This is a genomic window from Tumidithrix elongata BACA0141, assembly GCF_036349135.1.
GTDB lineage: Bacteria > Cyanobacteriota > Cyanobacteriia > Pseudanabaenales > Pseudanabaenaceae > Tumidithrix > Tumidithrix elongata.
Window position 1 is genome coordinate 56949 of record NZ_JAZBJZ010000004.1, and the last position, 46487, is coordinate 103435.

Below are 46487 nucleotides of genomic sequence, written 5' to 3' on the forward strand. Positions count from 1 at the left end.
ACCTTGACATCTCACCCCGCAGATCAGTGGGGATAATCCGATCGTCATGAGGTTGAGCTGAATTGGTCATAGTGAATTTTTATGGTTTTGCCGTACTGAACTAAATTGACAAGCCACAATTTTTACGGCTGATGTCATGTCAATTATATTCGATCGAGGCGGCTTGGTAGACTTGTAGATGCGATCGCCACTCATCACAAGCAAATATGCTGAAACGTCTTTATATTGACAATTTTCGTTGTCTGGTCAACTTTGAACTAAGTTTTGACTCAATTAACTTACTGCTTGGCGGAAATGGTGCAGGCAAGTCAACCATTTTCGATGTGTTATGGCGCTTGCAAGCCTTTATTCGCGGCAACAAGGTTGACTCAATTTTTTTCGCAATTCAATGTACGCGTTGGCAAACTTCTCCAATTCAGAGTTTTGAACTAGAGATCGAAGGAAATGGCGGAAACTATAAGTACGAGCTTGCTATTTGGCATGACAGAGAGAAATATCGTTGTAGAGTTCAGCACGAACGGCTTTGGTTTAACAATCAGCAATTATTAGAGTGCGATCAATCTGGGAAGGTACAAATTTATCGTGACGATCATTCAAAGAGTGCGGAATATTCACTCGATCTATCACAATCAATCTTGCCATTGTTAATGGCTGAAGACCATAATACAAAGCTAACTTGGTTTAAACAGCGACTAGAACGCCTAATGATTATTCAGGTTAATCCAAGTGGCATGATTGATGGCAGTAATTCCGTAGAAATGCGCCTGAATCCTAACATGAGTAATTACGCATCTTGGTATAGATATCTGTCCCAAGATCAGGGTAAAATTTTTGAACTTAGAGATAAGTTAAAAGAGGTTTTAGAAGGATTTGACTCTTTTAAATTTGTTGATTTTGGTTCCCAAAACTATGTCCTTAAGGTCAACTTTTTAGAGGACTCTAATACGAAAAAGCATGAATATCAGCTAAGTGAGTTATCTGATGGTCAGCGAACTTTGATAGCGCTCTACACATTGATCTGTAGCACTCAATCAGAAGACTACACGCTTTGTATTGACGAGCCCGAAAACTTTTTAGCATTGCCAGAAATCCAACCTTGGCTAAACTTAGTTTATGACCTTTGTAGTGAAAAAAAGCTACAAGTATTACTAATTTCTCATCATCCCAAGTTAATTAATTATTTAGCACTATCGGTTGGATATTGGTTTACCAGACAAGCAAACACTCCTGTGCGAGTTAAAAAAATCAGTAAAGACGATAATGACACTGGGTTGCCGATGTCGGAACTTGTAGAGCGTGGGTGGCTATATGACCCAGCCTAGAAAAACCATTGTGATTCTGTGTGAGGATTTACAGCAGGAGGTCTTTGTCCGATCTTTTCTGCAAAAAAGAGGATTTAACCGTCGATGGTTTTCCCCTAATATTTGTCCGTCTGGTCAGCAATCTGGTGAGCAGTTCGTGCGGGATCGCTATCCAGCAGAGGTAAGAGCATATCGCAGCAAAAAAAATCACTTAGATATTGCGTTAGTTGTTGTGATTGATGCAGATACAAATGAGGTGGAAAATCGATTTAAGCAGCTAGAGCAGGCTCTCAAAGATCAATCTCTACCCCCACGACAGCCTGATGAAAAAATTGCAGTGTTTGTACCAAAACGAAATATTGAGACTTGGATTCATTACCTCATGGGTGAATCTGTCGATGAATTAACAGCTTACTCAAAGTTTTCAAGACAGGAGGGAAATTGTAAGCCATATGTTGAAGAGTTAGCAGTTCAGTGCCAACAGGTCGGACTTACAGACGATGCCCCACTCTCAATGCGAATAGCTTGTGCAGAACTACAAAAAATTCTCTGACACTAGAAGGTTGTATCTTGTTAAGCTCAGAGGCATCGTACACTTATAGTTACCAAACGCCCAGACATATTAGCTCCTACGATCGCAATGCAAGGTACTCTCAGAGAAATAGATGTCAACAGCATCATTAGGCTGATCGAATATGGTCAGCGATCGGGTGAACTGTTAATTGAGTCGAGTACAGGTCAATTTTGGTACATTTTTTTCTGTAATGGCGAAATTGTTTATGCCACCGATCCCGATAGCAACCTAACGAGATTGCGAGATTATTTATTTGGGTTGAGACTCGATCGCGCATTTGAGCAAGTCATGACCTCCAAGCTCGGCATCAATGTCTTGGAATACGGACAAATCTGGTCTTTGTTAGAGTCAAATATTCTCAGTACCAAACAGGCGATCGCAATCGTTGAAAATATGGTGTCCGAAGTCCTGTTTGATGTGCTGAGCCTGCATAAAGGGACTTTTGTATTTGAAATGGGTTCAGCCCTTTCCCCTCAGCTAACATCAATCAAATTCTCCGCGATCGCCAGTGATATCGTGAGGCAAATTCAAGTTTGGAAACAATTTCATCCCTACATTCAATCTCCACACCAGTTCCCAATCCAACTCCAGCCCGAAGCCATACCCCACCTCAGTCATTGGATTGACGGCAAAACCTCAATTCGCCAACTTGCACGTTACTCAGGACAAAGCACGTTTAAAATCGCCGAGGTCATTTATACAGCGATCGGCAATGGTCTAGTCAGTATGGCAAGCGTCATACCAACCGTACCCGAAAAAATCAAGCTAGAATCACCACGCATTATTTGTATTGACGACAGCATGACCATCTGTCGAACTGTAGAATACATTTTGCATAACCATGGGTATCAAGTTGCAGCAGTTTCAAGTCCCACCAAAGCCTTAAGTCTAGTATTTCAGCTCAAGCCCAACCTAATTCTTTGTGATATCACGATGCCAGATATTGATGGCTATGAGCTATGCGCCATGCTCAGAAAATCAAGCATTTTCTCACAAACACCCATTATTATGCTTACAGGGAAAGATGGATTTATCGATCGGGTCAAGGCACGCATGGTTGGAGCCACTGAATACTTAACCAAGCCCTTTGGCGAAAAAGAACTCCTGACAATCGTAGAAAAATACTTAAATAATCAAGCTAAAAACAGTGAATTTATGGACAATGTAGGTGCCATGAACTTACAGTATGACCATAAAGACTTTTAAGCATTTAGATGTGTGACAAGGAGAAATTAAAAGGAAAAATCTGATGAGTAAAGTTTTGGTGGTTGAGGATAGTCCTCCGCAAAGAGAAATGATTACGACGCTATTAAAAGATAGTGGACTTACCGTAATGTCAGCGGTTGATGGACAAGAGGCACTTGAGCAGATCCAAAATTCCTGTCCCGATCTAGTCGTCATGGATATTGTCATGCCCCGTATGAATGGCTATGAACTATGCCGTAGGCTAAAAACCGACCCTAAAACCGAGCAAGTCCCAGTAGTGATGTGTTCGACCAAAGGTGAAGAATTCGATCGCTACTGGGGAATGCGTCAAGGGGCTGATGCTTACATCGCCAAACCATTTCAGCCACAAGAACTTGTTGGAACCGTAAAACAGCTATTAAGAAGATAAAACGTGGGTTTCTATATAAATCGCGATCGCAGGGGTTTAATTCTAAATTAATTTAAGAAAGACCACTATGATAGATATATTTCCACTTGCCGAGGTTTGTTAAATGACTTAACTTACCATCTGAGGAAGCATACAAGGGACGTAAATTCATGGTCAAGGTTCTAGTAGTCGAAGATAGCGTTGCTCAGAGAGAAATGATTGCCGATCTGTTAAAAGACAGTGGACTCAGTGTGACAGGAGCAAGTGACGGCGTTGAAGCACTAGAACAAATTAAGGGTTCCTGTCCCGATCTAGTCGTCATGGATATTGTCATGCCCCGTATGAATGGCTATGAACTATGCCGTAGGCTAAAAACCGACCCTAAAACCGAGCAAGTCCCAGTAGTGATGTGTTCGACCAAGGGTGAAGAATTCGATCGCTACTGGGGAATGCGTCAAGGGGCTGATGCTTATATTTCCAAACCATTTCAGCCACAAGAATTGGTTGGTACTGTAAAACAGTTACTAAGAAAGGGTTAAAAATTAAGGTAATTCTTGATTATTTGAAGGCTGTTCGTTACTATCAATACTTTAAGATTTTCAAAAATTTTAAAAGTGTGTAAAGATTGGCATATTGTGAGGTAAAACTTCCTGAATATGGTAGGAAACCCAGACTTCTTTCCTGGAATCAGTCAGGATCAAGCATCTGATTTTGAAGAGGGGCTTGAGGCACCAGAGGGTGAGTTACATTTACGGTTCTTTGTTGCTTCTGGCGTGGAGTTTGCTCTACCTGCTGTGGGTATAAAGGAAGTATTAGAGTACTCACCTGATCGAGTTAACCCCATGCCTAACGTTTCTTCATTACTTTTGGGTACGATTAATGTTAGAGGTCGAGTTGTATGGGTTGGCGATCTAGGTCAGTTTTTAGGGGAAACTGCTCCTGTAAATACAGATCGCGCTGAAGTTTCAATTATTGCAATTGAAGATCAGGGACTCATGCTTGGCTTAGCCGTTGAAAGTATTGGTGTCATGGCATGGCTCGATCCCGATCAACTTAAAGTTTCTAGAACAAACCCTGATAGTATGGCTCCATTTGTTAAAGGTGAATGGTTATTAGAAGATGGTTCTGCTTTAAAGCTTTTAGATCAGGTTAATATTTTACGCTCAGCGCGTTGGGCTTCTTAGGTTAGGTTGCATGGGCAGATGATATAGATTTAGGAGAAGGCAAATGGCATCTAGTACGCAATACCAAAAGGACTACGAAAAAGCATCTTTAGCATATATGCAGGGTGACTACAGCAAAGCTGCAGATCTAACCGCGCAACTTGTTAAAGATTGTCCTAGCGAGCCCATGTATCGCCTCTTGCACGGTCATGTCAACCTAGCTCTAGAAAAATATAAAACTTCTATTAACGAGTATCAAGCAGTTTTGCAGCTAACTGATGATGTCTCAATCATAGAATATGCCAATGGGGGAATAACTGCTGCCACAGACCGACTTAGTTCGGACAATGATGAATTTGAAGAAGCTAATGGCACTGCTTTTACAGATAGCTACGGCTCCGTTGATGACGACATTTCATTTGGAGATTTGACAGGCGGCAGTGACGACTTCTCCTTTGATGATGACTCATACCTGTCTAAAGGTAAAAGTGCCAAAACAGGGCAGCTTACTAGCCCTAATGCTTCCTATGATACGAATAGTTTCCAAAAAGATGTTTCTGAAGACTTTAGCTTTGATGACTCATCGCTAGGGGCTAGCCTGAATGGCTCTACTAGTGGATTTAACTATGCAGCTGAGACGCAAATGATAACAAAATCAGGAAATGGCACGAGAGGGGAATCATCCAGTTCACAAACATCAACGACATCATCATTTAACCTTAACGAACCTGCTGATGTTGTATTTATGGATGAATTTGATGATTTTGACGATCTCAGCGACATTTCTGGTTTTGCTAACTCTTTTGATGATGCTGAGGCAACTCAAATGGTTTCTGGGGATGATGTTGGTGACTTTACCACACAAGATTTCTCGATGTCATCTCGCTTTACCTCAGCTGCGACTGCAACCACAAGGGTTGCCTCTTCATCGGGTTTTGGGAATCAGCGTAATGATAGCGATGCCGAGCTATTTGGTTTGAGCTCCGTCGGAACGATAGGTATGCCCAGATCGTCTGGTGATGTAACCTCAGCCGAAGCAACTGAGCAAGGGCTGTTTTCTTTTTTTGATAATCTACCGCTCAAGACAAAAAGTATTTTTTTGGCGATCTCATCGGGTCTAGTTGCGGCAATTACAGCTGGAATGGTTACTACTTGGGCAGTTAATTCAGTAAGTCCTGAGCAACGTGAAGTTAGGGTTCAAATTAGAAATACGGGATGGGTAATGGCAGGTGCTGCAGCCCTAGCTAGTGGTACTGTGGCTTGGCTTTTAGGATCGCAAACCACTAAATTGGTAAAGCGCTCCACCGATAACATGCAATCTCAATTTGAGGCTGTAATTCGCGGTGATATGAACCCCAGAGCCACGGTTTATACCGAGGATGAGTTTGGTAAACTCGCTGCAAGTTTTAATCAGATGATCCAAACTATTTTGGCAAGCACAACGGAAACCCAACGAAAAGCTGAAGAAAACGAACAGGCCAAGGAAGATTTACAGCGCCAGGTGATCCGATTGCTAGACGATGTAGAGGGAGCTGCGAGAGGTGACTTGACGGTTCAAGCAGAGGTAACCGCAGACGTACTAGGCGCAGTTGCTGACTCATTTAACCTCACCATTCAAAACCTGCGTGAAATTGTGCAACAGGTAAAAATAGCTGCCCGTCAGGTGAGCGAAGGTTCTAAGGAAAATGAAAGTTTTGCGCGAAGCTTATCAGCAGATGCTCTACGTCAAGCAGAAGAGCTGGGTATCACCTTAAACTCTGTACAGATGATGACTGAGTCAATTCAACGGGTAGCAGAAAGTGCGAGAGAAGCAGAGCAGGTGGCAAAGCTTGCCTCTCAAACTGCACTGAAAGGTGGTGAAGCTGTAGAACGTACAGTGGCAGGTATTCTAGACATTCGTGAGACGGTAGCTGAAACCACACGGAAAGTAAAACGACTGGGTGAATCTTCCCAAGAAATTTCTAAAATTGTCGGTTTAATTGCTCAGATTGCGTCTAGGACGAACTTATTGGCACTAAACGCCAGTATTGAAGCAGCAAGGGCAGGAGATGCAGGTAGAGGTTTCGCAATTGTGGCTGATGAAGTCCGCCAACTTGCAGATAGAGCCGCAAAAGCATCAAAAGAAATCGAACAGATTGTATTACAAATTCAAAGTGAGACTGGTAACGTACAACAGGCGATGGACTTGGGTACGCAACAGGTTATTGACGGTACCAAACGGGCTGAGCAAGCTAGACAGTCTTTGAGCGATATTATTCAGGTGTCTCAGCGTATTGATACGTTAGTTCGCTCAATTACAGAAGATACCGTTAAACAAACTGAAACTTCTCGAACTGTAGCCCAAGTTATGCAATCTGTGGAGCTAACCGCTCAAGAAACTTCACAGGAGTCACAAAGAGTGTCTGCATCCTTACAGAACCTTGTAGGAGTTGCTCGCAGTCTTCAAGAATCTGTAGAACGTTTCCGTGTTGATGCCGATAAACCAGGAGGTAGGTAGGCTCTATATCTAACCAACTGCCTTAGACTTGATTTGTTTCACTATAATCAAGTTGCCTTCCTACCTAAATATGCTTCCTAAAGATTTGAGAGGATTCTGTCATGACCCCAGAACAGCAACAGCAGCGCATAATGGGCTACTTCATTGAAGAAGCCAAGGATCACCTTCAAACTATTGAGCATGGCGTCTTAAATCTTCAAGAAGTTCTTGCAGATCCAGAATCAATTAATGAGTTATTTCGTGCTGCGCACTCCATTAAGGGAGGGTCGGCAATGTTGGGGGTGGGCAGCATTCAACATATTGCTCATCGTCTAGAGGACTATTTTAAGATTCTTAAAGAAGACTCAACTATTGATGTTGATGAGAGACTCAAAAGCCTTCTTTTAGCTGGATTTGATAGGCTACAAGATCTTTTGGAACATCTTGAAACCAATTTTCGTATTTCTGATGAGCTATCCGCTTCAACAATTGCAGAACTTGACCCTGTATTTAGCCAGCTAGAGGCTCATTTGAATAAACTTGCAGCAAAGCAACAAACAACTACACCACTTGTAGCTTCAGTAGTTGTTGAGCCTGCGGTCAATGGGTTAATACCAACATTCCAGAATAGTGTCACAGCTAAACTGCGAGATATGTTGCAGTTATTTAAGCAAAATGATGAACCTGCAACAAGGCAGAAATTAGATGCAATTTGTGGCGAGTTATATCAGTTTGGCGAACAGTTTCAGTTAACGAGTTGGTGCGACCTGATTACCAAAGCGAAACAGGCGATCGCTTCAACCCAAAATACTTACCGTACTCTCGCTCCTGTTCTGATTAAAGATATTAATCAAGCGAAAGATCTTGTACTTGCGAACCGCGAGCTAGAAATATTTGAATCTCCGCAACTTCAGGCTCTAGTTCCCTATGTTCCTCCAATTAGCTTAGAAGAAGATGATGAAATTAGTACAATTTTTGGATCTTCGAGAGAGCCTGATTTTACTGACTTAGACATAATATCTGAGTCAGATAATTTGGCTGATTTGACCACTATTGATAGTTTCTCGGAGCAGGCAGAAATTCATGATGTAGCTGATGCAGTTGACAACCTAGACTGGGTAAACGAAGAGACGGGGCAAGATCGTCATGTGGATGGGCCTAAAGTAGGTGCATCAGAGATGAAGAGCCTTGCTACGCTTTTTGAGAATGAAGATATTGATATCGAGTCTGCTTGGGAAGATATTGAGACAAATGAAACACAAATATCCATTCATGGGGATGGTCAGACACAAAGCGAGCAAGATGAGCTTACAGATTTGCTCAATAGCAGCACAGACGAATATCAAGCAGTTTCAGAACTGGATTCTACAGATGACGATCTAACTGGGCTATTTGGCAGTGAGTTTGCTAGTGCTAATCAAATTGCTCCTCAATTGGACGATAGCGATACTCTATTCCCTAATGATATGAACTTTGGGAGTGTTGACACTTCAGCAAACCTAGTGAAATCCCCATCAGAATTAGATCCCGATCTTTTCCCAAGTGACTCCGAGCTATTTCCAAATGACATAGATGATGAAGCAGAAATTCAATCTAATTCCTTGATGTCTGGAATAGATGGGTTAGAAGAAGAAATTGATTCTGAAGAGATGCTTCTAGAAAGAGATTTGTTCTCAAATGATTTCTTAGATCGAGATCCAAGCGAATTTGGCGATGATTTAGATAAAGCAGAATTGTTTGCAGTCTCAGAAAGCTTGGAGTTACCCTCTGAGCTGGATGATGATTTGTTTGCTGAATCTTTTGGGGATGCTCAAGAAAGTGTAGTTGCTGGTTCCACGATTTTGGAGATCTCCGATCTAGAGCAGGCTTTACCTGCTGAAGATAATGACGGGTCTTTGGTTGGTGAGTTGCAAGTAGAAGATGTCGATCCTTTTGCTTTAGATGGCGATTCCATGTTTGATATCTTGGATGAACCCTCTGACTCTCTGGATTTACTTGAGACACCCATCGAAGACAGTAGCGATCCATTTGCTACTGCTGCGTCTGAGGAAATAGATGGTTTCTTGGATCTAGAAGGGGCTATGGATGATTTTAGTAGTCCATTAAATCATCAGACAGATATTTCTATAGGTTCATTGTCAGAAGATGAGCAAATTCAACCAGATGAATCTCTCCTATTTGAGGATTTAGGCTTTGACGAAGATGACAGTATTGGTCATACAGATCTAGCTCACACAGATTTAACGGATCTAGATGGCTTGTCTGAAAACTTACCTGCCGAAGAATTGTTTGAACTAGAAGAAGTCTCTTCAGGTACCTTGGATGAAGCTGCATTCGATGAAGTAGATGTTTTAGATGAGACCTCTGATATTGATGAGGAAGAAATATCATCTATTGAAGTAAGCAATGCATTTGAAATAAATGATGAAACAAATGATATTGATGATGAAGAGATTTCCTTCGAGATAGATACTACCGCGTCAGAATCTTCTAAGAATGCTGAAGGTCAGATTACGGAAGATCTTGGTTTGACAGACTTTTTTGTTGAAGTTGAAGAAGAAAGCTCAGATTCATACGATTCTGCTGAATCAGACGATCTAGAAGTTCTCGACTTCCAGCCTGAAGCAGAAGCTCTGGCTGAAGTCGAGCAGATGGAAATGGTTGACTTTTTTGGCATAGATCGTGACAAGGTGAATCAATCCCCCATAGAACTAGGCGATCAGTTCTGGTCGAGTGATTTACAAATCGAACCAATTATTGAATCAGAATCTCTAAATGCAGATCCTACAGCACAAGAATCGTTAGAAGAGTCAGATCTGGGATTTGGCGAGGATTCTGAGGCGATTGCCTCAAACCTATTTTCTGAAAGCTTAGAGAGTTTTGAGAGCGAGGATTTTGAATCGTTAGAGATTCCAGATAGTGCAATAAGTGTAAGTGGTACTGAGGATGATGATTTCGACGATCCGCTTAATTCCTTCGATATGATAGAGCTTGAAGTTGGATCGGAGGATGCTAAGGATGCTTTCACGAACCTAACAGATGACCTAGATTTGAGTGGGTTTGATGAATTTTCTTCAGGACTTGAAGATTCATCGGTAGAAACAGACTTTAGTTCAGATAGTTTAGGAATAGGAGAAGAAATCTCGGATTTGGCAGACAATCTGGATTTCAATACATTTGACGAACCTATCAATCTTGTTCAGGAATCTGAAGTCGAGGAAACATTCGATTTTATGAGCGAACAGGTTGCTAGCCTCGATCGAGACACAGATTTTGATGCAGATTCTAAGGCTGATGGTCTATCTGGCTTGGAAAATATGTTTGAGGATGCTGCCTCATTTGAGGACGATACAGATGATATTCCGATTAGCTCCACAGAAGCTTTTAATCTAGATGATTTAGTTGATGAAGCGTTTATTAAGGAAGAGCCCTCTGATGCAGGTGCTTCGACTGTAAATTTATTCCAAGAAGCAGTCCATGAAAGTGAGGATGATTTTGGTTTAGCTGATTTCTTTAATCAAGATGCCGATCGAGATCAAAGCTTAGAGCAAGATTTCGAGTTGCCAGAGGATATAGCAACTATTTCAAATGCTGTTTCAACTGCTAGGTCGCAAGAAATTGACGCTTCTAATGAGGATAGCGATCTTGGACTGCAAGATTTCTTGGAGTCTCAAGCTGAGCAGGAGGCCGAGCAAGCTTTTGACTGGGAAGATGATGCTCAAGTAACTGAAGACCATAACAAACAAGTGGCTGAGAAGAAAGAGGATAATACCTTTGCAACGTTGATCTCAACTTCAGACAACGATCTAGAAGAAACTTCCATGCAAGATTTTTTCTCAACCCCCGATGATAGTGAATTGGTAGAGGATGAGTTAGGGGAAGATCTAGGTGAATTTGCGATCGCTGATTCATCAAATCAAGACCTTATGGACTTCTTTACATCTACAGAACTGGATGGAGAATCATCCGAGGTGGACTTTGAGGCTCCTGAGGACTTTGAGGCTCAGACTGATGGGCAACCCGATTTGCTAGTGGAGTCTGCTTTAACTCCACAGGATATTCAGGAAGAAGACCTGTCGTTTTTAGATTTTACTGATGTCAGCGAACTAGAAAGTCAAACATCAAATGCAAATCAACCTACTGAGGTGTCGGGTGCAACCATAGACAACCTTATTGATTTTTTTGAAGTTGATGATGAGTTAGATACCCCTCAGCAACAAGAGGCTGATTTTACAAGTGCGCAAGCTAGCGATCGTCAGGACAATCTTGCCTTTGACGGTTTCGATCTATCAGATGATTTCTCGGAGGATCTAGATGAGATGACCCAGATAAATTCTTTCATGTCTGTCCCAACTTCTAATGCTAACGATATAAATGCTTCAGTAAGTGAAGAGGGTGATATGTTTGACGACCTGGAAGCAATGCTAGGTGACTCTTCTGGAGAGTTAAACGTGCAGCCTAATCCAACTCCTAGCAGCTCTAATGGTGATGGATTTGAAGGGCTCGAAGAGCTTTTGGGGTCAGCTTCTAGTTTGAGTTCTCCCCCTACATCTACACCACCAGCACAAAGCTCGGATGATTTTAGCGACTTAGAAGCAATGCTCTCGGAATCATCTTTAGTCAAAGATGTGGGACCTCTGATTACCAGACCTCAACGTCAGGAACAAAGAGCTCGCAAGTCAAAGCTAACTGAAACCACGATGCGGGTTGATGTTAGACACCTCGATAGTTTAAATAACCTTGTAGGTGAACTTGTCGTTAACCGTAACTTGCTGGAACAAGATCAAGAGCGCTTACAGCAATTTATTAATAACCTGTTGCATCAAGTACAGCAACTCAGCGAAGTTTCTCAAAGAATGCGCGATCAATATGACCGATCGCTATTAGAAAACTCTCTGATGGCAGGGCGATCTCGTTCTCATAGCTTTGATGACATCTCACGCGATCTTGGTGATGATTCAGACGGTACAGCAAGTGAAGGGTTTGAAGGGATCGAATTTGACCGATATAACACTTTCCACATTCTCTCTCAAGAAATTATTGAGTTAATTGTGCGTGTGCGCGAGTCAGCATCAGACATCCAATTTGTGGTGACTGAAACCGAGCAAGTTACTCGACAGTTGGGTACGATTACCACACAGATTCAAGACGATCTCAAGCAGTCGCGCATGGTTCCTTTTGCTCAGATTGCCGATCGCTTGCCTAGAGGTGTCAGGGAACGTTCGATTAAATCTGGAAAGCAAGCTGAACTGGAAGTTTTTGGTCGTGAGACTCTGATTGACAAAGCCATTCTCGAACAACTTACCGATCCACTCACGCACCTTGTGAATAACGCGATCGATCATGGACTAGAAGATCCTGGAACGCGGCAAACTGGCAGCAAAGCTGCAATGGGTAAGATTACGGTGAGAGCTTATCATCAAGGTAACCAAACTGTAATTTCAATTGGTGATGATGGTGCTGGTATTAACCCCGAGCGTGTAAAGCAAAGTGCTGTCAGTAAGGGAGTGAGAACTCAATCTGAGGTTGCCAACCTAACTGATAACGAAGTCTATGACTTGTTGTTTGAAGCAGGCTTTAGTACCAAAACAAAAGCTGACGAATTTTCTGGCAGAGGAGTAGGCTTGGATGTGGTCAAAAGCCACCTTGACGAGATTCGAGGCTCAATGTATATCGAATCGGCAATTGGACGGGGAACAACCTTTACAATCCGCTTACCATTGACGCTCAGTATTTCTAAGGCAATGTTCTGCATTAGCGATCGCGCCCGCATTGCCTTCCCTGTTGATGGCTTTGAAGACATGATCGAAGTGCCACAGAGCCAGATTCAGCTAAACAGCAAGGGGCAGCCTTGTTTGCCTTGGCGCGATACGATCTTGCCTTTCCAACATCTCTCTAACCTTTTGGCTTATAACCGTCATATCAGTCGTAGCAACATTTACGGTAAGCAAGACAATGACGAGGTCTGCATCATTATTCTGCGCAATGAAGGCAATTATCTCGCTCTCCAAGTCGATCAATTCCTCGGCGAGTATGAAATTGTAATTAAGCAACTAGAAGGCCCAATTCCAAAGCCTGTGGGTATTGCGGGAGCTACAGTGTTGGGAGATGGTAGGGTAATGGCGATCGCCAACGTTTTGGAACTCTTTGATATAGCCAGCGGTAGATTGCGTCCTTCAGTTTCTAGTACCCCAGTCCTACCACCTGATGATAAAGAGTTTGTAGCTGACCCAACGGTGCTAATTGTGGATGACTCGATCACAGTTCGCGAACTGCTCTCTCTCACCTTTGCTAAGGTTGGTTATCGGGTTGAACAGGCGAGAGATGGTCAAGATGCTTGGGATAAGCTACGTGCGGGCTTACCCTGTGACTTAATCTTCTGTGATATTGAAATGCCCCGTATGGACGGTTTAGATTTGCTGTCACGCCTACAAAAGGAACCTGAGTTGAGCAAAATTCCCGTAGCCATGCTGACCTCTAGAGGTGCAGATCGCCACCGCCAGACGGCTATTCAGCTAGGGGCAAAAGGATATTTCACCAAACCTTATCTAGAAGAAGAACTACTCAGTGCCTCTCAAAGAATGCTAAAAGGTGAGGTATTAGTCTCGCTCTAGGCCTTGAGCCCTAGACCTGAGGTATTACCGTCCAAAAAGAACGACCGAGTTGAAAGCCAAGCTTGACCGCTAATAAATTACCGCTATGGAGTTTGGTCAGGGTCTTGGCATAGATTTCAGCATTTTTACAGTAAATCCGAGCAGTTGCTTTGCTCCCATTGGGCAAAATTGTTACTAAAAGTAAAAGTGTGCCGCTAGACCAAGCTATAGCGCGGGTCTGAGTTTCAGCACTAGCTTTGATAAAGTGGAATCGCAATCTACAAGCTTGGAGATATGAGCCAAAGTCCCTCTGTGCAAGCCTTTGTGGCTTTGCTGATCTAAGCGTTTTGGGGTGAGTAAGCATCATTTATTCTCTAAATCGCTAGGTTTCATCGCTAAAACTAGCATAGCTTTTTAATTGAAACCTGTGATTTACTTGACTCCTAGCCAAATTCCTGTAATATAACTGCCATTCAACTAAACGAGGAATCAAGAGTTTATGAACAAGGGTGAGTTAGTTGATGCGATCGCTGCCAAAGCGTCTGTGAGCAAGAAAGATGCAGATGCTGTGTTGACCGCATTACTAGATACGATTGTGGAAACAGTTTCTGAGGGTGACAAAGTTACCCTAGTTGGTTTCGGGTCTTTTGAAAAACGCCAACGTAAAGCACGTGAAGGTCGGAATCCTAAGACTGGCGAACCAATCGAGATTCCAGCGACAACTGTACCTGCTTTTTCGGCAGGGAAAAAGTTCAAAGATACCGTTCATCCTCCAGCTGAAGATAAAAAGGAACCTGAGTCCAAATCAAAAGCGAAAGGCAAAGGCAAAGGTAAATAGACATCTGAAAAGTACAGTGGGAATCGTTGCTGGCTAACTAGCGCATACCTAGTTTTGTGAGTAGCGGTTTTTTTCTGGGCGTTTTTTCATGTAAATGTAATACCAATAACCGAACCGTATTAGGGGCTATTGCCCCTAATTTTATTTTTGTACATAGCGATCCTTAATTGTTTGCGAATGTGGTACAGGCTTCTAGCGCATTTAAATGCGAATTCTCAAACTGGAGTGTGGATGGCAAATTTGCATGTCATCCTAGATGTAGGTGGGGTGTATGTATAGGTTCCACATAGGATGAAAAAGCAGGTTAAGGTCAAACCCAACTCAAAGCAGCAACGCATCACCGAAGAAGTTGATGGCACGCTCACGGTTCATTTAAAGTCCCCGCCTGTGGATGGCAAAGCCAATGCCGAGATGATCGAGCTACTGGCAAAGAAATATGGCATCCCCAAAGCAAATATTTCGATTAGAGCTGGGCTGTCTTCTAAAATGAAGCTCGTGGAAATTGAGATCTAGCGACGATCTTCTACTACTCCCTCTAATAAGGCTAAATTCAGGCTTTTAACTCTAGCAAAACTACATTTTCGACGTGAGGGGTTTGGGGAAACATATCGACGGGTTGGACTCTGGTCACATCGTATTTCTCGCACAATAGGGCTAGATCCTTGGCTTGAGAGTCAGGATTGCAGCTCACATAGACAATTCTCGGTGCGGCGATTTCGAGCAGTTTTTGCACCACATCCTTGTGCATTCCCACTCTGGGAGGATCGGTAATCACAACCTGCGGCAAGCCATGGGCTTGAATAAAGGCATCATTCAGCAAATCTTTGATATCTCCTACAAAGAAATCGACATTATCAAGCTGATTCACTTCAGCATTTTCTTTGGCATCTTCGATCGCTTGGGGGATAGATTCAATCCCAACCACCTTTTTTGCCTGCCTAGCCACAAATTGGGCGATCGTACCGATGCCTGTGTATAAATCGTAAACAACGTCTTGGCGCGATATCTGAGCGAAGCTGCGTGCTACCTTATAAAGCTCACAGGCTTGGATTGCATTAACCTGAAAGAAAGACTTTGGTCTAATTCTAAATTTTAAATCTTCAATTTCTTCAATTAAATAATCGCGTCCGTGGTAAAGAATTACATCTTGGTCAAAAAATGAATCATTACTCTTTTTGTTAATTACATACATTAAAGAAGTGAGATTGGGAAAGCCATCAATCACATAATCGAGTAATTTTTTGATGTTTTCAGTATCATCTTCAAAAAACTGAAAGATTGCCATGACTTCCTGTGTAGAAGTCGTGCGAATCATCAGATTTCGCAGTAACCCAGATTGGTAACGCAAATTATAAAAAGGTAAGCCATTATCTTTGGCAAATTTTTTAACTGCCAACCGAATTTGATTGGAGGGTTGCTCTTGCAAATGACAGTGGTTAATGTCAAGAACTTTCTCCCACATTCCTTGAATATGAAAACCGAGGGCATCGCGATCGCGATCTTCAATTTCTAGTTCTAATTCTTCTTTGGGGATCCAGCGATTTGCCGAAAAAGAATACTCTAATTTATTTCTATAAAGATATTGCTTTGCCGAACCAACGATCGGCGATATTTCTGGTAATTTAATTTCACTAGATAATTCATTCAAAAAACTTTTTGCTACAGAACTTTGTTTGTAGATGAGTTGCTGGGCATAGTCTAACTGTTGCCATTTACAGCCCCCACAAGTACCAAAATGCTCGCATACGGGCTCGACGCGATCGCTAGAAAGTTCGTGAAAACAGATTGCCTTGCCCTCTAAATAGGAACGTCTTTTTTTAAAGACTTGCACGTCACAAATATCGCCAGGTACAGCATTTTCTATAAATAATTTTTTGCCGTTTTCTAACTTGGCGATCGCTCTCCCCTTTGAGCCAATATCAATTACTTCTACTTTTTCTAAAATAATTTGATTCTTTTTTCTGGTCATTTCATGCACGCTAGATTTAAATGAAAAAGCTCAATCCTGACAAATCATGCCATAATAGTAGGCTGTTCTAGGTAAAGAACCTACGGAAACTCTTACTGATCGATTGTGTCTGGAAATATAAAATGTATTAGATCGATTGAATCCAAACATGAAATACATACCTCTAGACCAATGTTCTGTTAAATAAATCATCGAAATTAATTCGAATAACTCAGTAGATTTTTCTGTGGATTTTTATTTTAGAGAACCAATTTGTGAGCGAGATCTAAGCAATTTCTGTTACATCTCTCGGAAATACAGCAAATTGGCGACAAAACCAGTATAAATAACTTATCAACCGCTGAGAATCTTTGTCAGCCTCATAGCCATGTGCTAATATGTGGCAGAAAAGATTTATTCGGTTGATTGATTTGTTGGCTTCATCTCTTTACAGACTGTCTCCGAATCTTCTCTTTACACTTTGATTCTGGAGATTTTTATGTCTATTTATGTCGGTAACCTATCCTACGAGGTCACACAGGAGGATCTGAGTAATATTTTTTCAGACTACGGCACGGTCAAGCGGGTACAACTGCCAACCGATCGCGAAACAGGACGGATGAGAGGTTTTGGTTTTGTAGAGATGGCATCTGAAGCAGAAGAATCCGCAGCGATCGCTGCCCTAGATGGTGCTGAATGGATGGGTCGTGACTTAAAAGTTAATAAAGCCAAGCCTCGCGAAGAGCGCAGCCCCTCTAGCGGTGGTGCCAGACGCTCCAATAGCCGCTTTGGTGGCGGCGGCGGTGGCGGTGGTGGCGGTCGCTACTAAGTCATAAACTTGAGACAAAAGCCAAACTTTAAGACCTGAGTGCAGGCGATCTGCTTGCACTCTTTTTGAAGTTTTTGCATTTGTGGTGACATATTGTCGATAATCTATAGATGAACTGGTTAATTTTTTGAGGATGATGGGATGACCCAAGTGATCGTTGGCGAGAATGAAGGAATTGAGTCTGCGTTACGTCGTTTTAAACGACGGGTATTAAAGGCAGGTATTTTTCTTGATATGAAAAAGCATCGCCATTTTGAAACCGCTGTAGAAAAAAGAAAGCGTAAGGCAATGGAGAAGAGACGTCGTCGTCGTAACAGCTATCGTAAGTAATTTCGTTATTACGCTTTACGTAGGTCTTAATTTAATACATATTGCTTACAGCGCGATCGCTGCGAATACAGGGTCAGTGTAGCCAGAACTTCAATCAGCTTACCGAACCCTGCTCGCGGCGCATTACAGATTAATCAAGCGATCGGTGCTTAAAATAAAAACGAGGGGGCTAATTTAGTTTAGGCTCAGATTTATCGATAGTTGGTAAATTGCAGAGGCACGGGTAGATCCTGTGACTTAACCAATTGAATCACTTCCTGTAACTCATCCTTAGACTTAGCAGACACTCTTAAAGAGTCACCCTGGATACTTGCTTGAACTTTACTGAAGCTATCTCGAATAATCTTCGAGATTTTTTTGGCGATTTCTTGTTCGATACCTTTTCTCAGTTTGATCGTTTGCGTGACGCGGTTGCCACTAGCAGACTCTACCTTGCCATAGTCAAAGATTTTTAGGGATAGGTTGCGTTTAATTGCCTTGGACTGCAACACATCGGTTACAGAGGCAAGGGTAAATTCACTGTCTGTTTTGACTGTAATCGTATCTTTTTCAAAAATTAATTCGGTGTCTGTATTTTTTAGATCGTAGCGACTGACAATTTCGCGTCTGGTTTGATCGAGGGCATTAATTAGTTCTTGCTCCTCAAAGTCGCTAACAATATCAAACGAGTAATTTGAAGCCATTGCTTCTCTCCTAAAAAGATGGGTTTATAGAGTTTATACCCACATCTCGCTTTAGTTTCAACTAAGGGCTTAGCAAAATGTAATTCTCCCGTCTACTAAATTTGCCTCGCTTTCTCGTCCAAATGCCGTCATATTGACTTTGTGAATAGCCCCTACATCTTCTAATTTTTCGGCTCGAACTTCCATAATATAAGCTTGGCGAGAATATAAGCAGTGAATCTATAGAAGATTATCTCTTGAGGAGGACATCTCTCTGGTTTAGAAACATTTCCAGATAGCACGCAGTCATGCAGAGAGTAAAGAGAACTACGAGAAGAAGTCTGATAGATATCAGATCGAGTGCCCATGCACTGATTTGAGAATCTCCGAATTCCTTCACTACCCATCTGTTTTTCCTGAAGTTTTGTAACGTGGTTAATCAACTCATCCAATTCATTCAGGAAATAACCCAACAGTTTGCCATGGTAATCGTAGACATAATAATGCACAAAGAGAATATTTCACCATGAATTACCATCAATTTCGCTCTGGCTCCGCCGTACTTGTAGCCATAAGCTTTATAGGTAGCTCGGCTCTTCCCTTCATTAGTGCAGCTCCCACCTATGCACAGACTAGTTTTAATGACGTTCCATCTAACTATTGGGCGCAATCCTTCATTCAAGAATTAGCGACAAGAGATATTATCAAAGGATTCCCTGATGGAAGTTTTCGTCCGAATGATGCCGTAACAAGGGCACAGTTTGCCGCGATGCTTAGCAAAGCTATGACCAAATCCCCGATCCGCGATAGTGTCACGTTTGTTGATGTTGCCTCGGACTATTGGGCAGCTCCAGCCATTCAAAAATCCTACACACTGGGCTTTATGGCAGGTTATCCCGGCAATGTATTTAACCCCACTCAAAATATTCCACGCGTGCAGATTCTCGTTTCCCTTGCCAATGGGTTGAACTATACGACAACTGCCTCACCTGACTCAACTTTGCAAACTTTTTCAGATGCAAGCAGTATTCCTAGTTATGCTCGCAATAGCGTAGCTGCGGCTACTGAGAATCGTTTGGTCGTAAATTATCCCAACGTTCTATTTCTCAACCCCAATCAAACTGCAACGCGAGCGGAAGTTGCTGCCTTTATCTATCAAGCTCTGGCAAGACAGGGACAGGTTACGGCAATTCCTTCTCCCTACATTGTCGGTCAGAGCATTTCTAACCCACCCCCACAACAGGATTCGCTAAGAATTCCTGCGGGCACTACGATCGCTGTTCAGTACTCCAAAGAAAAGATTTTACTTGGACCGAATGAAACCGTTCCACTAACTTTGACCGTAGCGCGAAATATTATTTCTTCGCAAGGTATGGTTTTAATTCCTATAAATAGCCAAGTGGTTGGCGAACTTCGCTCCGTACAAGGAGGCGCGCAGTTTGTTGCTAGGGAACTTGTTTTTCCGAATGGTCAACGTACGGCGCTCAACGCCACTTCTCAAGTTGTGACCAGAACAGAGCAAGTTGACAAAGGCATCAATGTAGGAAGTGTGATTCAGAATGCTGCCCTTGGTGCTGCTGCGGCGGCTGCGATCGCTGGCGTAACTGGCGATCGCGCGATCGCCACCGAAGAGGTTTTAGGTGGTGCAGGTCTTGGCGCATTGCTTAGTGTATTTGTAGGGCGCAACAGTGTCACGCTATCGTCGATTAATCCAAATACTGACTTAACCTTGACATCAAACTCAGATGTACTGCTGAGAAGCTCTAATTAACATGAGGGATTGAAGCATCGCCTCTGTGACTGTCCAATCAGCTTGGAACGATCGCAGAGGCTATATTTTGGGACTGGGTTTTGGATGTGGGACGCAAAGTATTCTCTAACGATGGAGTCGCCTAAATTGACTGGGCAATTGTACATCTGCCCCATGTTCCCAGATCCCTACATGACTGTCTTTTGCCTGTTGTTCGATCGCTTCATAATCACCACAGTCTTTGATTTGCTCTCGGTCAAAATGGGCTTGCCCCTGCGCTACGAGTAGCTTGTTGACATTCTCACCATCGGCATAGACCTCGGCAATTAAGCGTCCCAAGCGATCGCGTTTAAATACATGTAGTGCGATGGGCAAGTCTCCCACTAGGGACTTCAGGGTTTTGCGGGCGCGATCGCCGAGGGGCTGCTGTAATTCTGGGGCATCGATACAGGCAAGGCGAATCTTGGTCTTGATGCCGCTTTGCACGATCGTCATGTTGTCGCCATCGTAAAACTGGACAATGCTTCTTGCCGCATGGGCAGATTGGGTAGGATAGCCAAAGGTCATCCCCACTGCAATCGTCAAGGCGATCGCCACCTCAAAAACAATTTTCAACCAAGCTCGATTAGATAAAACTGGCATTCCGCAAAGAAATAAACAATGCTCTCCCTATCTCTTATGACACAATCTGGGGGAGAAATGCCAGAAAACTAGATTTGCTAGTTAGATCGTGATTTTCTGAGTCAGAATGTAGATAGGTCTCAGCCAAGAACTATGGATAATAACAATTTGCTCAAGCAATTATTAATGATTGGGGTGGGGACAACCTCACTCATGGTGGACAAACTCAAAGAAGTGACCGATGAATGGGTCAAAGATGGCAAGATCGACTCCGATCAGGCAACGGACTTTATTAACGAATTAACCAGCCGCTTTAAAACCGAGCAGGTTAACGTCGAGACCTTGATTCAACGCCAAATTCGTAATGTCATGCAAGATTTGGGCGTGCCCCGTCAAAACGAGATGGATGAGCTTCGCGGACGGATCGATCGCCTAGAGCGTCAGGTTAGAGACTTGGAGGATCGGAATTGGCGCTAAAGCGATCATCGGATTCATCGGAGGCATCTGAAGATGGCGCAGCGGGCATTCTCTACCTAGTGGGTACACCGATTGGCAACCTCGAAGACATGACCATGCGGGCGATTCATACCTTGCAGCAGGTAGATTTCATTGCTGCCGAGGATACCCGCCATACAGGTCGGCTGCTACAGCATTTCCAGATCGGCACGCCCCAAATTAGTTACCACGACCACAACAGCCAATCGCGCATACCCGAACTCGTGGCGAAATTACAGGCAGGACAAGCGATTGCCCTCGTGACCGATGCAGGAATGCCAGCCATTTCCGATCCCGGTTACGAACTCGTGCAGGCTTGCGTGCAGGCAAATATACGGGTTATCCCCATTCCTGGGGTGACGGCAGCGATCGCGGCAGTTTGTGCGTCGGGACTTGACCCGCAGCGGTTTGTGTTCGAAGGATTTTTACCTACGGACAACCAAGCACGCCAGAGCCGCCTCAAGGCAATTCAGCAAGAACCCCGCACGGCGATCTTATACGAAGCACCCCATCGCTTAATTCGTACGCTGGAAGATTTGCAGAATGCTTTAGAATCAACTAGACCGATCGCGATCGCGCGGGAATTAACCAAACTGCATGAAGAATTTTGGCGAGGAACCCTGGCAGATGCGATCGCTTATTTCACCAATCGCCCACCCAAGGGCGAATTTACACTGGTCTTGGCAGGTTCGCCCCCACCGACAACTCCGATCTGGACAGAGGAAAAATTATTGTCGGAGCTACAGAGTTTATTAGATGAGGGAATATCGCGATCGGAAGCCAGTCGTCAACTAGCAGCACTAACAAACCTACCCCGCCGCCAAATTTATCAGCTAGCTTTGACGATTTAAATCGACCTCTTCCCCAGAATTTTCAGGAAGAATTTTCTTTAAAAATCGCTAAACTATTTCGGATTCTTTTAAGATTGTCGCGATCGGTATCGATTTAGAAGCGAGTAATTTCGATCGTCTGTCGCGATCGCTGAAAACAGACATCAAATTCCCGAAAGAAGTTCGTTTGCCCAAGAATTAAGGGCACCTGAGAGATTTGTGCCCAAGCAAATGCTAAACGAACTGGCTCCAGACCTCCAATTTGAACACGCATAAATAAACCCCGCGCTTCAACTCTTGCAAGATTTCCAGCCAATGGCAAGCGGACAGTTTGTTCCTCCCAAATTGCACCCAATTGAACCCCGATTTCATGAGGTAATAAATTGACTGTAGAACCAGTATCTAGCAGTGCAATCGTGGAGATAGAAAAGTCTACATAACTCAGAGTGATGGGGATTTTGGGTAATGCTTCATCGTCAGAAAAGGGGAACTCGACTGTACTAGGCACGAGTAGATTCCTTTTGTTCATTCTGAATCATCTGCATCAAAATATTTGCAGCTTCCGTTGCGTCGTAGGGTGACCAAACTGGATACTCTGATGCAGAAAAGATAGCTTGTAGTTCAGCATCTGGGAGTTGTACGGCTAGGAGTTTGAAGAGTGACAATTTGTCTGGCTGACTCAGATTGTTTACTAAAGGAATTAACTCAGAGAGAGGCATAATTTAAACTCCCAGTCACGCGAGGATACATGTATTATAAGCGATCGGTGAGGCACGGTCTAACATCCTATTGGAGCGGACAATTTAGTAGGCTATCACTTGCCGCTCAATTCAACCGTTATGCGCCTAGATCGCCAGAGTGTAGTTGCTTCAGATAGACAACTTCTGGAGCGCAACGGTTCGGCATCGTGTTAGCCCTTCATGCGGTTAGGAATGGCTTGGGTAAAGGCTTCCGTGATTTCAGCTAAAGACAACTTGATCGCAGGTGCAATCCCGTCAATTTGAATTGAAATAAGCTCGTCGGAATTACCCACCTGTCCGATTTTTTGCCAATTGCTGCTGAGTTCAGCCGCTAGATAGGCTTCCCATGCTACGCGATCGCTGGCTCGAACCGATACAACAATACGGCTTGCACCTTCGCCAAACAAAAGATTGATCGGTTGAACATCAGGAATATTCGCAAGCTGAATTTGGGCGGGGCGATTTCCCGCGATACAGGACTCCGCGATCGCTACTGCTAAGCCACCTTCAGCACAGTCATGGGCAGAGCGAATCCATCCCTTAGCAATACCTTCGCGGCAAACCGACTGCACTTTCCGTTCCAAATCGTAATCTAGTGCCAGCGGTCTACCCGTTACTTCACCCACAACCACCGCCAAATATTCGGAAGCGGCGAGACTGACTTGACTGGAACCAATCAGATAGATTAGATCGCCTGCGCCCAGCCAACCCTGACCGCAAACTTTACGCACATCCGAGACAATTCCGACCATTCCAATCACAGGTGTGGGATAAATCGGTTGGGAATTCCCTTCCGCATCAATGGTTTCGTTATAGAGCGAGACATTCCCTCCTGTAACGGGCGTACTGAGTTCGCGACAGGCATCGGCGATACCGCGACAGGCTTCGTGGAGTTGCCAGTAACCCACACTATGCTCGGGGCTACCAAAGTTGAGATTGTCCGTCACAGCGATCGGTTCGGCTCCCACACAGGAGAGATTTCGCGCTGCCTCCGCTACAGCCAGTTTAGAACCTTCAAAGGGATCGAGATAGACATAGCGGGCATTACAATCTACGGTAGCAGCTACACCTTCCATGCCATCTTGAGGATTCCCCATTGAGAGCGGTGGAACTTCGCCCACACCAAAATCTAAGCTTCTAATCCGAATCACGGCAGCATCGCCTTGATTGGGAAACATCACCGTATTATTTTGCACCTGCTGATCGTATTGGCGATAGACCCATGCTTTAGAAGCGATCGCGGGACTATCCAAAAGCTTTAAGAGAATCTCGTTGAGGTTGCTGGTTTCTGCCAATTGGGCAGCGATCGCTGATTCTTGCCATTGCCACGCCTTGAGCGCATAGGCTGGTGTATCTGCCAACTGACGATGATAGATCGGCGTATTGTCGGCAAGTGCTGTGGCGGGAATTTCGGCAGCAATCTCACCGCGCCACAGAATGCGCACGATCGGTTCCGCCAAAACTTCCCCTGCGACCACGGCATGCAAGCCCCAACGATGGAAGATCGCGATCAGTTCGGCTTCCCTTCCCTTGCTGGCGACGAATAGCATCCGTTCTTGAGACTCAGACAGGAGATACTCATAGGCACTCATGCCTGTTTCTCTCGCAGGAATTTTGTCTAAATCCAACTCAATGCCCAAGCCCCCTTTGGCTGCCATCTCTGAGGTGGAACAGGTCAGCCCTGCGGCTCCCATATCCTGGGCGGCGACGACTGCACCGGTTTTAAAGGCTTCCAAACAGGCTTCGATCAGGGATTTTTCTAAAAAGGGATCGCCGACTTGGACGGCGGGACGGTCTTTCTGAGATTCATCTGATAATTCGGCACTGGCAAAGCTGGCTCCTTTCATGCCATCTCGTCCTGTAGTCGAGCCGACATAGAGCACGGGGTTACCCACGCCCGATGCCCCAGACTTAACAATTTCTTTGGTTTCCATCAAGCCGATCGCCATTGCATTTACCAAGGGATTGCGATTGTAAGCAGCATCAAAATAGACCTCTCCCCCAATCGTCGGCACGCCCACACAGTTGCCGTAGCCTGCGATCCCGCTGACGATGCCATTCACTCGACTGCGTACCCAAGCATCGGAGAGATCGCCAAATCGCAGGGAATTTAGCACGGCGATCGGTCTGGCACCCATGGTAAAAATATCGCGCAAAATGCCGCCTACGCCCGTGGCAGCACCCTGAAAGGGCTCTACAGCGGAGGGACGGTTGTGGCTCTCGATCTTAAAACACACGGCCACACCATCTTTGATCTTTACGACCCCTGCATTTTCACCCGGCCCCACCAAAATGCGATCGCCTGTGGTGGGAAATTGCTTTAACAGGGGGCGGGAATTTTTATAGCAGCAATGCTCTGACCACATTACGCCAAACATACCTAATTCTGCTTTGTTTGGTTGCCGACCCAGGCGATCGCAGATCATGGCGTACTCGTCTGGGGTCAAGCCTTCGGCTTTAATCTCTTGGGGTGAAAAATTATTGATCGTCATAATTGTTAACTATAGCCGATCGCAACAGATCGACGAAAACCTAAATTTGGGGTCTATGGATTTGAAGGTATAGAGCCAGAATGCTAGGTCTTTGAACGCAGAAAACCATGCAAATTTATGGGATAATTCAACTCCAACTTTGCTGCATGCGCAACGCCATCACCGTCAATTGCTATAATGGCTCACGAATTTATGTCAATACAGCGTGATGGTTTCCTTCCAATTTTCTTGATTTCTAGTCGGAGCGGAATTAAGAAAAAAGACCTTCTTCATAGCCAAAATTTATAGCCAAAATGACTACTGAACTTCACTCAAATTCCACCCAGCAGCCTACGGTTCATCATCAAATTGTTGTAGTTGGAGGAGGTTCGGCGGGGATCACCGTCACCGCTCAACTGCTGATTCAAGATCGATCGCTAGATATTGCCATTATTGAACCATCGGATCGCCATTATTACCAGCCCGCATGGACGTTGGTAGGGGCAGGCTGTTTCCAGTTTGAGGAAACGGTCAAACCAGAAGCCGACTGCATTCCCAAGGGATCGACTTGGCTGCGGGATGCGGTTGCCCAATTTGAACCCGATGCCAATTACCTGATTACTCAGGGTGGTCAAAAAGTTACCTATGACTACCTGATCGTCTGTCCTGGTATTCAACTCGATTGGGATCGCATTGCAGGCTTAAAAGATGCGATCGGGAGAAATGGGGTCTGTAGTAACTATATTCCTGGTGGTGCCACCTACACAAAGGAAGCGATCGACAATTTTCGAGGTGGCAATGCCGTGTTTACGTTCCCAGCAACGCCAATTAAATGTGCTGGAGCACCCCAAAAAGTGATGTATCTGGCGGATGATGTCTTCCGCCGCAACGGGGTGCGAGCGAAAACCCAGATTAGCTATTGCGTAGCAACTCCCAAAATTTTTGGCGTGCCGACATTTGTGCCTCCATTAATGCAGGTGGCGGAGCGAAAAGGCATCGATCTGAAGGTCTTACATAATCTCAAAGCTATTAATGCCGCAGCGAAAAAAGCCATATTTGATGTCACGATCGATGGATCGGTGAAAGAGGTAACCATACCCTACGATCTGATCCATGTTGCTCCTCCAATGAGCGCTCCCGATTTCATTAAGTCCAGCAAATTAGCAGTGGAAAGCCCACTGGGTTGGGTTGATGTGGATAAATATACGCTCCAGCACAATCGCTATGCCAATGTATTTAGTTTGGGGGATGCCTCTTCGCTTCCTAATTCCAAAACGGCTGCTGCCATTCGACGACAAGCTCCAGTCCTCGTCAAAAACCTCTTGGCACTGCTTAAAAAAGGATCGCTCGATGCCAAGTATAACGGCTATAGCTGTTGTCCGTTGATTACGGGCTATGGCAAAACGATCATGGCGGAGTTTGACTATGATGGCAATCCTTATCCCAGTTTTCCGCTCGATTGCACGCAAGAGCGCTATAGCATGTGGTTCCTCAAGCGTAACGTATTGCCTTGGGTCTATTGGAATCGGATGTTGAAGGGAGCCGACCATGAAGGCAATACCATTCGGAAGATTACAGGAATGGACTCCTAGTTAACCTGAGTTCGGGTTAAGGCTTTCGGAACAAAGCAAGCTAACTTACCAGAGCCGAGCAGTTTGATCCCCCTACCCTATCGGGCATCCCCCTTGAAAAAGGGGACAAGTGAGTTCTCCCCCCTTTTTTCAAGGGGGGCTGAGGGGGGATCTTTGGGATGTATAGCTTTCGGGCTTTCTTATCCCGATTCGACTTCGCTCAACCAACGTTGGAATTTATCTATAATATTTTCGAGTAATTCCCTTGAGCAGGATTGGAGGTTCGATGGCGTTTGAGTTTCCGCAATTCCATGAGCCCATATCCATCAACTCTTCGAGTTCTTGGACTGCTACGTTCGACAGTTACGATCAGCGCAATGACGATTGCTATTTTTTGATAACCGTCCGAGAGGGAGAGGATCGGGTGACTCAATTCATGGCGGCGGTAGGTCTATGGTGGGCGGATGACGATTGGAGCGATCTGAAATTCACCGATCGCCTGCGCGAAGCGTTAGCCAGTGTGGCGGCAACAGGTCAATCAAACACCAACTATCGCGGTTTGCAGGGCAATTGAAATTGCGATCGTAGCAGTTCACCTATCCAAAATTCCCCAGGGTATTGAAGAGATAGCAGGTGTAAGCCACCGCGATCGCATCGGCAGCATCATCGGGTTTGGGAATCTTTTCGAGATTGAGTTCCCGAGCCACTGCTTCTTGGACTTCGGCTTTGTCGGCTCTACCATAGCCCGTCAGAGCTTGCTTGATCTGGGGCGGCGAAAATTCCTCAGGTTGAATGCCATGTTGGGAAAGGGTGAGCAGAACCACACCTCTGGCTTGTGCCACGCTAATCAAATTTCCCATGCGATAAAAGAAGAGCTTTTCCATGCCTACGATTTGGGGTTGCCATTCCGTCAGCAGGGTATGCATATCGTCATAGATGGTTTTGAGGCGATCGCCCATCGGTGTATTTTTCGGCGTTTGGATCACGCCAAATTCCAATAACTTCGGTACCGTATCTTTCTCTGCCTCAAGTATGCCGAATCCCAACGTGGCAATGCCCGGATCGATGCCCATAATTCGCATTATCGATCTGCCTGCTGAATTTGTCGCACCACTGTCAGCGCGGAATAACTCACGCCTGCGGTTCCTTCGCCGGGGTGGGTGCTATCTCCCACCAACCAGACATTCTGAATCGGCGTGCGATTGGCAAACCCAAAAGGGCCAAAGGTGGAAACGCGCATACCAATCCCACCCACAAAGCCTTGCTCCCTCGCCGTATAACGGGCAAAAGTGCGAGGTGTACCTGCTTCCACATGCAGAATTGTGCCCTCGAGATCGAAGTATTTGCCTAGCTGCGCGATCGCGCGATCGGTAAACTGCTGTTTCAGTGCCTCATAATCTTCGCATTCCCACCAAGCCTTGGCATCGGTAAACTCCGAGGCAATTATTGTGGCTTTGCCTTCGGGTGCGCGTCCATCTCCCTCTTGACTCACAGAGACAAACAGAGAGCGCGAACTCTCATAGTCATCGAGAAACTGTAGATGGGGTGGACAACACTCGGGAATGGCAGCGCGATCGACACCTAAATAGACCACAAAAGCACCCGACGCAGGTTTTAGGTTTTCCACTCTGTTTCGATATCCAGTGGGAGCTTGACTCCCCAAAAGTTTCACCAAATTCTGCACGGTGACATTTGCCACCACACAATCGGCGGGTTCCCACCAAGTATCGCCAGTACGTCGATTCGTCACTTTTACTTGGGGCGGCTGTTTGGGCTCGATCGCTTCCACAGAATGCTGCATGAATAACTTGCCCCCCTTCCGTTCTAAAGCTTCGACTAAGCGATCGGAGAGAACCTGCATGCTCCCTTTTAAATGGAACAAGCCTAAGGGGGCTTGCGATACCGCCATAGAGGTGGCGGCATAGAGCAATGCCGTTTCTTCGGCATTGACTTGCGAATAGAGTTTTAGCTGCAAATCTAGAAATGTCCGCAGGCGGCGATCGCTTGCCAAACCAAATCCTCTCAGGGCATCGCCGACCGTGGAAAAGGTATAGGGCATCGTGGGCAGCGTATCGAGGCGAACGGCTTTGATTAATTGCCAGAGATCCCACAAACTGCGGGGTGGCAAAACTGGCTCGCGAGACTGAAACCGCCAACTGGGCTGAAACAGATCGTTGAGGAACTGCCAAAAGGGTTCGCTATGGGGGAACTGTCGCTGCCGTTCTGCTTTCCATTTTTGCGGATCGCGCCAGATATTAATCGGTTCGCTTTCATTGGGCAAATACACAGCACAGGCAGGATCGCAGTAGGTCGCGGCGGGAATTTCGATGCCTAACTCGGTAAAAATGCGATGGTGAATCCCCCCTGCTTCCAAACCTGCAACTTGCGTTGCCCCCACATCAAAGGTAAAGCCGCGCCGTTTAAACGTGGAAGCACAGCCCCCGGGTGCGATCGCTTGGTCAAAGATTTGAACTTCATACCCTCGGTGCGCCAATAACGCCCCTGCGGTGAGCCCCCCAATACCAGCCCCAATCACAATTACGCGCTTTTGCTTTGCCATAGTTAAGGCATGATTGATTTAAAATTTACCCCACCCTAGCCCTCCCCTTGGTAAGGGGAGAGAACAAGATTTCTTATCTTCCCCCTTACCAAGGGGGAATTAAAGGGGGTAAGTTCGGTTGGTAAGTTCACAGGTAGCATGATGAATGGTCGGAAATTTATCTTATAAAAACCTGCTTACACTTTAGCCAGTGTAACCATTTCCTGTTGATCTTGATATTTACCTCGGCGCGTTTCATAGCTGACCGCACAGGGTTCGCCTTCAAAGAACAACAATTGTACGACGCCTTCATTCGCATAAATGCGGCAGTCAGCACTCGATGAGTTAGAAAATTCTAAGGTTAAATGTCCGCGCCAGCCAGCCTCCGCAGGGGTGAGATTTGCAATCAAGCCGATTCTAGCGTAAGTAGATTTACCTATGCAGATTACCGAAACATTATCAGGTACTTCTAAGCGCTCTAAGGCTACACCTAAGCCGTAGGAATGGGCGGGCAAAATAAAATAACTCCCACTACTGTCAGTATGAAGCTGCGATCGCTCCAAATTCGCAGGGTTAAAATTTTTGGGATCGACTACCGTACCTGGGATATGGCGAAATACCTGAAAATCGTTCGCGGACAGTCGAATATCGTAGCCATAGGAAGACAAACCATAGCTAATCACGCGACGGGACTGGTCATCTACCTGTATTTGGCGAATTAAGCTGGGCTCAAAAGGCACAATCATGCCTTTTTCTGCCATTTGGATAATCCAAGAGTCGTTTTTAATCATTGCGCGTTTTTATTGAAAATATCTAGAGCCAGTCAACTTTACCGTAACATTATTTGCTCATCAGGATTTAATCGCACGATTTAATAGGCGGATTTCTTTTGCCAGTCGGGATCGTAGCCTATGCCTTGAGCAGCGATCGCTTTTAGATCGTTCCAGACCTCGCTGAGCAGAACGGGGGGAATTTCGCTCAGGGGCAGTGCGGGTTGGCGATAGTAATAGTCTTGCGTATTTTCTTCGAGTCTTTGGAAAGAGAGCTTCTCTAAAGCGGCGGATCTGTTCTCTTCGGGTAAAAAGTTACCTGTAAATTGAATCGCCGCTTCTAATTTTAGACCTGCGAAGGATTTACGATAATCGTAGAACCAGCCACCATCTTGGGATTGCCCTCTGGTATAGCCTAACTTAGTTGCCTTGCCGCGAATTTGGAATGTCTCCACCATATATCCCTCAAAGTCAGAGATCTCCGTGGTTTGGGCTTTCTCCTCAGGCAGGATATAGGTGTCTTGCCCAAATTGGGAAAATAGGGGAACGACTTCGTAATCGGCAAAATGGGTTTGCCACGATCCAGAGAGTTCGCGATCTAAGAGACTGGCATGGGCGAGGCGGATCGTAGCTTCAGGGGGAATTGTGACGGCATTGTCTTCGACATCGGTGAGCGTGCCATCCTCTAAGGGGCGGAAGGTTTGCGAGATCGCCTCGCCATCAATCTCATTCCCTTTATAGACAGACCAGACTAGGGTTTGGCAATAGCGAGAGATCACAGGATGTTTGTTGAGGAATAAATCCCAATCGCGGAATTGCCACGATCGCTGCGTGCACATGGCTTCGTACAAGCGTTCTTTTTGGAGTGTGAGTAAAGATTTCAGTTGTTTCTTGGCATCCGAGAGCAATTTCTTAGCTTCCTTAACAGCTTCGGCATCCTCGTCTTTGCGGGGGTCGGGCAGCGATTTGATTGCCTTGCCTTCGGGGTTGTAAAGCACAAAGCTAAAATCTCGATCTAGTTTGGCTGTGAATTTGCGGCAGGATGCATCCTGACTGGAATCGCCATACTCTAGGACTAGTTCGGCTTTTTCATCAAATCCCAAGGTGGGAATCGTGCGATCGCCGAGTTCGTCGGTTGACCATCCTTTGCGATCGGCAAGGATTTCCACGCATTTCTGCGCTTCTTCTTGAATGCTCTTGGTGCGGAATCGTTTTGCCACCGAGAGCAGTAGTTGAATTGCGCTAAAGTCCTCTACCCAAACCAGCATTTGCAGTAAAGCCATACATTGCGCTGCACGCCTGCCGTAATAGGTCTGTAGATAGTTGCTGACGAAGGGAATTACGGATGCACCCCCACAGGACGCAACCATCGCCAGTACGCCTTTTTCTTTAATCGCACTGCCTTTGAGTTGACCGAGAAATTGATTGACATGGGTGCGATGCAACTGTTCTTCGGTGATGGTTAGGGTGTTTAATCGCTGTTGCCACTGATAAGCCGCCGTTTGCCGCGCATAGGTTTCTGCTTGTTCGGCAGTATATTGTTTGTAGCTTTGATACTGTTGTAGGAGTTGTTGATAGATTTTCTCTTCGGTGTCGGGCGTGCGACTGAGAAACTGCTGATGGTAAGACCACATTGAAGCGGTCTGAGGCTTTGCCAAGTCGTCAGCCTCTTGATAGGTATATTTGGGAATCGTATCCTGTCCGATCCAAGCTTGGAGAACGAACTTGCCTAGATCTTCGCGATCGCTTTTCTTGAAATAAGAAACATAGCGATTTACCAAAGGGCTGGGTTCGGCAGTTTTTTGTTTGTAGGCTTGGAGAATAAACCAAGTAAGAATCTCGCGATCTACGGGCGCGTTGCTGTCTTCCCAACGCACGACAGGTAAATTGTCAAAAGGGAACCATGCTAGGGCATCTGGAATTCCTTTTTTGAGTCCAGCTTTTGCCTCGGCTTGTAAACCTGCGCGATCGAGAAACTCTTCTACGGATGCACCGAGCTTTTCGAGACTTCGGATCAGAGCGTCTTTAACGAGTTCGCTTTTCTCGGTCTTGAGCGCTGCTTTAATGACATCAATGGCATTGGGAATTGCCAAACGACTCATCCAATCGGCGGCGGCAATGCGAATTTCGGCACTGCGATCGCTTAATGCCTTCATTACTTTCTCAGGCGTATCGGATAAATTCTCTAGACAACGCTGGGCAAGAGGCTTTTCCGACTTAGAATTACCTAGCGCAATCTCCCATAAGATCGGTCTCAGATTAGGCGGAGCTTCTGGGAACTTCTCTAAAATCTGTAATACAGTTTGTCGTTGGAAGTTTTTGCCGTAATGATAGGTCGATTTTGAAGTGGGCTGAGGTTTTAGGATTTCTTCGAGACTACTCAACCTCTCTTGGAAATATGGATAGAGCGAATCTTGAACCCAATCAAATCGGTCGATTAACCCTTTACCTTGGTAGGGATCTAGAAATGTCAAGCCAATGCTATTTTCATCCATCTCTAAAGCCTTAAATACAGCCGCTAAATCTCGCAAACCGAACTGAATCCCCTTTGCTTTTTGATAGTCTGATAGATACCCAATCGCCCAAGAATTGAGAGCACCAGGATTATATGTACTGCGATCGCTGCGCTCTATATAATTAATTTGTCCCATCACCAGCAAAAATCGTACGACATGGATGAGTTCGAGGTCGGGAGTCTCTAAAAAAGCCTTAATAAATTGCTGGTGGGAATCGATCAACCAGTTTCCCTGCATAATTTTGGAATTGTTCCTGCAATCTTTACCCAATCCACGTTGAAGCATGTCAACGAAGCTGTCTATTTGGCTGGATTTTAACGATTGTGGTGGTTTTAGCCAGCTTTGCTGGGCTTTATTCCTCTGGTAGTGGGTTTCAGAAGCTTGATAGGCTTGATGCATGAGTTCCTCTAGCCTAATTTTGACGCTTTCAGGTAATGGAGCTTCTCGATTGATTTCTGGCAAGGGAGGGAATGAAGGTTCAGAGCTAGGCGTTTCAACGGGGGCAGGTGCTTCGAGAATTTCGGCGATCGCATCTTTTACCTTCTCTGCTTTCTCAAGGTTGAGGCGTTCCTTCAAGAAATCATGATTCTGCGCTTGAGTTCCCAATAATTTAACCGCATAAAACCGCTCGTCTGCTTTGCCTTTGGTGGCAAGGTTTTCTAAGCTAGGAATCGCAACCTCAAGATTCTTTTGGATAATTAACTCAGCTAAAGTTCTTACGGATTTTGCGGAACTGACAGCGAGAGACGCGATCGCTTCGACAAAACTAGCGATCGGAATTTGGCGATCCTTGATAATCTCTAAAGCCAAGATTTTCTGTTTGGAGTTTGTATGCGAGAGCGCTTCATGGATGACATCGAGGTGCTGGAGCGAATATTCCGAGAAATCCTTTAAAGCACAAGCGATCTGCGATAAATTTTTAGCTTGATAATCATCAGGGGCTGCCAAATAAGCAATACGAGCCAATCTGTCGGGCTTCTCTTCTGCTATAACGAGCATCTCTGCAATTGTTTTGGCACTGACATTGAGCTTATCCTTACCAAGATCTGGATTGTGGTACATTTCATTCCCAGCGATCGCTTGCAGGAAAGCAGTCAGCCAATCGATTGGAGCGTTGCCATAGGGATTGAAAACATTGTAAATGTGATTAAACGGGAGTTTATAGACTTGAGCCAAACGAAAATAGAAAGGAGCCTCTTGAATCGTTGGGTTTTCCCAAAATTTGGATCTTGCCTTGACCGACTTTTGCCACTGTTCTTGAAACTTGCTGTGGAAATCGTGAGGTTGCAGCAGAGATAATAGGGCTTGGTGAGGTTGCGCCTGCTGAGATTGAAGGGCTGATAGCGCCGCATTGATTGCTGTGGGCAAGTCTTGCAAAACCTGTTCGTCGCTGCCATCTAGCACATATTGAACTAAGCGATCGCGCATCTCTTCATCATTCAATACGATCTCAAATCGCTTAATGTCTTCCAAAAGTAGGTCTATGATTTGCTCGGATAAACCAAGGGGATTATTAAATTGCGTCATATTGAGCCTGCTTCTATTTCAACTGTGAATATACCCAGTAACTATCGCGATCGCATCAAATATTCTTTGACTGTAACCTCTTGGCAAAGCAAGCACAAGTACCGCAGCCGCAATATATAGCCAGCCCGACTCTGCGGTTCTCGCGCCAAGCCGTTTAAACAATCTGCCAGAGATTTTAGCCCCACGGACTCAAACAAATTTGCCTCCAACTGCCATTGATTGGCGATCGCTTCGGTCATCCGACTGCTCCCCTGTTCCGCCATACCTTGAATTTCCGCTGTCAAATGTTCCAGCCTTTGCTCTAATCGACTCAGTGGTATAGAGGTTGGAGGGATTTCTAGGCGATCTTCAATTTCTTCAAATTCCGCCGCTGTTGCGATCGCATTCTCATGCTGGACACTTTGAGCTGAACTGCTGCCATGCTTAGTGGCTAAGGCAAAGCTCAGATTAACCACAGGCTGATGGGAACTCGCCTGCGACGGAGCGCCACTGGGTAAAGAAAAGAGCAAAGAAATGGGATAGAGCGATAGCCCCGATCTCGCGATCGCAAGCTGCCCCACAATACCCCATACGCCCATCTGTTCTGGCTCCAACGCTTCCAAATATTGAATCCGCTGCTCTTCTCCAGCCCGAAATCTCACCTGCAACGGCAACAACTGTCCATCCTCATCGGCAACTAGCCAAGTAAACATCTGCTCCATTTCATCGAAACCCTTCTCACCCCAAGCCCTAGGACGAATCACGACCATTTCGCGTAGCAGATCGTATTCGCTTAGCCCCGATCGCACCGTAGTGGCAGCATAGCTGCGTAAAGCCGACCACGAATGAAAAAGGCGATCGGCAAAATCAATCTGGGTGGGGTCAACCGCCGCAATTCCGATTGCACGGGTTTTGCTAGAAGAGGATAAGCGGTTTAGGCGATTTCGCTTTGCTGCCATCAACTTAAATTGCGTTTGCGAAGCCTGCTCGGGCGTGGATAATCCTTCCCATGCACTCGGTTGCCTGTATCGCACTTGTGGATTAAAGCCCGTACCCTGAAAAGTCGGTCTTGCCTCAGACCAGCAGCACCACTGTTTCGCCGCTAAATCCCAAAATAAAACCGTCAGTCCCGCATAGCCAGATTTGGTGACCCAATCATAGGCTCCCATACCCGCCAGATCGAGCGTTCCGACTTCTTCATATTGGGTGCGATGCCAGCCAATCAGATCGGCTCTCGGTTCCTGTTTTTGCGAAAAGGCATTCAAAAGCGCTTCGCATAGGGCATAGGTACGGGCAGCGGTTAAGAAGAGGCGAGTTTCATCAGCCTTGACATCGCGATCGCGACTCAGTTGCAACTCATCGGCGATACTCCGCAACATCAGCGACAATCTGGGCAAATTCACCCCCGTAGCCGAAACTGCCAAGGTCGTAAACCGCTGTTGAATCGCCTCAGACAGATGACACAGACCGACGTTCACGCATTCTCTCAGAAGTTGCATGGCTGCGGCTAAAACCTGCGATCGACTGCGTGGAGAACCGCTAGCTGCTTGTAAGGAAGTGCTGCTCGTGTCGGAAGTGGCGATCGCGATGCCGTGAGATTGCTGATAGCCCAAAACCGCTGCCACCAAATGCCGACAGACCTGCCGCGATTTACAGGAACAGACCATACCTTCCAGCCCCATGCTGGGGAAATAGCGACAGACCACATTCTGGCGATGGAGGCGAATCGAAATTGGAACTGCTTCTTCGATCTCAATTGGGGAATCGCTCACTAGGAGTTCTCTCGCCGCTTGGACTGTTTTTCTACCCGCCCATTTCACCAGATCCTCATGGCGATAACCTAGCAGTTCCTCTGATTTGCTTTGAGGATTGGGAAGATTCTCATTAGTTCGATCTGGCGTTCCAACAGAATCCCATTCCGATCCTGCTTCTGAGTTCTCAGTAGATTTCGTTGCATCGGATCTCGCTGTCTCAGCCAGCCATAAACTCGCGATCAAAATATGGCGACAGACATCCACGGCAGGACAGGTGCAACTGGCTTTGGCAATGCCCTGCTCTGGCATCGTCACCTCGGCATCGGCAACCCGCATTTTAATTGCTGTCGGCGTTTCTGAAGCAAGGACGGGAACTTCACCCTGTTGTAAGTCTTTTTTGGCACGGCGCAGTAGACCTTTGTTGGCGATCGCTTCTAAAGCACTGTCGTCAAACTGTAAAAGCTTTTGCTGGAGCTGTTTTAAGAGATGACTTTCGCTAACCACTCTGCTAACCTCTTGGGCGTTAATGCGGCGATTTCCATGCCAGTTTCGGCAAGACGTTCTGCCATTTGGCGATCGTAATAGGGATTCGCGGATTCGTCTAGGGAAGCCAGACCCAATAGCGTCACGCTAGATTCTTTTAGCCTGCGACAAGCACTGAGAAGTTTCATGGGCGAGGCTCCCTCGGCAAAGTCGCTGACTAGGATGAGTACGGTGCGATTAGGATTTTCAATCAGTCCCTCACAATAAGCGATCGCCTGTCCGATATCCGTGCCACCGCCTAATTGTACGCTCATCAAAATCTCTACGGGGTCATCGACATATTCCGAAAGATCGACTACAGCCGTATCAAACACCACCAAGCTGACGCGCAACAGCGGCAAGCCTGCCAAAATCCCCGCCATTACGGCGCTATGAATCACCGAGTCTGCCATACTGCCGCTTTGGTCGATACAGAGAATCACCTGCCAAGGCACCCGTCTTTCCGTTCGCGCAAAAAAACGCACATTTTGGATAATCAGTCGCTGGCGTTCTGGGTCGTAATGCTTGAGATTTTGGCGAATTGTCCCCCGCCAGTCCAGATTTTGGGCGACCTTGAGCGGGCTATGTTGAGCGCGATTCAGCTTTCCTACGAGCACCTGCCGTACTTCGCTTGCCAAGCGTTGCTTAATTTCTTCGACCACCTCGCGAACGATGCGACGCGCCACCTGTAACACCTCTCCCTGCATCATGCCGCGAAAGGTGAGAATGGTTTTGAGCAGGCTGATATTTGGCTCTAGCTTTTCTAGCACCTGCGGATCGGTGACGAGTTCGGTCATGCCATAGCGATCGAGGGCGTGTTTCTCCACAATCTCTACGGTTTCCTTGGGGAAAAGTTCGCGTACTTCCGCAATCCAACTGGGAACGTTGAGCTGACTCGGATCGAGGGAACCTGGTTGCTTTTCTGTGCTGTTCCCTTTCCCCTCTTTTCCCCGCATCCCCCGACCTTGATATTCTCTACCATAGAGATAGTCGAGCGCCGCTTCAATACGGGCATCGCGCCCTTCCATCGGGCATTGCAGTTTGTCCTGCGCAAACCGCCCCAAGATATGGCGCCACCGCATTAAATTTTTAGGGTTAGATTTTGGAGAATCGGCGCGATCGCTCATAGAACCTAAAATAATGGATGAACCTACTCGAGGCGATCGCCCTCAGCGAAGATACCCGCTTTACGCATAAAGGGGCACATAATCTATGTGCCCCTCATCGCTCGAATCTAAAAACTCGAACCTAAAAATTTGACTAAGAAAGGCTGAGCAATTCTACATCAAAGATCAAGGTAGCATTGGGGGGAATGACGCCACCTGCACCACGCGCACCATAGCCCAACTCAGGGGGAATCGTCAGAATGCGACGACCGCCCACTCTCATGGTGGAAAGACCTTCATCCCATCCCTTGATGACTTGACCGACGCCAAGTTGAAAAGAGAAAGGACTATTGCGATCGCGGGAGCTATCAAATTTTGTGCCATTCTCTAGCGTGCCAATGTAATGCACGTTCACTTTTTGGCCTTTTTTGGGAAGTGCCCCAGTGCCAACTTTAATTTCTTGGTACTTTAGACCAGATTCTGTCGTAACGATTTCCGCATCATTTGAAGATGTCATTTGAGCAATTTCCGTAGTAGGGTTATTAGTTATGGTTGCAGGGGTAAGTTCAGAAGCATTGACTGCCGATTGCCCACCGACAATTTGTGCGACGACCAAGACGACAACAGCGATCGCAACAATCGCAAAGCTGATTAAAATTCCTTTCAAGGGGGGTATCTCCAACTCAATCAACTAGGTTTAACGTACGCAATTTGAACCATTTTTAAAAAAGGCATCGCGTTTTTTTGAAAGACCACGCGCTGCGCGGAACTCAAATCCCGATCTGTCAAAAACTCAAGTGAAATTGATTTAGCAATCCTAGTGGATTGGTATGTAGGCGCAATTCATGAATTGCTCCCACAGTCCTAGGCAGAGAAAAATTGCTATGAATCATGCCCGATTGCTAGATCGATTTGTAGGATTCATGGGATAGAACCCAGAACATCCGCTTGAGGCTGTTAGAATGCCAGTGGCTTTGAGCTAATGGCATACTAACATTTCGGTAGGCATTTCATTAGATCGCCACCATATAAAATCGGGATAAACCTAACGAGCAAATGTCTATCAAACCTGTCTATATTATTGGTGCTGGCCCTGGCGATCCCGATTTAATTACCGTCAAGGGGCGCAATATTTTGGTACAGGCTGATGTGGTGATCTATGCCAGTTCGCTCGTGCCCGAGCAGATGCTAGAGGTATGTCGTCCTGATGCTGAGTTGGTTGCCACTGCCAGCATGACCTTAGAAGAAATTTTAGACTTTACGATCGCCAGGGCGCGATCGCATCAATTAGTCGTGCGGTTGCATGATGGCGATCCGAGCCTATATGGGGCGATTCACGAGCAAATTATGGCTTTGAATGCTGCCGAGGTTCCATTTGAGATTATCCCTGGGGTGAGTGCTTTTCAACTCGCAGCCGCCAGACTACAGGTAGAGTTGACCGTGCCTGAGTTGGTGCAGACCATTATCCTCACGCGCATTAGTGGGCGCACCAAAGTCCCCGATCGCGAAGAATTATCGAGTTTGGCAGCCCATCAAGCCTCTCTCTGTCTCTACCTCAGCGCCCGTCATGTTGAAGATGCCCAAGCCAAACTATTAGCCCACTATCCCTCCGAGACAACGGTGGCAATTTGCTATCGGTTGGGATGGACAGATGAGAAAATTTTGCTCGTGCCCCTGCATGAAATGGCTTCTGCCACCCGCAACCAAGATCTGATCCGCACAACGCTTTATATTATTAGCCCCGCCTTAGGCGAAGCCCAAACCAGACTAGAAAAACTCGGTACGGCGCGATCGCGCCTTTACCACCCGACTTACGATCGCCTGTTTCGCGAGTCGAGCAAATCTTAATTGATTGGGCATCGTCCTATGAGCCAGTTTAAGGTAGGCTTTTTATCTATTTTCTGTGTACACCTGTAGAGGCAATTCATGAATTGCCCCTACGCACAAATCCTTTAGGCTTGCTATAAACGTTAGGAATAGAGCCTTGCTTTTTTGCTCCCATCCAGCTTATATTCTGCGTGCCCTATCCTTGCTGAGACATGTCGATTCTATGATGAGGAATTATGAACAAGAACATCAGTATCTTTAGTAAAACTGTAATTGGCATATTCTGTATCATCAGCTTGTCAGGGGGAGAAAGCCTTAGAGCAGAGCAGGATGATAATCCAATTATGCGCGTGGGCATTGTGCAGCGATTTGGGGCAAATCCTCAAGATCGGATTACGATTAAAGCCCCCTCTGGCGATACCCTCACCCTGAGTTTCAAGTCTGGCGAAACCACCCAAACGGTGACAACTTCAGAAGTCGTGCTTGAGATTAACGCGCAACCGCTAGCACCACCGATCGTGGAAGAACGGATCGTGCTCAGCAACCATCGCAGTTTCGAGAATGCCGCAGCCAGTGCGTTTCATTGGCAAGAAAAGGGCATAGCCACCGAGATCGCCCAACCCAAGCGTTGGCAAGTCTGGGCAAAACGGGATATTTACGATTCCTCGCTGCTGCGCCAACTCCTGCTCTTTAGCCTGCGCATTCAGGGCAACGATCTGGTGCAAATAGAGCGCAAAACCCTCTCTCAAAAGGCGATCGCTTCTTGGGTCGTGGGGAATTTTCGTTACAACCGCGATCGGCTCGATATCAGTAGCGGGCGTGGCATTATTGAGGTGAACAATCGCCCCTATGCGGGCACATTGCGGCTTCAGCCCAATGCCCATCACAGCTATACCCTCGTCAATAACGTCCCCCTAGAAACCTATCTGCGCGGGGTTGTGCCCCATGAAATTGGCTATGATGCGCCCTATCCCGCCGTGCAAGCCCAAGCAGTGCTGGCGCGGACTTACATTCTTGCCAGCCGCCATCGCTTTGTCGTCGATGACTACGATCTCTGCGCCACGACCCAATGCCAAGTTTATCAGGGCTTAGAGGGAACCAGTGAAGTAGCCGATCGTGCGATCGCGGACACGCGCAGTCGCGTTCTCACCTTTAACAATCGCGTTGTCGATGCTTTATATTCCTCCACAACTGGCGGTGTCACTGCCGATTACAACGATATCTGGGATGGCAAACCCAGACCCTATCTCAAGTCTATCGTTGATGCCGTCAATCTTTCCTTTGACACCAATCTATCGAATGAAAAGAACTTCCGTACCTTTATCGCAAGAAAAGAAGGCTTCAATGAAGCGGGTTGGCATACCTTCCGTTGGAAAAAGGATGGGACGTTGGATGAGATCAAAGGAACCTTACAAAATTTTTTAAGGCTCTCTGGCGACGCGCAAACCAGATTTAACCAAATCAAACAAATTCAAATTACCGAACGGGCTGCTTCGGGGCGGGTGCAAGAAATGGAAGTAGAAACGGATACAGGTAAAATTAAGGTGAGAAAAGACGAAATCATGGATGCATTTGAGCCACCCGATAGCCTCCTGTTTTATATCCAACCGATCTACGAAGAGAATTCCAATCCTGACCCAAAAGCAGCAAAGGTAATCAAGGGTTACTCCTTTATTGGCGGCGGTCTAGGACATGGTGTGGGCATGAGCCAAACCGGTTCCTATCGCCTTGCAAGAATGGGATGGCCCTACGATCGCATTCTCAGCTTCTACTATACGGGCACGCAACTTCAGGTCGTCAAATCTGAATTTTGGCAGGATAAACGCTAACTTCCCCCTAAATCAGCATCCGCTTAGGCTTACTATGCTCACAGTGAATTGCTTGATTCCATTCGATCTACAAAAGAAAAGCAAAATAGACCAAACAGCAAAACCGCGACGGTAGAAAAGATGAGCGAACCGTCGCCTAGATGCCAGTAATCAAACAATTCTTTCTGGTTCATTGCCACCAACAGGGTCATGAGAGCCACCCGCAAACCATTCACGCAGAATGCCAAAGTCACAGCCACACCAGACACCAAGACCTTTTGATACAGTTTTGTGGGGAATAGCATCAGAAAAATTGCAGCCAGCCCAACAATCTGAAGGATTAAGGCTGTGCCCGAGCAGCCAGCATACACTTCGATGCTCCCTGTAGGAAGCGAGATAAACACACCCTGTCGCGTCACGTCAAAGCCAAGACACCACAATACAAATGTGGCGAATTGAGCCGTCAGGGGCGAAAGCTTTACAAATAGAGAGAGCAAGCCCGGAGGAATCGCAAATAAAAATAATAGAAAGAGTTCTCTGGAATGTTGTCCCAAACGGTTGAAGCCAGAAAAAAGCAGACTTAAACCGATCGCGGCGATCGCAGGGAAAAGTCGCAAAAACAGATCGTTTCCCACCAAAGATAAGCTTCTGTATAGCACAAACGCGATCGCCAAAGCCCCCACCCCTGTCGAGACCAAATCGCTTTCTGCATGGATATAATCCTTGCGGCGTTCCCAAACCAAATAACCGACTGCTGCCCAATAGAGAATGCTAGAACCCATGAGGTCAGTATTTTCGCTATGCCATACCAAATGGAGATGCAGTGCCACGAGCATACTCGCGATCGCCACCAACAGAAACTGATTTGACCCAAATTTCGATTTTCTCTCCATAGAATTATGCATTCTTACGCTGTAGGGAGCGACGCAAATGCTTAGCCCGTTTGTGAGACAACGCGCCGCCTAAAAGTAACAGAGCCGCTAGACTGCCAAAGATCTGCCCGGGCTCTGGCACTTGGGTATTACCCGTTCCCTGCTGCATTTGTACGGGAACTTCTACTTTCTCTACACCCAAGGAGGGATCGACACGCATATCATCAGATACAGCCACAAATGCCGTATATTTTGATAGCAGCCGATAGTCTAAAGCCGTTTTTGTCACTGCCTCAATGCCAGAGTTGGTTTCTCGGTTATACATTTGATTCATCAACTCGTGAATGCGAGCGCGTCCCCAGAGTTGCGCGATCGCAGGATTTCCACCATTCGCAAAGTTGACTGGGATCGCTTTTTCATAGAGTTTCCCCCCAGCGGCGATGCCACGAATTCGTAAAGTCCCCGAGGTGCGATCGCCTTTGCGCCCATAGACCACTAGGGGTTGATTGGCAAACAGATCGGTAGGCTGGGCGGGATAGATTTCTGGTGGCGCACCCGTACCTTCCCACTTGACTTCAATATTTGTAAGAATGGGGTTATTGATCTGCGTGAGAAACTTCTCGACCACAGGTTGAGCCGCCTCATCGGGACGTACCATCCTTGCCTTACCTCGTCCGAGTTCGGCAACTCGTTCGATCAAAAATCGATTTACCGAGGTTCCCACGCCAAATCCATAGAGACGATTCCCTACAGGTAATCGCCGACTGACTTCTCCAATCACCTGTTCGTCATTGCCAATTAAGCCATCTGTCAATAGCACAACACTACGCAATCTACCATCCTTGGCTGGAGGGAAATTGAGAACGGTGTTGATCCCATTCATCAGTTCCGAGCCACCATTCGCGCTCAGTCTGTCGATATAGGCGATCGCGCGATCGCGATTTTGTGGGGTATTCTCTAAGGGTTGGGTCGATAAACTCGTGGAGGTATTGGCAAAGTCGATAATCGTAAAAGTATCGTTGGGGTTGAGTCCCTTGATAAAGTGACGCATTAGTTCTTGGGACTGCACGATCGGCGCTCCTGCCTGCGATCCCGAAGTATCCATCAGAAACACGACATCTTTGGGCACGATCCGATCGCTCTGATAGTCCACCGCAGGAATTAAATAGGCAGCAAAATGTCCGCCGCGTTCGTCCGTTTGGGCAAGCAGGGTATCCTGCGTGTCGTTACCCGAGACTTGATAGTTAATCACCAAATCTTTATTGGGAATCGTATCTTGGCGATCTAGGGTCACCCGTAAAATTCGTCCGTCTTGGGTTGTATGGATTTGATGGGAAGTCGATTGTACCTGCGCGATCGGAACTCCCGCTTCAATTTCCACTGTCACGCCAATGTCTTGCCCAGTTCTCGTGTCGGGAGGTAACGTCGAGGGGGTGATTTTGGCTGCATCGGCAACCACTTTGGCTTTCCCCCCACTATCTTTAGCCTCAACTGTGGGTTTGGTTTCTTTGTCATCCCCAGGAATATAGCGAGGGCCAATCACCATTGGGAACACGAATTGATAATTTCCCTTCTCAAATTTTAGACTTTCGGTATATCGAATTGTGACCTCGATCTTCTCGCCCGGTTTAATGTTTGCCACTGACTGCGTAAAGATATTGTCTCGTTCCTGTTCTAGGAGTCCAGCCGTCTTGCCCTCATGCTTGGCTTGCTCGTAGATCTTTTTGGCTTCTTCCCGCTTTTTAATCAATCCGCGAATGATCCGATCGCCGACTTTGATTTCCATATCGTCCACAGCGGCATCATCAGGCAGCGGAAATACATAGGTAGCCTCCAGTGGCTGTTTATAGGGATTGGTGAAGGTTTGGACGACTTCTACCCGCGATACATTACCAGAAACCTTTGCCATCACTTCCGTGTGTTGCAAGGGAAATCCCTGCTTACTCTCGGCAGTTGTGCCATACAAACCACCGAAATTCCGTGAATCTTGATGCTCGGAAGCTCCTGATTGCTGAACGAATGGCTGCGATCTTGAAACATTTTGCGCGATCGGAGACATCATATAACGCACGCCGACGCACCCTAGTAGTAACAGGGTCGCTGCCACCACCCATTTTTTTTTAAAGCTGCGCTGGAGTTTGAGTAAAACCTCTGGCTGTGGTGGCGCATTGAGGGCAGCCATGGCTAGTTTTGCCGATGGGAACCGCTGATTTGTCCCACTTGCCAGCATTTTGTCTAGAACCTGTCCCAGATGTTCGCTAAAGGCATGCTTTAATGTGCTCTTGTGATAGGCATCCGTTTTTTGCGATTGCGGATCCTTTTGCGGAAGGCGATTTTGGGCTTGAATGCGTTGGAGATATTGTCGCCAGATCCAAGTATGTTCTCTGCTATCAAATAGATCGAAGGGGGAAATTGCCGTGAGGAGGTGAATGCAGGTAACGCCCAAACTGTAGATATCGCTGGCAAAAATTGCTTTACCCAAAACCTGCTCTGGTGCGGAGTACGCAGCGGAGCCGATTGTAGTTCCAGTTTTGCTCAATTTGGTTTCTGAAGCATGCTTTGCCGAGCCAAAATCCACTAAGACTAAATCTTCACTGCCTTCGGTGAGTGGATAGCGGCGACGAATGATATTTTCGGGTTTGATGTCGCGATGAATGACCTTGTGGCTATGGATAAATGTCAAAAGCGGTAACAACTCGTTTAACAATTGCCAGATCTTGGCTTCATTAAAAGCCCCCTCTGCGGTAAGTTCTTGGGCAAGGTTACGACCGTCGATAAACTCCTGCACCAAAAAGCGATCGCTGGGCTTGCCAGAGACCGCTTGATATTCAAAGTAGTCTATTAGCTTGGGAATTTGGGCGTGATCGCCAAGGGTTTGGAGCCGTTGCGCTTCTTGGCGAAAGAGTTCTGATGCTTTGGCTTGGTTCCCTTTTTGTTCGGGGAAGAACTGCTTAATCACGCAGTAGGGCTGAGATTCGCGCGATGCTACGATCGCTAGTAAGGTTCTGCCAAATCCACCCCGACCGATGACTCGAATCGCTCGATAAAAATTCCCAGTAGTACTTTTGTCCCCATGAATGACTAGGGGCGAACCACAACTCTCACAAATATCCGCTGCGATCGGATTCTCTGGATGTTGACAGTCTAAATTTAAACAAAAGGACTGATGGTTTGTGCTCTCTCTTTGCTTAACTGTGGTCATGGGCTACCTTACTGAAAGCGATGCTCTCAGTCTATGCAACCCAACCACAATCTTCAATACAGCAAAGTTCAGGATATTCAAGCCACACCCAAATAAATATGCCTGAACTTGATGCCTGAACTTTGAGTGGGGGAGCCTAGCCTCCCTAGAACCTATCCCCGATTATCCCTTTTCAACAAAGTTGGTTTGAACCACTGATTCTTTAATGGAGATCGCTTTGGGAATCAACTTTAACCGAAAGAAGCGATCGGCAATTTGCTGTTGATCGGCGATCGCTTTTTCGGTAATCGGACGAACTCCATACTCCCGACGCTTGGTGGCTCGCTCTAGATCTTCGACTTCCACCTTCAGTTGAGGAGCCAAAAACTCAGCCACTTCGCGAGGATTGGTATTTGCCCAATCGTCGATTTTCTGAACCTCTTGCAAAATCGTTTTGACTAGCTTGGGTTGCTGCTCGGCAAAGGTACGAGATGCCAAATAAAAGGTGGGGTTGTTCACAATTTCGGAACCATCAATCAGAGTTCTGATCTCAAGTTTTCGTTCCACCACGGCATAGAAAGGATCCCAAATGCCAAACACATCCACGCTTCCTTGCTGAAATGCCGCTTGAGCGTCAGCAGCCGTAGAGACAAATACAGGTTCGATATCCGCCAGAGATAATCCCTCTTTTTCTAAAGCCGCAAGTAGCAAATTGAAAACATTCCATCCTTTCCCGATCGCGATCTTTTTCCCTTTTAAGTCTTTTACGCTTTGAATGGGCGAATCTTTGCGGACGACTACCGCTAAACCTTTGGGATAAGGCGGCTCATGGGCAACATAGACCAAAGGCGTACCCGCCGCTTGCGCCACGATGGGCGGTGTATCAGCGGCATGACCAAAATCAATACTGCCGACATTGAGTGCCTCTAAAAGCTGTGGGCCCGCAGCAAACTCATTCCATTCCACGGTGATGCCTAAGGGTTTTAACGCTTTCTCTAACTCACCCCGCGATTTGAGAATGTTCAGTGTGTTGAATTTTTGATAGCCGATCCGAACTTTCTTCAACTGCGGTGAGCTAGAGGAACTAGGAGAAGCATTAGAAGAAGTACCAGAATTAGAACTGGCTACTGGCGAGGAACTTTTCGTGTCCGTAGAAGTTCCTTGGTTTGGGGCGCAACCCACAATTGTTCCCAAGGTCGTCAAGCTGGATGCGATTAAAAATATACGGCGATTGAATCTCCGCTTGCTGTTTAAGGGCACCTCTAAAAATCAGTCAGAGACGAAAAACGAAAATAAAAAG

37 protein-coding genes (1 of these 37 only partly in view) are annotated in these 46487 nt (G+C 46.2%); 19 read left to right on the forward strand and 18 right to left on the reverse strand.

Going from position 1 to position 46487, the window contains the following annotated elements; translation table 11 throughout:
• Positions 1-70, reverse strand: partial view of a DNA gyrase subunit A gene (gyrA, locus tag V2H45_RS01970; RefSeq protein WP_330481927.1) — the 5' portion only. It extends 2669 nt beyond the left edge of the window; 70 of the gene's 2739 nt are visible here — the first part of the coding sequence; its start codon is at positions 68-70; its stop codon lies off the left edge, out of view.
• A 136-nt stretch (positions 71-206) separates the two neighbouring features.
• On the opposite strand from gyrA, the gene V2H45_RS01975 reads away from it, so the two are divergent.
• The 8 genes from V2H45_RS01975 (at position 207) to V2H45_RS02010 (ending at position 13722) form a co-directional block, all read left to right on the forward strand.
• Entirely contained in the window at positions 207-1322 is a 1116-nt protein-coding gene (locus V2H45_RS01975; protein ID WP_330481928.1) for an AAA family ATPase, read from the forward strand.
• Positions 1309-1854: a hypothetical protein gene (locus tag V2H45_RS01980; RefSeq protein WP_330481929.1), complete on the forward strand. Its 546-nt coding sequence runs from the start codon at positions 1309-1311 to the stop codon at positions 1852-1854. Before V2H45_RS01975 ends, V2H45_RS01980 begins: the two co-directional genes overlap by 14 nt.
• Before the next feature lie 87 nt (positions 1855-1941).
• The gene (locus V2H45_RS01985) at positions 1942-3081 is read left to right on the forward strand and encodes a response regulator (protein WP_330481930.1); all 1140 of its coding nucleotides are present in this window, start codon (positions 1942-1944) and stop codon (positions 3079-3081) included.
• A 43-nt stretch (positions 3082-3124) separates the two neighbouring features.
• Positions 3125-3490, forward strand: a complete 366-nt coding sequence (locus tag V2H45_RS01990; RefSeq protein ID WP_330481931.1) for a response regulator transcription factor — start codon at positions 3125-3127, stop codon at positions 3488-3490.
• 149 nt (positions 3491-3639) lie between these two features.
• Positions 3640-4008: a response regulator transcription factor gene (locus V2H45_RS01995; RefSeq protein ID WP_330481932.1), complete on the forward strand. Its 369-nt coding sequence runs from the start codon at positions 3640-3642 to the stop codon at positions 4006-4008.
• Positions 4009-4125: 117 nt separating this feature from the next.
• Entirely contained in the window at positions 4126-4653 is a 528-nt protein-coding gene (locus V2H45_RS02000) for a chemotaxis protein CheW (protein ID WP_330481933.1), read from the forward strand.
• A 43-nt stretch (positions 4654-4696) separates the two neighbouring features.
• Positions 4697-7129, forward strand: coding sequence for a methyl-accepting chemotaxis protein (locus tag V2H45_RS02005; protein ID WP_330481934.1), 2433 nt, complete (start codon positions 4697-4699; stop codon positions 7127-7129).
• Positions 7130-7230: 101 nt separating this feature from the next.
• Positions 7231-13722: a response regulator gene (locus V2H45_RS02010; RefSeq protein WP_330481935.1), complete on the forward strand. Its 6492-nt coding sequence runs from the start codon at positions 7231-7233 to the stop codon at positions 13720-13722.
• 10 nt (positions 13723-13732) lie between these two features.
• On the opposite strand, the gene V2H45_RS02015 is transcribed toward V2H45_RS02010, so the two are convergent.
• Positions 13733-13978, reverse strand: coding sequence for a hypothetical protein (locus V2H45_RS02015; protein WP_330481936.1), 246 nt, complete (start codon positions 13976-13978; stop codon positions 13733-13735).
• A 222-nt stretch (positions 13979-14200) separates the two neighbouring features.
• Between V2H45_RS02015 and V2H45_RS02020 the strand changes: the two genes are divergently transcribed.
• Both V2H45_RS02020 and V2H45_RS02025 read left to right on the forward strand, forming a co-directional pair.
• Positions 14201-14539, forward strand: a complete 339-nt coding sequence (locus V2H45_RS02020; RefSeq protein ID WP_330481937.1) for an HU family DNA-binding protein — start codon at positions 14201-14203, stop codon at positions 14537-14539.
• Positions 14540-14830: 291 nt separating this feature from the next.
• Entirely contained in the window at positions 14831-15052 is a 222-nt protein-coding gene (locus V2H45_RS02025; RefSeq protein ID WP_330481938.1) for a DUF167 domain-containing protein, read from the forward strand.
• 37 nt (positions 15053-15089) lie between these two features.
• On the opposite strand, the gene rlmD is transcribed toward V2H45_RS02025, so the two are convergent.
• The gene (rlmD, locus tag V2H45_RS02030; protein WP_330481939.1) at positions 15090-16508 is read right to left on the reverse strand and encodes a 23S rRNA (uracil(1939)-C(5))-methyltransferase RlmD; all 1419 of its coding nucleotides are present in this window, start codon (positions 16506-16508) and stop codon (positions 15090-15092) included.
• Between the two features lie 478 nt (positions 16509-16986).
• Between rlmD and V2H45_RS02035 the strand changes: the two genes are divergently transcribed.
• Positions 16987-17316, forward strand: a complete 330-nt coding sequence (locus V2H45_RS02035) for an RNA recognition motif domain-containing protein (RefSeq protein ID WP_330481940.1) — start codon at positions 16987-16989, stop codon at positions 17314-17316.
• A 141-nt stretch (positions 17317-17457) separates the two neighbouring features.
• On the forward strand, positions 17458-17646 hold the full coding sequence (rpsU, locus tag V2H45_RS02040) for a 30S ribosomal protein S21 (protein WP_330481941.1): 189 nt from the start codon (positions 17458-17460) through the stop codon (positions 17644-17646).
• Between the two features lie 191 nt (positions 17647-17837).
• On the opposite strand, the gene V2H45_RS02045 is transcribed toward rpsU, so the two are convergent.
• The gene (locus V2H45_RS02045) at positions 17838-18329 is read right to left on the reverse strand and encodes a YajQ family cyclic di-GMP-binding protein (RefSeq protein ID WP_330481942.1); all 492 of its coding nucleotides are present in this window, start codon (positions 18327-18329) and stop codon (positions 17838-17840) included.
• A gap of 505 nt (positions 18330-18834) precedes the next feature.
• Here V2H45_RS02045 and V2H45_RS02050 point away from each other — a divergent pair.
• A complete protein-coding gene (locus V2H45_RS02050; RefSeq protein WP_330481943.1) occupies positions 18835-20079 on the forward strand; it encodes an S-layer homology domain-containing protein in 1245 nt (414 codons plus the stop codon).
• Positions 20080-20184: 105 nt separating this feature from the next.
• On the opposite strand, the gene V2H45_RS02055 is transcribed toward V2H45_RS02050, so the two are convergent.
• Positions 20185-20700 carry a thermonuclease family protein gene (locus tag V2H45_RS02055; protein WP_330481944.1) on the reverse strand — a complete coding sequence of 172 codons (516 nt, stop codon included), beginning with the start codon at positions 20698-20700 and terminating at the stop codon, positions 20185-20187.
• A 132-nt stretch (positions 20701-20832) separates the two neighbouring features.
• Between V2H45_RS02055 and V2H45_RS02060 the strand changes: the two genes are divergently transcribed.
• Positions 20833-21156: a phasin family protein gene (locus V2H45_RS02060; protein WP_330481945.1), complete on the forward strand. Its 324-nt coding sequence runs from the start codon at positions 20833-20835 to the stop codon at positions 21154-21156.
• A complete protein-coding gene (gene rsmI / locus V2H45_RS02065) occupies positions 21147-22025 on the forward strand; it encodes a 16S rRNA (cytidine(1402)-2'-O)-methyltransferase (protein WP_330481946.1) in 879 nt (292 codons plus the stop codon). The genes V2H45_RS02060 and rsmI overlap by 10 nt, the downstream gene beginning before the upstream one ends.
• A gap of 94 nt (positions 22026-22119) precedes the next feature.
• Here the strand turns inward: rsmI and V2H45_RS02070 are convergent, their stop codons facing one another.
• From V2H45_RS02070 to purL, 3 genes are all read right to left on the reverse strand, one after another.
• Positions 22120-22512, reverse strand: coding sequence for a pepsin/retropepsin-like aspartic protease family protein (locus V2H45_RS02070; RefSeq protein WP_330481947.1), 393 nt, complete (start codon positions 22510-22512; stop codon positions 22120-22122).
• Complete coding sequence (locus tag V2H45_RS02075; RefSeq protein WP_330481948.1) at positions 22505-22723, reverse strand: hypothetical protein; 219 nt, start codon at positions 22721-22723, stop codon at positions 22505-22507. The genes V2H45_RS02070 and V2H45_RS02075 overlap by 8 nt, the downstream gene beginning before the upstream one ends.
• 191 nt (positions 22724-22914) lie before the next feature.
• A complete protein-coding gene (purL, locus tag V2H45_RS02080; RefSeq protein ID WP_330481949.1) occupies positions 22915-25236 on the reverse strand; it encodes a phosphoribosylformylglycinamidine synthase subunit PurL in 2322 nt (773 codons plus the stop codon).
• Between the two features lie 293 nt (positions 25237-25529).
• On the opposite strand from purL, the gene V2H45_RS02085 reads away from it, so the two are divergent.
• A complete protein-coding gene (locus tag V2H45_RS02085) occupies positions 25530-26807 on the forward strand; it encodes an NAD(P)/FAD-dependent oxidoreductase (RefSeq protein ID WP_330481950.1) in 1278 nt (425 codons plus the stop codon).
• 265 nt (positions 26808-27072) lie between these two features.
• Positions 27073-27360 carry a hypothetical protein gene (locus V2H45_RS02090; protein WP_330481951.1) on the forward strand — a complete coding sequence of 96 codons (288 nt, stop codon included), beginning with the start codon at positions 27073-27075 and terminating at the stop codon, positions 27358-27360.
• 22 nt (positions 27361-27382) lie between these two features.
• On the opposite strand, the gene ruvC is transcribed toward V2H45_RS02090, so the two are convergent.
• The 7 genes from ruvC to V2H45_RS02125 all read right to left on the reverse strand — a co-directional run bounded on the left by ruvC (position 27383) and on the right by V2H45_RS02125 (position 38166).
• Positions 27383-27868, reverse strand: a complete 486-nt coding sequence (ruvC, locus tag V2H45_RS02095; protein WP_330481952.1) for a crossover junction endodeoxyribonuclease RuvC — start codon at positions 27866-27868, stop codon at positions 27383-27385.
• Positions 27868-29346, reverse strand: coding sequence for a C-3',4' desaturase CrtD (gene crtD, locus V2H45_RS02100; RefSeq protein ID WP_330481953.1), 1479 nt, complete (start codon positions 29344-29346; stop codon positions 27868-27870). The genes ruvC and crtD overlap by 1 nt, the downstream gene beginning before the upstream one ends.
• 176 nt (positions 29347-29522) lie before the next feature.
• Entirely contained in the window at positions 29523-30116 is a 594-nt protein-coding gene (gene dcd / locus V2H45_RS02105) for a dCTP deaminase (RefSeq protein WP_330481954.1), read from the reverse strand.
• Between the two features lie 80 nt (positions 30117-30196).
• Positions 30197-34138 carry a DUF4132 domain-containing protein gene (locus V2H45_RS02110; protein ID WP_330481955.1) on the reverse strand — a complete coding sequence of 1314 codons (3942 nt, stop codon included), beginning with the start codon at positions 34136-34138 and terminating at the stop codon, positions 30197-30199.
• A gap of 41 nt (positions 34139-34179) precedes the next feature.
• Positions 34180-36375 carry an SWIM zinc finger family protein gene (locus V2H45_RS02115; RefSeq protein ID WP_330481956.1) on the reverse strand — a complete coding sequence of 732 codons (2196 nt, stop codon included), beginning with the start codon at positions 36373-36375 and terminating at the stop codon, positions 34180-34182.
• Positions 36351-37520, reverse strand: a complete 1170-nt coding sequence (locus V2H45_RS02120; protein ID WP_330481957.1) for a VWA domain-containing protein — start codon at positions 37518-37520, stop codon at positions 36351-36353. The genes V2H45_RS02115 and V2H45_RS02120 overlap by 25 nt, the downstream gene beginning before the upstream one ends.
• A 133-nt stretch (positions 37521-37653) precedes the next feature.
• Entirely contained in the window at positions 37654-38166 is a 513-nt protein-coding gene (locus tag V2H45_RS02125) for an FKBP-type peptidyl-prolyl cis-trans isomerase (RefSeq protein WP_330481958.1), read from the reverse strand.
• A 389-nt stretch (positions 38167-38555) separates the two neighbouring features.
• Between V2H45_RS02125 and cobM the strand changes: the two genes are divergently transcribed.
• Positions 38556-39347: a precorrin-4 C(11)-methyltransferase gene (cobM, locus tag V2H45_RS02130; protein WP_330481959.1), complete on the forward strand. Its 792-nt coding sequence runs from the start codon at positions 38556-38558 to the stop codon at positions 39345-39347.
• A 215-nt stretch (positions 39348-39562) separates the two neighbouring features.
• Entirely contained in the window at positions 39563-41155 is a 1593-nt protein-coding gene (locus V2H45_RS02135; RefSeq protein WP_330481960.1) for a SpoIID/LytB domain-containing protein, read from the forward strand.
• Between the two features lie 38 nt (positions 41156-41193).
• On the opposite strand, the gene crtA is transcribed toward V2H45_RS02135, so the two are convergent.
• The 3 genes from crtA to V2H45_RS02150 form a co-directional block, all read right to left on the reverse strand.
• Positions 41194-42027 carry a cyanoexosortase A gene (gene crtA / locus V2H45_RS02140; protein WP_330481961.1) on the reverse strand — a complete coding sequence of 278 codons (834 nt, stop codon included), beginning with the start codon at positions 42025-42027 and terminating at the stop codon, positions 41194-41196.
• Positions 42028-42031: 4 nt separating this feature from the next.
• Positions 42032-45208: a VIT domain-containing protein gene (locus V2H45_RS02145; RefSeq protein WP_330481962.1), complete on the reverse strand. Its 3177-nt coding sequence runs from the start codon at positions 45206-45208 to the stop codon at positions 42032-42034.
• Between the two features lie 162 nt (positions 45209-45370).
• Positions 45371-46252, reverse strand: a complete 882-nt coding sequence (locus V2H45_RS02150; RefSeq protein ID WP_330481963.1) for a sulfonate ABC transporter substrate-binding protein — start codon at positions 46250-46252, stop codon at positions 45371-45373.
• Between the last annotated feature and the right edge of the window lie 235 nt (positions 46253-46487).

Bases quoted from the DNA above. Each gene is read 5' to 3' on its own strand.
- V2H45_RS02060 (WP_330481945.1), top strand. From the start codon at position 20,833: ATGGATAATAACAATTTGCTCAAGCAATTATTAATGATTGGGGTGGGG.
- V2H45_RS02025 (WP_330481938.1), top strand. From the start codon at position 14,831: ATGAAAAAGCAGGTTAAGGTCAAACCCAACTCAAAGCAGCAACGCATC.
- V2H45_RS02075 (WP_330481948.1), bottom strand. From the start codon at position 22,723: ATGCCTCTCTCTGAGTTAATTCCTTTAGTAAACAATCTGAGTCAGCCA.
- V2H45_RS02085 (WP_330481950.1), top strand. From the start codon at position 25,530: ATGACTACTGAACTTCACTCAAATTCCACCCAGCAGCCTACGGTTCAT.
- V2H45_RS01975 (WP_330481928.1), top strand. From the start codon at position 207: ATGCTGAAACGTCTTTATATTGACAATTTTCGTTGTCTGGTCAACTTT.
- V2H45_RS01985 (WP_330481930.1), top strand. From the start codon at position 1,942: ATGCAAGGTACTCTCAGAGAAATAGATGTCAACAGCATCATTAGGCTG.
- cobM (WP_330481959.1), top strand. From the start codon at position 38,556: ATGTCTATCAAACCTGTCTATATTATTGGTGCTGGCCCTGGCGATCCC.
- V2H45_RS02110 (WP_330481955.1), bottom strand. From the start codon at position 34,138: ATGACGCAATTTAATAATCCCCTTGGTTTATCCGAGCAAATCATAGAC.
- V2H45_RS01990 (WP_330481931.1), top strand. From the start codon at position 3,125: ATGAGTAAAGTTTTGGTGGTTGAGGATAGTCCTCCGCAAAGAGAAATG.
- rpsU (WP_330481941.1), top strand. From the start codon at position 17,458: ATGACCCAAGTGATCGTTGGCGAGAATGAAGGAATTGAGTCTGCGTTA.
- dcd (WP_330481954.1), bottom strand. From the start codon at position 30,116: ATGATTAAAAACGACTCTTGGATTATCCAAATGGCAGAAAAAGGCATG.
- V2H45_RS02020 (WP_330481937.1), top strand. From the start codon at position 14,201: ATGAACAAGGGTGAGTTAGTTGATGCGATCGCTGCCAAAGCGTCTGTG.
- V2H45_RS02120 (WP_330481957.1), bottom strand. From the start codon at position 37,520: ATGAGCGATCGCGCCGATTCTCCAAAATCTAACCCTAAAAATTTAATG.
- V2H45_RS02035 (WP_330481940.1), top strand. From the start codon at position 16,987: ATGTCTATTTATGTCGGTAACCTATCCTACGAGGTCACACAGGAGGAT.
- V2H45_RS02145 (WP_330481962.1), bottom strand. From the start codon at position 45,208: ATGACCACAGTTAAGCAAAGAGAGAGCACAAACCATCAGTCCTTTTGT.
- ruvC (WP_330481952.1), bottom strand. From the start codon at position 27,868: ATGCGAATTATGGGCATCGATCCGGGCATTGCCACGTTGGGATTCGGC.
- V2H45_RS02055 (WP_330481944.1), bottom strand. From the start codon at position 20,700: ATGCCAGTTTTATCTAATCGAGCTTGGTTGAAAATTGTTTTTGAGGTG.
- purL (WP_330481949.1), bottom strand. From the start codon at position 25,236: ATGACGATCAATAATTTTTCACCCCAAGAGATTAAAGCCGAAGGCTTG.
- V2H45_RS01995 (WP_330481932.1), top strand. From the start codon at position 3,640: ATGGTCAAGGTTCTAGTAGTCGAAGATAGCGTTGCTCAGAGAGAAATG.
- V2H45_RS02005 (WP_330481934.1), top strand. From the start codon at position 4,697: ATGGCATCTAGTACGCAATACCAAAAGGACTACGAAAAAGCATCTTTA.
- V2H45_RS02000 (WP_330481933.1), top strand. From the start codon at position 4,126: ATGGTAGGAAACCCAGACTTCTTTCCTGGAATCAGTCAGGATCAAGCA.
- V2H45_RS02045 (WP_330481942.1), bottom strand. From the start codon at position 18,329: ATGGCTTCAAATTACTCGTTTGATATTGTTAGCGACTTTGAGGAGCAA.
- V2H45_RS02050 (WP_330481943.1), top strand. From the start codon at position 18,835: ATGAATTACCATCAATTTCGCTCTGGCTCCGCCGTACTTGTAGCCATA.
- V2H45_RS02090 (WP_330481951.1), top strand. From the start codon at position 27,073: ATGGCGTTTGAGTTTCCGCAATTCCATGAGCCCATATCCATCAACTCT.
- crtD (WP_330481953.1), bottom strand. From the start codon at position 29,346: ATGGCAAAGCAAAAGCGCGTAATTGTGATTGGGGCTGGTATTGGGGGG.
- V2H45_RS02010 (WP_330481935.1), top strand. From the start codon at position 7,231: ATGACCCCAGAACAGCAACAGCAGCGCATAATGGGCTACTTCATTGAA.
- crtA (WP_330481961.1), bottom strand. From the start codon at position 42,027: ATGGAGAGAAAATCGAAATTTGGGTCAAATCAGTTTCTGTTGGTGGCG.
- rlmD (WP_330481939.1), bottom strand. From the start codon at position 16,508: ATGACCAGAAAAAAGAATCAAATTATTTTAGAAAAAGTAGAAGTAATT.
- V2H45_RS01980 (WP_330481929.1), top strand. From the start codon at position 1,309: ATGACCCAGCCTAGAAAAACCATTGTGATTCTGTGTGAGGATTTACAG.
- V2H45_RS02135 (WP_330481960.1), top strand. From the start codon at position 39,563: ATGAACAAGAACATCAGTATCTTTAGTAAAACTGTAATTGGCATATTC.